General features: G+C 48.1%; 54 protein-coding genes (1 of these 54 running past the window's edge). 27 read left to right on the forward strand and 27 right to left on the reverse strand.

Annotated features, from left to right (window positions below):
• Positions 1 to 35 precede the first annotated feature (35 nt).
• The 3 genes from MTBPR1_RS05215 to MTBPR1_RS05225 form a co-directional block, all read right to left on the reverse strand.
• The gene (locus MTBPR1_RS05215) at positions 36 to 2408 is read right to left on the reverse strand and encodes a DNA translocase FtsK (protein ID WP_069186511.1); all 2373 of its coding nucleotides are present in this window, start codon (positions 2406 to 2408) and stop codon (positions 36 to 38) included.
• Positions 2409 to 2497: 89 nt separating this feature from the next.
• Positions 2498 to 3001, reverse strand: coding sequence for a CYTH domain-containing protein (locus MTBPR1_RS05220; protein ID WP_069186512.1), 504 nt, complete (start codon positions 2999 to 3001; stop codon positions 2498 to 2500).
• Positions 3002 to 3018: 17 nt separating this feature from the next.
• Positions 3019 to 3453: an NUDIX domain-containing protein gene (locus MTBPR1_RS05225; RefSeq protein ID WP_165602616.1), complete on the reverse strand. Its 435-nt coding sequence runs from the start codon at positions 3451 to 3453 to the stop codon at positions 3019 to 3021.
• Between the two features lie 214 nt (positions 3454 to 3667).
• On the opposite strand from MTBPR1_RS05225, the gene MTBPR1_RS05230 reads away from it, so the two are divergent.
• Positions 3668 to 4483 carry a universal stress protein gene (locus tag MTBPR1_RS05230; protein WP_069186514.1) on the forward strand — a complete coding sequence of 272 codons (816 nt, stop codon included), beginning with the start codon at positions 3668 to 3670 and terminating at the stop codon, positions 4481 to 4483.
• Between the two features lie 19 nt (positions 4484 to 4502).
• Here the strand turns inward: MTBPR1_RS05230 and MTBPR1_RS05235 are convergent, their stop codons facing one another.
• From MTBPR1_RS05235 to cobT, 3 genes are read right to left on the reverse strand one after another with little or no spacing between them, the layout of a single operon-like run.
• Complete coding sequence (locus MTBPR1_RS05235; RefSeq protein ID WP_083222903.1) at positions 4503 to 5174, reverse strand: nucleotidyltransferase family protein; 672 nt, start codon at positions 5172 to 5174, stop codon at positions 4503 to 4505.
• 55 nt (positions 5175 to 5229) lie between these two features.
• The gene (locus MTBPR1_RS05240; protein WP_069186515.1) at positions 5230 to 6117 is read right to left on the reverse strand and encodes a DMT family transporter; all 888 of its coding nucleotides are present in this window, start codon (positions 6115 to 6117) and stop codon (positions 5230 to 5232) included.
• A 59-nt stretch (positions 6118 to 6176) separates the two neighbouring features.
• On the reverse strand, positions 6177 to 7202 hold the full coding sequence (cobT, locus tag MTBPR1_RS05245; RefSeq protein ID WP_205631210.1) for a nicotinate-nucleotide--dimethylbenzimidazole phosphoribosyltransferase: 1026 nt from the start codon (positions 7200 to 7202) through the stop codon (positions 6177 to 6179).
• A 78-nt stretch (positions 7203 to 7280) separates the two neighbouring features.
• Between cobT and cobS the strand changes: the two genes are divergently transcribed.
• The 10 genes from cobS (at position 7281) to MTBPR1_RS05295 (ending at position 16871) form a co-directional block, all read left to right on the forward strand.
• Positions 7281 to 8075 carry an adenosylcobinamide-GDP ribazoletransferase gene (cobS, locus tag MTBPR1_RS05250; RefSeq protein ID WP_069186516.1) on the forward strand — a complete coding sequence of 265 codons (795 nt, stop codon included), beginning with the start codon at positions 7281 to 7283 and terminating at the stop codon, positions 8073 to 8075.
• Positions 8072 to 8683: a histidine phosphatase family protein gene (locus tag MTBPR1_RS05255; protein WP_069186517.1), complete on the forward strand. Its 612-nt coding sequence runs from the start codon at positions 8072 to 8074 to the stop codon at positions 8681 to 8683. Before cobS ends, MTBPR1_RS05255 begins: the two co-directional genes overlap by 4 nt.
• 110 nt (positions 8684 to 8793) lie before the next feature.
• Entirely contained in the window at positions 8794 to 10377 is a 1584-nt protein-coding gene (locus MTBPR1_RS05260) for a tetrathionate reductase family octaheme c-type cytochrome (protein WP_069186518.1), read from the forward strand.
• Positions 10378 to 10380: 3 nt separating this feature from the next.
• Positions 10381 to 10992 (forward strand): cytochrome b/b6 domain-containing protein, encoded by a 612-nt coding sequence (locus tag MTBPR1_RS05265; RefSeq protein WP_069186519.1) that lies wholly within the window; start codon positions 10381 to 10383, stop codon positions 10990 to 10992.
• 284 nt (positions 10993 to 11276) lie between these two features.
• Complete coding sequence (locus MTBPR1_RS05270; RefSeq protein ID WP_069186520.1) at positions 11277 to 12476, forward strand: phosphoglycerate kinase; 1200 nt, start codon at positions 11277 to 11279, stop codon at positions 12474 to 12476.
• A 53-nt stretch (positions 12477 to 12529) separates the two neighbouring features.
• On the forward strand, positions 12530 to 12967 hold the full coding sequence (locus MTBPR1_RS05275) for an MmcB family DNA repair protein (protein WP_069186521.1): 438 nt from the start codon (positions 12530 to 12532) through the stop codon (positions 12965 to 12967).
• Positions 12968 to 13004: 37 nt separating this feature from the next.
• Positions 13005 to 14423 (forward strand): tetratricopeptide repeat protein, encoded by a 1419-nt coding sequence (locus MTBPR1_RS05280; protein WP_069186522.1) that lies wholly within the window; start codon positions 13005 to 13007, stop codon positions 14421 to 14423.
• A complete protein-coding gene (locus tag MTBPR1_RS05285) occupies positions 14420 to 15322 on the forward strand; it encodes a glycosyltransferase family 2 protein (RefSeq protein ID WP_069186523.1) in 903 nt (300 codons plus the stop codon). The genes MTBPR1_RS05280 and MTBPR1_RS05285 overlap by 4 nt, the downstream gene beginning before the upstream one ends.
• 45 nt (positions 15323 to 15367) lie before the next feature.
• On the forward strand, positions 15368 to 16129 hold the full coding sequence (locus MTBPR1_RS05290) for a glycosyltransferase (RefSeq protein ID WP_069186524.1): 762 nt from the start codon (positions 15368 to 15370) through the stop codon (positions 16127 to 16129).
• 1 nt (position 16130) lies between these two features.
• A complete protein-coding gene (locus tag MTBPR1_RS05295) occupies positions 16131 to 16871 on the forward strand; it encodes an FkbM family methyltransferase (RefSeq protein WP_069186525.1) in 741 nt (246 codons plus the stop codon).
• Here MTBPR1_RS05295 and MTBPR1_RS05300 read toward each other — a convergent pair.
• The 3 genes from MTBPR1_RS05300 to MTBPR1_RS05310 are packed head-to-tail and all read right to left on the reverse strand — an operon-like array spanning position 16866 to position 18369.
• On the reverse strand, positions 16866 to 17048 hold the full coding sequence (locus MTBPR1_RS05300) for a hypothetical protein (RefSeq protein WP_069186526.1): 183 nt from the start codon (positions 17046 to 17048) through the stop codon (positions 16866 to 16868). The genes MTBPR1_RS05295 and MTBPR1_RS05300 overlap by 6 nt on opposite strands.
• A complete protein-coding gene (locus tag MTBPR1_RS05305; RefSeq protein WP_069186527.1) occupies positions 17045 to 17992 on the reverse strand; it encodes a glycosyltransferase family 9 protein in 948 nt (315 codons plus the stop codon). The genes MTBPR1_RS05300 and MTBPR1_RS05305 overlap by 4 nt, the downstream gene beginning before the upstream one ends.
• Before the next feature lie 38 nt (positions 17993 to 18030).
• Entirely contained in the window at positions 18031 to 18369 is a 339-nt protein-coding gene (locus tag MTBPR1_RS05310) for a hypothetical protein (RefSeq protein ID WP_069186528.1), read from the reverse strand.
• A gap of 234 nt (positions 18370 to 18603) precedes the next feature.
• Between MTBPR1_RS05310 and MTBPR1_RS05315 the strand changes: the two genes are divergently transcribed.
• Positions 18604 to 23460, forward strand: a complete 4857-nt coding sequence (locus MTBPR1_RS05315; protein WP_069186529.1) for an NAD-glutamate dehydrogenase — start codon at positions 18604 to 18606, stop codon at positions 23458 to 23460.
• Positions 23461 to 23530: 70 nt separating this feature from the next.
• Here MTBPR1_RS05315 and grpE read toward each other — a convergent pair whose 3' ends face one another.
• The 3 genes from grpE to MTBPR1_RS05330 are packed head-to-tail and all read right to left on the reverse strand — an operon-like array spanning position 23531 to position 26117.
• The gene (gene grpE / locus MTBPR1_RS05320) at positions 23531 to 24238 is read right to left on the reverse strand and encodes a nucleotide exchange factor GrpE (protein ID WP_069186530.1); all 708 of its coding nucleotides are present in this window, start codon (positions 24236 to 24238) and stop codon (positions 23531 to 23533) included.
• 21 nt (positions 24239 to 24259) lie between these two features.
• The gene (gene hrcA, locus MTBPR1_RS05325; protein WP_069186531.1) at positions 24260 to 25297 is read right to left on the reverse strand and encodes a heat-inducible transcriptional repressor HrcA; all 1038 of its coding nucleotides are present in this window, start codon (positions 25295 to 25297) and stop codon (positions 24260 to 24262) included.
• Positions 25298 to 25328: 31 nt separating this feature from the next.
• The gene (locus MTBPR1_RS05330) at positions 25329 to 26117 is read right to left on the reverse strand and encodes a substrate-binding periplasmic protein (RefSeq protein WP_069186532.1); all 789 of its coding nucleotides are present in this window, start codon (positions 26115 to 26117) and stop codon (positions 25329 to 25331) included.
• Between the two features lie 168 nt (positions 26118 to 26285).
• On the opposite strand from MTBPR1_RS05330, the gene MTBPR1_RS05335 reads away from it, so the two are divergent.
• The 4 genes from MTBPR1_RS05335 to MTBPR1_RS05350 are packed head-to-tail and all read left to right on the forward strand — an operon-like array spanning position 26286 to position 28422.
• Entirely contained in the window at positions 26286 to 26504 is a 219-nt protein-coding gene (locus tag MTBPR1_RS05335) for a DUF3126 family protein (protein WP_083222908.1), read from the forward strand.
• Positions 26501 to 27223 carry a ribonuclease PH gene (gene rph / locus MTBPR1_RS05340; protein ID WP_069186533.1) on the forward strand — a complete coding sequence of 241 codons (723 nt, stop codon included), beginning with the start codon at positions 26501 to 26503 and terminating at the stop codon, positions 27221 to 27223. The genes MTBPR1_RS05335 and rph overlap by 4 nt, the downstream gene beginning before the upstream one ends.
• A 4-nt stretch (positions 27224 to 27227) precedes the next feature.
• The gene (rdgB, locus tag MTBPR1_RS05345) at positions 27228 to 27839 is read left to right on the forward strand and encodes an RdgB/HAM1 family non-canonical purine NTP pyrophosphatase (protein ID WP_069186534.1); all 612 of its coding nucleotides are present in this window, start codon (positions 27228 to 27230) and stop codon (positions 27837 to 27839) included.
• Between the two features lie 16 nt (positions 27840 to 27855).
• Positions 27856 to 28422 (forward strand): DUF924 family protein, encoded by a 567-nt coding sequence (locus MTBPR1_RS05350; RefSeq protein WP_083222909.1) that lies wholly within the window; start codon positions 27856 to 27858, stop codon positions 28420 to 28422.
• Between the two features lie 8 nt (positions 28423 to 28430).
• Here the strand turns inward: MTBPR1_RS05350 and MTBPR1_RS05355 are convergent, their stop codons facing one another.
• The 8 genes from MTBPR1_RS05355 to MTBPR1_RS05390 all read right to left on the reverse strand — a co-directional run bounded on the left by MTBPR1_RS05355 (position 28431) and on the right by MTBPR1_RS05390 (position 39347).
• Positions 28431 to 28928, reverse strand: coding sequence for an invasion associated locus B family protein (locus MTBPR1_RS05355; protein WP_126465029.1), 498 nt, complete (start codon positions 28926 to 28928; stop codon positions 28431 to 28433).
• A 223-nt stretch (positions 28929 to 29151) separates the two neighbouring features.
• Positions 29152 to 31008 carry a DNA mismatch repair endonuclease MutL gene (gene mutL / locus MTBPR1_RS05360; RefSeq protein WP_069186536.1) on the reverse strand — a complete coding sequence of 619 codons (1857 nt, stop codon included), beginning with the start codon at positions 31006 to 31008 and terminating at the stop codon, positions 29152 to 29154.
• 2 nt (positions 31009 to 31010) lie between these two features.
• Positions 31011 to 32660, reverse strand: a complete 1650-nt coding sequence (gene pgi / locus MTBPR1_RS05365; protein WP_069186537.1) for a glucose-6-phosphate isomerase — start codon at positions 32658 to 32660, stop codon at positions 31011 to 31013.
• A 73-nt stretch (positions 32661 to 32733) separates the two neighbouring features.
• On the reverse strand, positions 32734 to 35874 hold the full coding sequence (locus tag MTBPR1_RS05370; protein WP_083222911.1) for an efflux RND transporter permease subunit: 3141 nt from the start codon (positions 35872 to 35874) through the stop codon (positions 32734 to 32736).
• Positions 35871 to 37118 carry an efflux RND transporter periplasmic adaptor subunit gene (locus MTBPR1_RS05375; RefSeq protein ID WP_069186538.1) on the reverse strand — a complete coding sequence of 416 codons (1248 nt, stop codon included), beginning with the start codon at positions 37116 to 37118 and terminating at the stop codon, positions 35871 to 35873. Before MTBPR1_RS05375 ends, MTBPR1_RS05370 begins: the two co-directional genes overlap by 4 nt.
• A gap of 86 nt (positions 37119 to 37204) precedes the next feature.
• The gene (locus MTBPR1_RS05380) at positions 37205 to 37600 is read right to left on the reverse strand and encodes a hypothetical protein (protein WP_069186539.1); all 396 of its coding nucleotides are present in this window, start codon (positions 37598 to 37600) and stop codon (positions 37205 to 37207) included.
• A gap of 33 nt (positions 37601 to 37633) precedes the next feature.
• Entirely contained in the window at positions 37634 to 38791 is a 1158-nt protein-coding gene (locus MTBPR1_RS05385) for an MFS transporter (RefSeq protein ID WP_069186540.1), read from the reverse strand.
• Positions 38784 to 39347 (reverse strand): UbiX family flavin prenyltransferase, encoded by a 564-nt coding sequence (locus tag MTBPR1_RS05390; RefSeq protein WP_069186541.1) that lies wholly within the window; start codon positions 39345 to 39347, stop codon positions 38784 to 38786. Before MTBPR1_RS05390 ends, MTBPR1_RS05385 begins: the two co-directional genes overlap by 8 nt.
• A gap of 476 nt (positions 39348 to 39823) precedes the next feature.
• On the opposite strand from MTBPR1_RS05390, the gene rpoH reads away from it, so the two are divergent.
• The 5 genes from rpoH (at position 39824) to MTBPR1_RS05415 (ending at position 45087) form a co-directional block, all read left to right on the forward strand.
• A complete protein-coding gene (gene rpoH, locus MTBPR1_RS05395) occupies positions 39824 to 40714 on the forward strand; it encodes an RNA polymerase sigma factor RpoH (RefSeq protein ID WP_069186542.1) in 891 nt (296 codons plus the stop codon).
• Between the two features lie 176 nt (positions 40715 to 40890).
• Positions 40891 to 42399: a sensor histidine kinase gene (locus MTBPR1_RS05400; RefSeq protein WP_069186543.1), complete on the forward strand. Its 1509-nt coding sequence runs from the start codon at positions 40891 to 40893 to the stop codon at positions 42397 to 42399.
• Positions 42400 to 42509: 110 nt separating this feature from the next.
• Positions 42510 to 42875 (forward strand): response regulator, encoded by a 366-nt coding sequence (locus tag MTBPR1_RS05405; protein ID WP_069186544.1) that lies wholly within the window; start codon positions 42510 to 42512, stop codon positions 42873 to 42875.
• 71 nt (positions 42876 to 42946) lie between these two features.
• Positions 42947 to 43735, forward strand: coding sequence for an alpha/beta fold hydrolase (locus tag MTBPR1_RS05410; protein ID WP_240492864.1), 789 nt, complete (start codon positions 42947 to 42949; stop codon positions 43733 to 43735).
• Positions 43736 to 43800: 65 nt separating this feature from the next.
• Complete coding sequence (locus tag MTBPR1_RS05415; RefSeq protein ID WP_069186545.1) at positions 43801 to 45087, forward strand: hypothetical protein; 1287 nt, start codon at positions 43801 to 43803, stop codon at positions 45085 to 45087.
• Here the strand turns inward: MTBPR1_RS05415 and MTBPR1_RS05420 are convergent.
• Positions 45062 to 45580 (reverse strand): nucleoside 2-deoxyribosyltransferase, encoded by a 519-nt coding sequence (locus MTBPR1_RS05420; RefSeq protein ID WP_069186546.1) that lies wholly within the window; start codon positions 45578 to 45580, stop codon positions 45062 to 45064. The genes MTBPR1_RS05415 and MTBPR1_RS05420 overlap by 26 nt on opposite strands.
• 130 nt (positions 45581 to 45710) lie before the next feature.
• Here MTBPR1_RS05420 and MTBPR1_RS05425 point away from each other — a divergent pair, with 130 nt between their 5' ends.
• The 3 genes from MTBPR1_RS05425 to arsJ are packed head-to-tail and all read left to right on the forward strand — an operon-like array spanning position 45711 to position 48255.
• Positions 45711 to 46013 carry an ArsR/SmtB family transcription factor gene (locus tag MTBPR1_RS05425; RefSeq protein WP_069186547.1) on the forward strand — a complete coding sequence of 101 codons (303 nt, stop codon included), beginning with the start codon at positions 45711 to 45713 and terminating at the stop codon, positions 46011 to 46013.
• Positions 46014 to 46024: 11 nt separating this feature from the next.
• Positions 46025 to 47035 carry an ArsJ-associated glyceraldehyde-3-phosphate dehydrogenase gene (locus tag MTBPR1_RS05430; protein WP_069186548.1) on the forward strand — a complete coding sequence of 337 codons (1011 nt, stop codon included), beginning with the start codon at positions 46025 to 46027 and terminating at the stop codon, positions 47033 to 47035.
• Positions 47032 to 48255, forward strand: a complete 1224-nt coding sequence (arsJ, locus tag MTBPR1_RS05435; protein ID WP_069186549.1) for an organoarsenical effux MFS transporter ArsJ — start codon at positions 47032 to 47034, stop codon at positions 48253 to 48255. The genes MTBPR1_RS05430 and arsJ overlap by 4 nt, the downstream gene beginning before the upstream one ends.
• 49 nt (positions 48256 to 48304) lie before the next feature.
• Here arsJ and purD read toward each other — a convergent pair whose 3' ends face one another.
• Positions 48305 to 49585, reverse strand: a complete 1281-nt coding sequence (gene purD, locus MTBPR1_RS05440; RefSeq protein WP_069186550.1) for a phosphoribosylamine--glycine ligase — start codon at positions 49583 to 49585, stop codon at positions 48305 to 48307.
• 68 nt (positions 49586 to 49653) lie between these two features.
• On the opposite strand from purD, the gene xseA reads away from it, so the two are divergent.
• The 3 genes from xseA (at position 49654) to MTBPR1_RS05455 (ending at position 52488) form a co-directional block, all read left to right on the forward strand.
• Positions 49654 to 51216: an exodeoxyribonuclease VII large subunit gene (gene xseA / locus MTBPR1_RS05445; protein WP_069186551.1), complete on the forward strand. Its 1563-nt coding sequence runs from the start codon at positions 49654 to 49656 to the stop codon at positions 51214 to 51216.
• On the forward strand, positions 51213 to 52037 hold the full coding sequence (locus tag MTBPR1_RS05450) for a M23 family metallopeptidase (protein WP_069186552.1): 825 nt from the start codon (positions 51213 to 51215) through the stop codon (positions 52035 to 52037). The genes xseA and MTBPR1_RS05450 overlap by 4 nt, the downstream gene beginning before the upstream one ends.
• A 91-nt stretch (positions 52038 to 52128) precedes the next feature.
• On the forward strand, positions 52129 to 52488 hold the full coding sequence (locus tag MTBPR1_RS05455) for a response regulator (RefSeq protein ID WP_069186553.1): 360 nt from the start codon (positions 52129 to 52131) through the stop codon (positions 52486 to 52488).
• On the opposite strand, the gene MTBPR1_RS05460 is transcribed toward MTBPR1_RS05455, so the two are convergent.
• The 5 genes in view from MTBPR1_RS05460 to MTBPR1_RS05480 are tightly spaced (at most 18 nt apart) and all read right to left on the reverse strand, a layout consistent with a single transcriptional unit that may run on beyond the window.
• Positions 52485 to 53384: a lysophospholipid acyltransferase family protein gene (locus MTBPR1_RS05460; RefSeq protein WP_069186554.1), complete on the reverse strand. Its 900-nt coding sequence runs from the start codon at positions 53382 to 53384 to the stop codon at positions 52485 to 52487. The genes MTBPR1_RS05455 and MTBPR1_RS05460 overlap by 4 nt on opposite strands.
• An 18-nt stretch (positions 53385 to 53402) precedes the next feature.
• Entirely contained in the window at positions 53403 to 54383 is a 981-nt protein-coding gene (gene lpxK, locus MTBPR1_RS05465; protein WP_069186555.1) for a tetraacyldisaccharide 4'-kinase, read from the reverse strand.
• Positions 54383 to 55654 (reverse strand): 3-deoxy-D-manno-octulosonic acid transferase, encoded by a 1272-nt coding sequence (locus MTBPR1_RS05470; protein WP_069186556.1) that lies wholly within the window; start codon positions 55652 to 55654, stop codon positions 54383 to 54385. The genes lpxK and MTBPR1_RS05470 overlap by 1 nt, the downstream gene beginning before the upstream one ends.
• Positions 55655 to 56347, reverse strand: coding sequence for a lysophospholipid acyltransferase family protein (locus tag MTBPR1_RS05475; RefSeq protein ID WP_069186557.1), 693 nt, complete (start codon positions 56345 to 56347; stop codon positions 55655 to 55657).
• Positions 56344 to 57671 carry the 3' portion of an ABC transporter ATP-binding protein gene (locus MTBPR1_RS05480; RefSeq protein WP_240492865.1) on the reverse strand. It continues 451 nt past the right edge of the window, so the window shows 1328 of its 1779 coding nt (coding positions 452-1779); its start codon lies beyond the right edge, outside the window; it ends in the stop codon at positions 56344 to 56346. Before MTBPR1_RS05480 ends, MTBPR1_RS05475 begins: the two co-directional genes overlap by 4 nt.

The following is a 57671-nucleotide window of genomic DNA, read 5'->3' on the forward strand; positions in this document are numbered from 1 at the left end:
CTTCTGGCCTGCGCCAGAATGACCAGAACGGAAATTTATTCAACCCCGTCCTTACCTGCCATGATTTTACGGCGACCCACACGATCAGGGGCTGTGACAATGCCTTCTTCTTCCATCTGGTCCACAATGCGCGCTGCCCGATTATAACCAATTGAAAGGCGACGCTGAATATGGCTGGTTGAGGCTTTACCATCTTGAATACAAATCTGAACCGCCTGATCATAAAGCGCATCCCCACTGGATGTATTGCCGCCCACAGCACCTGTTGGCATGACTAAACCGTCAATAGGCTCATCACTTTCTTCAGTGACCGCTTCAACATAGCTCGGCTCACCCTGTTTTTTCAGATGGGTGACCACTTCTTCAACTTCTTCATCTGAGGCAAACGGGCCATGCACACGTGAAACCTGACCACCGCCCGGCTTAAACAGCATATCCCCCATACCCAAAAGCTGTTCAGCACCTTGAGTTTCCAAAATAACGCGCGAATCGATTTTGGTTGTCACCGTAAAGGCAATGCGTGAAGGGAAGTTGGCTTTAATCGTTCCGGTCATCACATCGGTTGACGGACGCTGGGTCGCCATAATCAAATGGATGCCGGCTGCACGTGCTTTTTGTGCCAAAGACTGAATACAGGCATCAATCTCTTTACCCACCATCAACATAAGATCGGCAAACTCATCCACGATAATCACAAGGAACGGCATAGCCTCCATATCAAGGGGCTGTTCTTCGAAAATCGGTTTACCTGTTTCAGGATCAAATCCGGTTTGAACGCGACGCGTGAGCACCTCGCCTTTCTTGCGGCTTTCTTCCAGCTTGGCATTATAGCCGGAAATATTTCGCACCCCAAGGTTTGACATCAAACGGTAGCGCTCATTCATTTCCTGAACACACCATTTCAGTGCCATCACCGCCTTGCCCGGCTCCGTCACCACAGGGGAGAGCAAATGTGGAATGCCGTCATAGACAGACAATTCCAACATTTTCGGGTCAATCATAATGAACTTACATTGTTCTGGTGTCATGCGATAAAGCAGGCTCAAAATCATGGTATTTACACCAACCGACTTACCAGAACCTGTTGTACCAGCCACCAACAAGTGTGGCATACGGGCCAAGTCCGCCATGACGGGTTGCCCACCAATATCCACACCCAACGCCATGTTAAGCGATGCTTTTTGGTTCTCAAAACTTTGGCTTTCCAACAGCTCGCGCAAATAAACCGTTTCGCGCCGTGCATTTGGCAGCTCAATCCCAATCACGCTACGCCCCGGCACAACCGCAATACGAACCGACACCGCAGACATGGAACGTGCAATATCATCAGCTAAAGAAATAACCCGCGATGTTTTTGTGCCTGCCGCAGGTTCCAGCTCATAAAGGGTGACAACTGGGCCCGGGCGTACTTCAACAATTTCACCTTTAACGCCAAAATCACCCAAAACCTGTTCTAACAGTTCTGCGTTATGTTCAAGAGCCGCGCGGTCAATTTTTGAGGCTTGCTTTTGCAAAGTGCTGGCTTCACACAACAGATCAAGCGGCGGGAAGTTATAGCTATCAGGGGACAGAACCAGATTTTGCTGTTTGGCTTTTTGTGATTTTTTCGGCAAGACCACTTCGGCTTCAGGGGCCTTAATCTTCTTGGCTGATTTCTTGCGTTTTAAAACCGTAATTTCTTCTTCAATCCCGCCTTCTTCTTCCTCGATCATTTCTTCAAGCTTGGTGCGCTGAAGGACATTTACACCTTTGCTCACCGCTTGGGCTGAACCATGGACTGTCCCTTTGGCAGCCACAGCAACACCATGGCCCATATGGGACCATTCACGTTTGGAAAGGGCCAGACCATAAATCAAACCGACAAAACCAAACACACCGCAGATCACAGCAAAAAAGAGATCCAAAAACGGCACTTGGCCCAGACCAAACAGGGCAACCAGCCCGAAAAGCCGCTCACTCAACATCAATCCGGCCAAACCGCCCAAACCACTACGCAGCGGCCAATCAGACGGCATGGCAAATGCATGGACTGCGACAGAAAGAAACAGGGTTGCAAAACATAAAACAATCAGGCGCATCCATAAATTGGAAACCATCTGTTTTGTAGAAATACGCCATGCCCATGAAAAGAGAACGAGAACAGGGATTGCACTCATCAATCCAAAGGACTGCATCATCACATCAGCCACATAAGCCCCAATTGGCCCTAAGAGATTTTGCACATCATGGGGTGAGGCACTGTTAAAAGAAGGATCACCCGGTGTGTAGCTCAGCAAAATCATCGATAAGATAATTGCGCCTGCACCCAACATCAGACCTGAAATTTCAATTGCGCGATGGGTCAAAAAGTCCCGTGCACCCGGGGGTAAAAGCGGGCTGCGTTGCGGTTTTGTTGTCGTGCGGGCCATCAAAATTCTCTTTCAACATGCAGATAGAGTCACTGTTATGCTCTAGTCTATATAAAGAGAGTTAAGGGATGGTTTACGGTGATTTTGTTCTATTCGAACTCTTTGACAAGCGCCTCAAAACTCACGCCCCATGAAGAAAATGGATGTTCTGAGATGTAAGAATTAAAGAAACGATTATCATGGCTGACTTCCGGTCCAGCCCAATCGGGTTTTTCAAAAGATTGATCAGGGCTTTCCAGTTCAATTTCTGCCATAACAAGCCCGTCATTAACCCCATGAAATTCATCAATTTCCCATGTATTACCCGCAGCTTCAAGGGTATAGCGGGTTTTCTCAATAGCATCGCCGCACAGTTCAGCGAGCATTTTTTCACAATCTTCATTGGGAATTTCATATTCAAACTCAAGGCGTGAAATCCCGCCGCGATCTGCCTTGATGGTGAGGAAGGATTTTGGCCCCTTGGTGCGCACCCGCACGACCACGGACTCATCCTTGCTGATATAGCCTTGAGAGATTTTCTTACAATCAGCCCCGTCTTTCCAACCAGACCCGATTACCAGAAATTTACGTTCAATTTCCAACTGGTTTGACATGATTGCTCTCTTTCTTTTTAGTCTTTGGCAAAAGCCACGTTTAAGGCCGCGCGCACCACTGGATTAATCTCATATTTTTTCTGATCTTTTATGTCATGCGCACTCATCATGCGCCATGCGGAATGTTCATCCGAGAGTTTGATTTTTTCAAACTTATGATCAATCTCACAGGCATAAAAAATCATCACCCGTTCGGCTTTGTCTTTTTCTTCAAAACTACGTCGCCCGGCATAAATGATATCGCCAACATTGACCTTATCAAAACCGATTTCTTCCAAGATTTCACGTGCGATACTTTTTGCCATATCTTCGCCCGCATCCAACTTGCCCCCGGGAATATCCCAATGGCTTTTACCTGCCTTTTCCATCATCAAGATGCGGCCTTTTTTATCTTTGATAATGGCTTTCTGGCTTACTGAAAAGAGAGCGCAGTCATTTATGAGAGAGGGCACGGGTTTCATCCTGTCCTGATATTTGAAAAACAGCTCTTCAGTTTTGCCATAAGTGGAAAGCCATTGTCGACATGCAATTGCAAAGAAATGTTAAGCTATTGTGAAAATCCGGTAAAAGGTTGGAAAAAAAGGAAAAAATACCCCCCTACAAGCTCCTTTAATGCTAGGCAAAATAAACAAAAATTGTCAGGCAATTCAGGGAAGGTCCTATCTCATGCCATTCAAGCATATTTTGCTGCACCTCGACGCAACGCAACAATGTGAAAAACGCATCACCATTGCCATTGATTTGGCAAAAAAAGGCGATGCACACATTACAGCACTTTTCTGCCAAACCGACCCGGAAATGTCGGCAATTGTTGGTAATCACCCTGTCAGTGACGACCTGCGCAAATTGGCAAAAACGGCTGAAGAAGGCTTCTTGGCAAAAACCGAAGAAGCCGGTGTTCGTGCCAGCGTCAACAGCGCACTTTGCACCAGCCACGCACAAGTCATTCAGGCTGTCACATGGGCAGCGCGCACCAGCGACATTGCCATCCTTGGTCAATATGACTGGTCCAAGAACTACAGCGCGATCCCGTCTGATCTGGCTGAAAATGTGATTGTTCATTCCGGTCGTCCGGCTCTTGTCATTCCATTTGCAGGTGATTTTGCCAATATTGGCACACGTTGCCTTGTGGCTTGGAATGGTGGTCGTGAATCTTCACGCGCACTTAACGATGCCATCCCGATGATGAAAGACGCCAAAATAGTTGAGATCTTCGCCATTCAAAAAGAAGGCGTAAAACGTCCTAGCGAAAATGAGCTAGTTGAACATCTTGATAAATACGGCATTCCAGCAAAAGCAGCCCATGCCAAACGTGAAAACGTCGGCGTCACAGACTTGCTGCTATCTCATGCCGCAGATGAAAGCTCTGATCTGATCGTCATGGGTGCCCATGGTCATTATGGTGTGTCGCATATGCTGCGCGGTGGCAACACCCGCGAAATCCTCAAGCATATGACCGTGCCTGTGTTGATGTCGCATTAATCGACATTTTCACCATGGATCACTTCCATGGATAAATCTTTAAGTTAGGCCAGACGCTTTTCCAGCGTTTGGCCTTTGCTTTATAGGCATCGGGAAATTCCAGCATATGATTGGGCCGCACGATCATGCGCAAGAGATTTTCAAACCCAAAGGGTGCATCAAAAGAAATGCGCGAGCCGCCGCGTCCTTGCAAGGCAATGGCCTGCACTTTTGAGGGATAATAGCGCAAGGATTCAGTCGCCGATTTAAGCTCAGGATAGGGCAGGCCGAATTTGGGCTCATACCACATATGAACACGTGACTGGTTTTTTACCTGAATTTTCACATCCAAATCCTGAAAAAGCGCATCTGCGCGCAAAGCCATGACTTCTTCGGCTTCACGGCTTTGGTCCGGGTCATAATAGATCAAGTCATAATCTAAAATTCCATCACAAGGGTTATGCCCTTCCACCACATTCCACACGGTTTGAAACAAACAGCCCGACACCAGCCAGCAATCTGGTGCATCCAGCATATGCATGCGATCTAAAATAATCTTGTTATAGGGGTTCATCAGCACAAGCTTGATCAAGGTATCGGCATTGCGCGATACGTCATAGCGCGGCAGATTATCGGCAAAAAGGAGGCTTTCCTCCCCATCACTGGGAAGCTCACGGCGGTATCGATTGACAATATGCCCTTTACGTCGCATGACGCCCTTTTCCTCAACACTTGTGAAGATAAGATAACAAATTTATCAGGTAAAATCAGCCGCTTTTACGTTTTAGATTGCTCACGAAAATGCCAACGAAAATGATCCCAAGCGCACTGAGCATCTCTGTCGGGACTTTTTCCCCCAGCGCAAGGGCGGCAATCCCCACGCCAAAGACAGGCACGAGATAGTTATTTAAGGCCAGAAAACTCACACCGGAGGTATTGATCACCTGTAACAATAAGATATTGGCAAGCGCGGTTGGAAAGAGCCCAAGATAAATCAACGCACCGAGATGTTTTACATCCGCACTATAGGTCCATGGCTGATCAATAATGATGGAGGCTGGCACCATCATTATTGCTGCAATAATCATAGAACCAGACGCCACCACCATAAACGGCACATGGGAAAGCCTGCGCGCAATGATTGAGGCCCCGCCATAACAAAGTGCGGCACTGACAATCGCGCCTTGGGCCACAAGGTCTTGGCCCAATCCATAAAGCACACTGGGGCCAACCAAGACAAGCAAGCCAGCAAAACCAATACAGACCCCCGCCACCATATAGGGGCTGAGCTTTTCATCATCGGTAAAGAAATGCGCCATGATCGGCACGCTAAGCGGAATGGTTGACATTAAAACAGCCGTCATGCCGCCATCGACAAAATGCTCCCCCCATCCAATGAGAAAGAAAGGGGCGGCATTACCTAAAACCGCAAGCCAAAACAGACCAATCCAGACAGAACGTTCCCGCGGGATGCTCTCTTTGCGAATGATGGCAATAAAGCTCAGCACCACAGCTGCCAAAGCAATGCGTGCAGCCGCTATAGACACAGGTCCGACTTCCTCCAAGGCGATTTTAATCATGGTGAAGCTTGAGCCCCAGATCATCGCCAAAATGACGAGCATGATAAATCCGCTAATGGAGAGGGATTTGGACATTGTTTCTTACATCCCTTTTTTCGTCATGCAGGTACAGACCTGTATCAGTATGACAATTATCAGTCTTTGGTTGCCACGCCCGCATCGCCAAAGGTTGCCATATTATTATGGCACGCCACAGCTGAGCGCACGAGGCCCACAGCCAAGACCGCACCACTGGCTTCACCCAAACGCATATCCAAATCAAACAAGGCTTTCTTGCCGATTTTTTCACAAAGCAACTGATGGCCCGGCTCTACGGAATTATGCGCCACCATGCAATGATCCAACGCCCCCTTACAGGTGGCTTCCAAGGCAGCAACTGCACTGGTACAGACATAACCATCCAGCAAAACCGGAATGCGTTTCATGCGCGCAGCCACAACTGCACCTGCCATGGCAACCAGCTCACGCCCGCCAAGACAACGCAATACATCCAGCCCGTCTTTCATGGCGTCTTTATTGACCAGTACCGATTCGGCCACAACGGCGATTTTATGACCCATGGCTTCATCATCAACACCTGTGCCGCGACCAACCCATGTTTCTGCCGCCCCGCCATAAAGCCCATGGGCCACGGCAGCGGCTGATGTTGTATTGCCAATGCCCATCTCACCAATACATAACAGGTCAGTATGGTCTTTAACCGTTGTCATACCATAAAAGAACGCTTCTGCCATATCTTCATCAGACATGGCTGGCCCTTTAGAAAAATCGGCTGTTGGTTGATCCAGCGCCATTTCATGAACTTGCAGGTCCACATCAAACGTCGCACAAATCTGGTTGACTGCCGCCCCGCCATTAATGAAGTTCTGCACCATCTGCCCCGTCACTTCTGGGGGATAGGCTGACACGCCGCGCGCCACAACACCGTGGTTTCCGGCATAGACATTACAATGAACCGATTTTGCCCGTGGCGGGTATGAGCCCTGCCATCTTGCCACCCAATGGCTGACTTCTTCCAAACGGCCCAGCGAGCCTTCCGGCTTGGTCAATTGTGGTTCACGCGCATCGGCCTGTTGTTTGGCACTTTGGGAAAATTCAGGTAAAACTTTTAAAACTTCGCGGATGTCATCCAGTGATTTTACATGGGGTAACGTATTCATAATATCCCTACTCTCTTTCCCAATGGCGGATCGTTCGTTATAAGAACATAACTTTACAAAAGAGATAGCACGCAAACCATGACAGATACCAGTTCAACCTTTGAAAAAAATGCGCAAAACCCTAAAGCTTGGTGGGAAGATATCCAACTGGCAGTCGTCTTCCTCACCCGACTGCCGTGGAAGTTGAAAGAAGAGCTCGCCCCACAGGCCTTAAACCGTGCGCTTCGCGCCTTTCCCTTAATCGGGCTTTTGGTTGGCGGTCTGTCTGCCACGGTTTATGGACTTGCCCATATCTTTGAAATTCCACCCCTTGCCTGTGGCTTGCTTGCTGTGCTCACCAGTGTGTTGTTAACAGGCGCGCTTCATGAAGATGGCTTGGCCGATGTTGCAGATGGTTTTGGCGGGGGCGCAAGCCGGGAGCGCAAGCTTGAAATTATGCGCGACAGCAGCCTTGGCAGCTATGGCACCATTGCGCTTATCCTATCCATTGGTCTGCGCAGTGCCGCCCTTGGCGGGTTTGAAGACTGGATGGTGGGCGCGAGTGTTATTGTGGCGGTTTCCTGCCTATCGCGCATTGCACCTGCCTTGTTGATTTACCTGATGGAAAGCGCGCGCACGGATGGCCTTGCTGCTAGCATGGAAAAACCGGACTGGATGATTGTGGTGCAAGCATGCGGGCTTGGCATTGCGCTTTTCTTGTTATGTACGCCGCTTGATGCCGGATTTGTCACCATAGTCATGGGCTTCACCGCCCTTTATGTTTTCCAAGGTCTTGCACAAAAACAAATCGGCGGGCAAACAGGCGATGTGTGTGGCGCTGCCCAACAGGTGATGGAAATAACAATGATTGTGGTGCTGGCAGGATTGGCATGAGCCTAAGCATCACCAAATTTCATTGGATACGCCATGCCCCTGTCAAAGCCATGATGCCCGGTCGCATCTATGGGCAGCGCGATGTGGGCTGTAAACTAAATGATACGGAACGTTTGCTCTCTTTGGCAGACCAGCTTCCCAAAGAGGGGATTTGGGTCAGCTCAAGCCTGTCGCGCACAAAAAAAACCGCCAAGGCCATTGGTGAGCAAAAGGGCTGGAAAGTGCGCCCACTGGCCTATAAAGAACTGATGGAACAGAACTTTGGCCTTTGGCAAAGCAAAACATGGGACGAGCTGGAAGATGACCCCGCAGGTGATGCATTTTGGAAAGACCCCGCCGCCACCTGCCCACCAGATGGCGAGAGTTTTGAGCAACTCTGCACACGGGTGCAAAAATGCATCAACCACCTGATTAAAAAATATAACGGACAAGAAATCATCTGTGTGGCCCATGCAGGCACCATTCGCGCAGCCCTTGCCCAAGCCTTGGATATGACGCCAGCGTCTGCCTTGCGCCTAAAAATTGATACGCTGTCGCTTTCACAAATCAGTCATTTTAGCGACCCTGATAAAGACAACACATGGTCTGTTGAGCGGGTTAATTTTTGATCAAATTGACAATTCGCAATGAACATTAGATTAGCCTAAAATAAAATCTCCTAAAAAAATGGACAAATCCCACTGAAATGGGCGGAACAATTTTTTAGGAGGAGGCATAAATGTCGATCAAACATCTACTTGGGCGTGGATTGATCGCATGTATGTTGATGGTGTCACCCGCCCTTGCGGCGATGGATAAAACCTCAACTGCAGACCACACCCAATTCAAACAGCTCCAGCAGGAGTTTAAAACCGGACCGGACGTGACAGCGGCTTGCTTAGAATGTCACACCGAAGCATCCAAACAACTTGAAAAGACCACGCATTGGACATGGCAGTTTGACCATATGAACGGTCAAAAGCTCGGCAAACGTGAAGTGGTCAATAACTTCTGCGGCACTGTGGCTTCAAACGAGGCACGTTGCACCAGCTGCCATATTGGCTATGGCTGGAAAGATTTACGAAAAGAACATCCTGCGGGCAATAATGTGGACTGCCTTGTCTGTCATGACACCACAGGGAAATACAAAAAATACCCAACCGCTGCGGGCCATCCAAATTACGAGCCTAAAGCATGGCCGCCAAAATCTAAAAAAATCCGCCCTGTTGTGGATTTAAAAATGGTCGCTCAAAAAGTCGGCCCAACCTCGCGTGCAAACTGCGGGGCCTGTCATTTTTATGGCGGTGGCGGCGATGGGGTAAAACATGGTGATCTAGATAGCTCCCTTGCCAACCCCAACAAAGAACTTGATGTCCATATGGCAAAAGAGGGCGCGAATTTCAGCTGTGCCACCTGCCATAACCCTAAAGGCCATGATGTACCGGGCTCACGCTTTGACATGCAGGCCAAAGATACCAAAGGCATTGATGTTGCCAGTGCTGAATATAAAGATCATGCCTCTTGTGAATCATGTCACAGCATGAAACCGCACAAGAAAACAGCCAAGCTGAATGATCATACCGATAAAGTCGCCTGTCAGACCTGTCATATCCCTGAATTTGCCCGCGGCGGTGTTGCCACCAAAATGTGGTGGGACTGGTCCCAAGCTGGCAAAATGAAAAATGGTAAACCTTTTGCCATCAAAGATGATAAAGGCCACATGATTTACCATAGTAAAAAAGGTGACTTCAAACTGGCTGAAAATGTCGTGCCTGAATATGAATGGTTTGACGGCAAAATGCGCTACACCCTGCGCAGTGACAAGCTTGATGACAGTAAAAAAGTCGTACCGATTAACACGTTTGGGGGGTCTTACAATGATCCGAACGCACGGATCTGGCCTTTTAAAGTCATGCGTGGCAAACAGCCTTATGACACTGTGAATAAAACATTCCTTGTCAGCCATGTATTTGGCAAAGACAAAACGGCCTATTGGAAAAACTTCGACTGGCAAAAAGCTTTAACAGCCGGGTCTAAATATGTCGGTGAGCCTTACTCTGGCAAATTTGATTTTATCGAAACAACTTACCACTGGCCCCAAACCCATATGGTGGCCCCAAGTGATAAGGCACTGGGCTGTGATTCCTGCCACACCAAAGGCGGACGTTTGGAAAAACTCACAGGTTTCTATATGCCGGGTCGCGATAAATCCGACACGTTGGATACCTTGGGCTTTGCTTTAATCGGGCTGACCGGAGCAGGCGTGGGCGTACATGCGCTTTTGCGTCTTTTGGGTCGTCGTAAAAATAACGGGGAGGGCTAAGTCATGAAACGCGTCCTTATGTATAAACGTTTTGAACGTTTCTGGCACTGGGCACAGGCCGTACTGGTCTTGATGCTCGCCTTCACGGGTTTTAACATTCACGGCACCTTTGATGTGGTGAGCTATGAGCAAGCTTCAGAAATGCATGGCATTTTATTATGGTTGCTCTTGGGCTTATGGGCCTTTGCCATTTTCTGGCATTTCACCACAGGGGAATGGAAAAACTATATTCCCACAACGGAAAAACTGGGCGATGTGATCCGTTATTACAGCTCCGGCATCTTTAAAGGGGAAGAACATCCTTATGAGAAAACACCGGAAAAGAAACTCAATCCCTTGCAACGCATCGCTTATTTGAAATTAAAACTGATCATCAATCCGGGCTTGATAATCTCCGGCTTGCTCTATCTGTTTTATAACGAATGGCCTGAAGCTGTGGCGGCGATCTTGAGCTTGGAAATCGTTGCCTTGATCCACACAGCCTTTGCTTTCTTCATGGTTACCTTTGTGATTGTCCATGTGTATCTGATCACCACCGGTCATACGGTTGGCGCGCACTTAAAATCCATGGTCACAGGCTATGAAGATATTCCAGACCACAAAGGCGCTGAATAACACCTCTTCCATTCAGTGCTACCTTGATACGCTCTCTTTTTTCAAACAAAAGAGAGCGTTTTTTTTAATTAATTTGCACCAATTGATAATTCGCAATGTGCAAAGACCAAGTTTCGCACATTATCCCCTCACCCGCTGAAAAGGTACCCTCCCTTCAGCATTTGATCTTAAAACCCTCTTTCACCTCCCCAGACGTGAAAGAGGGTCTTTTTTTGTTCAAACAAAAGCAAAAATATGTATAGTGCGCCCAACCATATTGATGTTGCGAACACAAAGGAAATCCCATGTCTCAATTCAAAACACTGAGTGATTATGATGTTGCCGGAAAACGCGTTCTGTTGCGCGCAGATTTAAACGTCCCCATGAAAGACGGCGTCATCACAGACACCACACGAATTGATCGCACTTTGCCCACCATTCAGGAATTGGTGGAAAAAGGTGCCCGCGTTGTTCTCATCACCCATTATGGTCGCCCAAAAGGCCAGCGTGTGGCTGAAATGTCGGTTCAACCCATTGCAGGCGCGGTGGCTGAAAAACTGGGTAAAGACGTTAAATTTGCCTCAAACTGTATTGGGGACGAAGCTGAAAGCACAGTTGCCAGCCTTGGTGATGGTGATGTGTGTATTTTGGAAAACTTGCGTTACTACAAAGAAGAAACCGATAACGATCAAGGCTTTGCTGAAAAACTGGCAAAACTTGGTGACATTTATGTCAATGACGCCTTTTCTTGTGCGCACCGTGCCCATGCCTCTACCGAAGCCCTTGCACGTTTGTTGCCTTCTGCGGCAGGTCGTTTAATGCAGGCTGAACTTGAAGCCCTTTCTGGCGCACTTGAAGCCCCAGAGCGCCCTGTGGCTGCTCTTGTTGGTGGGGCAAAAGTCTCAACTAAACTTGATGTTCTCAATAACCTCACAGCCAAAGTCGACATGTTGATCATTGGCGGAGGCATGGCAAATACTTTCCTTAATGCCCAAGGCATCAATATTGGCAACTCTTTATGTGAACATGACTTAGCTGATACGGCAAAAGAAATCATTGCCTCTGCTGCAAAAAATGGCTGCGATATCATGCTGCCTGTTGATGGTGTAGTCGCCAAGGAATTTGCCGCAAATGCAGAAAACCGCACTGTCAATCTTGCTGATGGTGTTGAGGGCGATGAAATGATCTTGGATGTGGGTCCGGCTTCTGTAGCAGATGTGAAAGAGCGTCTTGCCAAATGTAAGACAATCGTTTGGAACGGCCCCATGGGTGCCTTTGAAATCGCGCCTTTTGATAATGGTACAAACGGTGCGGCCCAAGCAGCAGGTGAGCTGACCAAAGCGGGCAAGCTTGTTTCTGTTGCAGGTGGGGGTGATACGGTTGCCGCCCTTGAACATGCAGGCGCAAAAGCTGATTTCACCTATATTTCAACAGCAGGCGGGGCCTTCCTTGAATGGTTGGAAGGTAAAGAGCTGCCCGGCGTTGAAGTGCTACGCGTCAAATAAAAAATCTAAATCTCACCCCGGCTTAACTTGAAGCTGGGGTGATTTTTTTCAAGATGATGACCCAAACAGCGAACATCACCAAAGGTGCAGAAATTCTGTTAACAGATATGGGCTATGCCTGTCTCACAGAAATGAAACTGCCAAATGAGCGCCGTGTTGATGTGATTGGCCTCAACAAAAAAGGCCAAATTTTCATCGTAGAAGTTAAATCCGGCCTTGAAGATTTCCGCACCGATCAAAAATGGCAAGACTATCTTGGCTATTGTGATTTCTTTGCCTTTGCGGTCGATGAAACTTTTCCAAAAGACATCCTCCCCCCTGAGCATGGTTTGATCATTGCCGATCAATTTGAAGGCTTTCAACAGCGCCAAAGTCCTGAAAATAAGCTCAATGGGGCACGCCGTAAAAGCCTAACCTTAAAATTTGCCCGAACCGCTGCAAAAAGGCTTACAAAAAGATCAGGTTTAATTTCTGCTCAGAAAACCGTATAGTCTGCAAAATTATTTTTACAGATATAAGGCCATGGTCATGCAACAAAATCTTTCACTGCCTCAAGCCCTGCAATATGCGATGCAGCAGATCAATGGCAAGCAGTTCCCCCAAGCGCAAGACCTGCTCACTCAAATCTTGAAACAAGTTCCCAATCATCCTGATGCCCGCCATCTTTTAGGCGTCACTTACATGATGCAGGACAAATTCAAGCAGGCCCAAAACGAAATTAAGAAATCCCTACAGGGCAATCCTAAGTTTGCCATGGCCCATTATAATATGGGTAATGTGCTCATAGGTTTGGGAGAACCGATCAAAGCCATCACGTCTTTTAAAAAGGCGCTTAAAATTCAGCCTGATTATCTCCAAGCACACCGCCGCCTCTGTGATGCGCTTTATGCTTCTGAACAATTTGATGAGGCGGAGAAAAGCTATCGCGACCTGATGGGAAAAATGCCCAAGGACGTCTCCTTAGTCGTCAATCTTGCTGATATGCTTGATACCCAAGGTAAATGGGATGCGGCTGAAGAACTTTATCAAAAAGCCATCGATATGGCCCCAAGCGAGGCTGTGCTTCATACCAAGCTTGCCAACACGCTTAATCAGGCAGGTAAATCCAAAGAAGCTGAAAAAGTTATCAAAAAAGCCTTGAAGCTCAAGCCCGATTTCCACCCCGCCCATATGGCTCATTCCTATATTATGCTCAGCCAAAGCAAGGCCAAAGAAGGCCTAAAAGCCGCCGACAAAGCCTTGGAACTTTTCCCCGGTGAAACAACGGCTGTGGCGTGGAAACTGACCGCGCTTGACCAATTAGGCGGTGGTGAAGAATATGACCGCTATATGGATTTTGACACATTTGTAAAACCTGAATGGGTGGATGTGCCAGAAGGCTTTAAAGATATCGACGCCTTTAACGAAGCCTTGGTCAAACATGTGGAAAACCACCCCAAACTGTTTGAATTTGAACATTACGAAGTGACGCGCTACGGCAAGGAAGTCAAAGATATCTATTCTGAGCCCATGGGCCCGGTCAAACAACTCAAAGCTGCCATGGAGAAACATGTGGCTGAGTATATCGCCAACTTGCCTGATGACCCTGATAATCAGTTTGTTGCCACAGCCCCAAAAAAATGGCGCATCAAGTCTTGGGCCAATATCCTGTCTGGCCCCGGTCGCCAGATCGCCCATATCCATGGTGAGGCTTGGATGAGTGGCTGTTATTACGTGCGCCTGCCCGATATTATGAAATCAGACGATAATCCAAACAATGCAGGCTTTATCGAATTTGGTCAGATCAATGATGAGTTCCCTAATCTCACCACAGATCGTTTACGCTTTATTCAGCCCAAAGAAGGTTTGGTCGCTTTGTTCCCGTCTTACCTCTATCACTCTACAGTTCCGACGGAGAGTACCCAGCCACGCATCGCCATTGCCTTTGATGTGGTGCCTGTAAAGTGACAAAGGTCTCTTACGTCATAACGGTCTATAACAAGGCCGCTTTCCTGCCCGGTGTCATTGAGGCCATCAAAAAACAGGAAGGTGAGTTTGAGCGTGAGTTGGTTTTTGTCAATGATGGCTCAAGTGATAACTCCCTTGAGATCGTAAAAGAGGAAACCAAGGGGCTAGACAATGTCGTTATCATTGATCAAAAAAATCAAGGCGTTGCCATTGCCACCAACAACGGGGTGAAAGCTGCCCGTGGCAATATCATTAAGCTGGTCGATTCTGATGATATTCTCGCGCCATTTTGTACAGAACTTTTGCTCAAGACCATGGTTGAAACCCAAAGTGATTTTGTGTTTGGGATTTCCGGTGAATATGACAGCGAAATCAATTTTGAACCCCCGCATGAGCCTGAGGTCGTGACCTTTGATGATCCGCTTTATAGCGTGATTGATCGCGGCTTTGCCCGTGTGAGCCACTGCCTGTTTAAAAAAGAGCTGTTTAAAAAAGCAGGCGGCTGTGATGAGAGGGTCTTTTCCCAAGACCATTCCTTATTCATTCGGCTTTCCACCCATGGCAAACTGGCACAAGTGCGCCATATTGTGTGTTTATCGCCTATGGATGAGCCCGGGCGCATTATGAACAACAATGCTCAAGTCATTCATGATGCTACCATTGCACTGGCCTATCACCTTCAAGACCATACGGAACTGAGCGCAAAACAAAAAGCCACCGCACAGAAAAAGATCATCTCGCGCGTTTGGAAATGGGCAAAAAAGGAACATAAGGTCGGACTTTTCAGTTCTGAATTCCTGCTTTATGTGGTGTCACGCTGCGGGGTAAAGCTGCAAGGCGAACAACTGGTCTATCTTTGTGGCATTTTTCGAAAAAACGCTACTGTCAGACGGCCTTAATTCTGCTACAAGCAGGACAAATCATCTCAATCGGGGTAGGAAACCATGAGCCAGCCAGAAGTTACGTTTGTTCTGACCAGTTGTGGTCGTGTCGATCTTCTGCAAAAAACGATCGAAAGTTTTGAAAAACAAAACACCTACCCGATCAAACGCGCCATCATCACTGAAGACTCCTGTGACCCTGAGGTCTATCAACAGGTCCAAGACCTATTTGGTGATCGCTTTGAGATTTGGGCCAATAAAGAAAAGAAAGGCCAGATCAAATCGATTGTGGATGCCTATGCCAGCATTGATACGCCTTATATTTTCCACTGTGAAGATGACTGGGAATTCACCCGTCCAAACTTCATTGAAGAATCCATGGCGATCCTTGAAAGCAATCCAAAAATTCTCCAACCCTTTTTGGAAAGCATTGAAGATGCCAATATTGCCACCGAAAGTGTTGAGCTTTTCAAAGCTGAAGACAAGGTTGAACTTGAAAGCACAAGTTACCTGACTTTTAGTGTGGCTGAAGGTTGGGAATGGGGCTTTTTCTCGTTCAAACCGGGCCTGCGCCGCAAAAGCGATTACGACCTAATCAACGGCTATGCGCGCTTTACAAACGAGCTGGATATCGGCTGTGTCTATAAAGAGCAAGAGTTTTACTGTGTCGTTCTAGACCCACCAGCCATGATCAACACAGGTCATGAACGCCATGTGGCCGACCCGACGCGCATCTGGCCCAAACGCCGCAAAGCCGGTAAAGAAAAAGGCCTCAGACGCCTCGCCAAACATGTCAAACGCCTCTTTCGCGAAGGAAAGTGGTGACATGAAACAGACAATTCGCGACCTTAAAGAAAAACACGTTAAACACCGTTTTCTCTATAAGCTGTACCGCCTGATAAAACACACCCCCTTCCAAGCCTATGCCAGCTGGGGCGAAGACTTAATCGTCTCTCGCATCTATCGCATCGGGCGTTTTAAAAAGAAAAACTATAAAGGGGTTTTTGTTGATGTAGGCTGTAACCATCCGGTTATTGGCAACACAACCTACCCACTTTATAAAATGGGTTGGCATGGCCTCAACATTGACCTGACAGCCGATAACATCATGTTATGCTCGCGCCTAAGAAAACGCGATATCAGCATTCAATGTGCCATCAGTGATGAAGAAGGCGAGATCGAATCGTATATTTTTGATCCGGGCAGCGGTTTAAACACTCTTGATAAAGAAGCCGCTGACGAAGGCGCTAAACTTATTGGCAAGCCTTACACTATTGAAAAAATCAAATCTCAGCCTTTAAATAAAACCATTGCTGAAAACCTTGGTGACAAAAAAATCGATGTGCTTAATGTCGATGTTGAAGGCCATGAAATGTCCGTTCTGGGTACCTTTGATTTTCACAAATATGCCCCTGATGTGATCATCTGTGAAATCCATGCTGAAACGGTTGAAGACGTGATCAATAAAGAAGTCTATCAGCTCATCAAAAATAATGGCTATCACTGTTTTTCTTATTGTGGATCAACAGCCCTCTTTGCCCGTAATGGCTGGGACTATACCCTATAAGGTGTCGCGACGTTTTTGATCTGCTTTTCCCATACTCAAAAAAGTCACCCGCAATAAAACCAGCATCGCCAATACGATGGTTGAACCAAAAACAAGGACAAGGGTGAACGGGTCATCAATCGCTTGAACCATATCTTCAAGAAACGGATATTCTTTGATCAGTTCATCAAGGCTCATGACTGTTTCTTCCACAGGTTAAGGGCAGCTTCATACGCCATATCTACCGATAAACTGTCCATCAGGCTATCGGTTTTTTTGTGATCGAAATTTTCACCAAACAGCTCGAGAAAAGGCACTTTGGTGCGCACGGTTGCGCAATGCTCCCCCCAAGGGCTATAGAGTTTTTCCTGTGTTGGGCCAAAAAGGCCAAGGGTGGGGATGTTTGCCGCCACCGACATATGCATCAGGCCACTGTCATTGCCCACATAAAATGAACAGCGTTTCAAACAGGCATAGACAACGGGCAGGCTATGTTCGCCAATTAAATCAATCTTCTGGCTTTCCTCCAGCCCGTTAATCAATCCTTGTGCCTGTTCACGCTCAGAGACATGACCAAACAGGGCGATTTTCACCCCGGCTAAGGGGCCATCAGGGGCGGTGAGGCGTTGGCAAAGTTCTAAGAAGTTTTCTGCGCGCCATGTTTTCCCGCGCCAATTTGCCGTTGGCCCCACAGCGAGAATTTTTTCCCCCTTAGGCAATAAGGTATCGGCCTGTTCTTCATGGGCCTCATTGGTCCATAACACGGGGCCTTGGGCGATATCGAGATCAAGAAGGTCTGAGAAAAGTTCCACACGGTGTTTTGATTTATCATCGCGCAATAAATGCGTGCCACGCAGTGTGGGAAACAGGTAAGTGATCGGCCCATTGCGCAGGTCAATCACGCGGTACCACCATGTAAAGCCGCACTCTTTCCACAAATCAACCCAATGCATGGAGCGTTTCTTTTTCGTCATCACAAGGATGCGTTCCACCTGCGGGGTGGCTTCAAACAAGGGCGCTGCCACCGGGCCACAGGCAATGGTAAATTTTGCCTCTGGATGGCGCTCAATTAAATTATTGAGCAAGCCTGTTGATAAAACCGCATCACCGATACGTGTGGATGTAATGAAAAGAATGCGCAAAATATTAGACCTTCGGGTCTGATGAAACCGTCACTCTTTTAAAACTCAATGATGGAACTGTAAAGGGCTAGAAAAACCAGCATCAAAACAGTCGCCCCACTGACCACACCAAGAGCAAACAACATATTCATAAATGTGCGCAACGGATGGCTGGAACGTTCTTCAAAACGACGTTCCTGACTGCGCTTCTCACGCCCACCCACGATGGTGAGATAATATTGTTTTTTGATAAAGGGAATGCTCAAGCGAATATTAATCGGATGTTTGCTCGTCCAGCTCGGCTCTTCAACCGCCTCATTTAAAGAATGACGGCGCCACTCATCCAGCGAGGCCAAGACATCACCTTCAACGGGTAAATTTTCCCCCTCTTGTGACATGTCCGAATCTTTAATTTGCTTGCTCACACCGCACCTACTTTTTACTCATTTACGTAAATATACGTGCTCTTGGCCTTATATAAAAGGATATATCTGGGGAAAATTCATAATAAATCAACAAATTGCGCGTATTTACTTGTAAATTCGTGATTTTTTCCTAGCCTTTAATATAGAGGAAAAAACCTCACATGTTTAACGACCCGCAAAAAGTGGGCGAAAACAGGGATGAATGGGATGAATAAGACGCTCTCGAAGTCGGAACAGCAAAAGGCTGACCTCATCAATAAGGTTGCCAAACTCATCAATGACCGCCTGCCCAAAGCTGAAAAGCTTGATGCTGAAAAATTTGTTCGACAATTCTTTGAAAAAGTCCCCCCTCGTGACCTGATCGGTCGAAACGAGGAAGAGGTTTATGGTTCCGCCCTTGCTTTTTGGCGCTTTGCCTATCAGCGACAAAGTGAGGAAAGCCTCATTCGGGTTTATAACCCAAACTTGGAAGAACACGGCTGGCAAAGCGATCATACGGTTGTTGAAATTTGCACAACAGACCGCCCCTTCTTGGTTGATTCCATTGCATCTGCCTTGGCTGAACATGATATGACCATCTATCTGACCATCCATCCGGTCATTCAGCTTTGTCGCGAAGAAGATGGACGCCTAAGAGCCACTTGTAATGCCAAAGAGGTCGAAATTTGTGGCAAGACCTGTGCAAAAGAGTCTTTCATGCTCTTTTTGGTCAATCGCCATTCCAATATGGACCATCTTCAAGAAATCCATGACAGCCTTACCCATTGCTTGGAAGAAGGCAACGCCGCGGTTCGTGACTGGCTTAAAATGCGTGATTTCGCTCAAGAAACCACTGATCATCTCACAAAAAAACTGCCCAATGCCAAATCCGAAGAATACCGTGAGTTTTGCGATTTCATGCAGTGGGTCCATGATGATCATTTCACCTTCTTAGGGGCCTGTGATTTTGAGATTAAGGGAAAAACCGTTGTCCCGGTAATGGATGGGGCTTTAGGCATCTTGTCTAATCCAAAATCCAATATTTTAGATGAGATCAGCCAGCTTGCCACCAGCCCGGCCTCAGAAAAAGGCCGTTTCACCGAAGACAGCACGCCCATCATGCTGGCAAAAACATCCCATAAGTCCATGGTCCATCGCCCGGTTTATATGGATGTAGTTTGCATCAAACGTTATGGTGCAAAAGGCAAAGTTATTGGTCAACGGGTCTTTGTCGGGCTCTTTACATCTGCGGCCTACAGCCGTGCCCCCCATGACATTCCGCTCATGCGCATGAAATCAAGCCATGTCATGCAAAAGGCAAATTTTGAGCCCTCCAGCCATAACCGAAAAGCTTTGGCTCATATCATCGATACATTCCCACGCGATGAGCTGTTTCAAATTTCTGAAGATGACCTTTATGAAATTTGTATGGGTGTTCTCCATCTACAAGAGCGCCAGCGCGTGGCCCTATTTGTGCGCCAAGATGATTTCAAACGTTTTGCCTCCTGCCAGATTTATATCCCGCGCGACAGTATGACGACTGAGCTGCGCCATCTCATGCAGGATATCTTGGAGCGCGCCTTTAACGGTGAAGTCATGGCCTTTTACACCCAGATTGGGGATGCGCCACTGGCCCGCTTACATGTGATTGTCTCCACACCGGGTAAACGCAAAAAGTCCGTTGATATTTTTGAAGTTGAATCTCAACTGATTGATGCGGCGCGCAACTGGCCTGATCAATTGCGCGACCAGCTTGTCACCAGCAATGGGGAAGAAAAAGGCCTTGAGCAGTTCCGCCGTTATGGCAGTGCTTTTCCCGCAGGCTATATTGAAAGCCACAATGCAGCCGTCGCCGTTTCAGATATCACCAAGCTTGATGATGTGATTGAAACTGGTGAGCTTCAACTCAGCCTTTATCGCCCGATTGAAGCAGCGCAAAATGTGGTGCGCTTTAAGCTTTATCATCCCAATAAAGCCGTGCCGCTTTCTCATGTTTTACCCATGCTGGAAAATATGGGGCTGTTGGTTTTAGATGAGCATCCTTATCCCATTAAGCCAAGCCAGGCCGATATGGATGTCATCATGATGCATGATTTCGGGCTGGAAACCTCAACGGGTGAAGGGGTCGATCTTTCTGCCATTCGCAAAAGTTTCCAAGAAGCTTTTCGCCATGTCTGGAACGGCAGTGTTGAAAATGACGGTTTTAACCGTCTGGTTATTCAGGCAGGCATTCAGCCTTGGCCTGTTATGTTGCTGCGCGCTTTATGTAAATACCTGCGCCAAGCCAATATTCCGTTTTCACAAACCTATATGCAGCGTGCCCTTGCCTATAACCCGCAAGTCACCCGCTTATTGATTGATCTTTTCTATGAGAAGTTTGATCCAGAGCGTCAGCAAGATGACAAGAAAATCAACAGCATTCGCAGTGAAATTCTAGATATCCTTGATAGCGTACAAAATGCCGATGAAGACCGGATTTTGCGCCGCTTCCTCAACCTGATTGATTGCACATTGCGCACAAACTATTTCCAAAAAGAGCGCGGCACGGGAGAAGTTAAAAATTACGTCTCCTTCAAGTTCAACTCTATGGAAATTGAAGACCTGCCCTTACCGCGGCCTTGGCGTGAAATTTTCGTCTATAGCCCGCGCATCGAAGGAGTGCACCTGCGTGGTGGTCCGGTTGCGCGCGGTGGCCTAAGATGGTCTGATCGCCGGGAAGATTTCCGCACTGAAATCCTTGGTCTGGTAAAAGCCCAGCAAGTGAAAAACGCCGTTATTGTACCTGTGGGTTCAAAAGGCGGCTTTGTGGTCAAACAACCGCCAAATGAAGGCGGGCGCGATGCCTTTATCAGTGAGGGCATTGAATGTTACATCACCTTTATTCGCGGTCTGCTTGATCTCACCGATAATTATATCAGCGGCAAAGTCATCCCGCCCCAACAGGTTATTCGCCATGATGACGATGATCCTTATCTGGTAGTTGCTGCCGATAAGGGCACCGCGACTTTTTCTGATATCGCCAACCGTGTCTCTGAAGAATACGGCCATTGGCTGGGCGATGCCTTTGCTTCTGGCGGGTCTGTTGGCTATGACCATAAGAAAATGGGCATCACCGCCAAAGGGGCGTGGGAATCGGTCAAACGCCATTTCCGTGAAATCGGTAAAGACATCCAGACGCAAGATTTCACTGCTGTTGGTGTCGGTGATATGGGCGGTGATGTTTTTGGTAACGGCATGTTGCTGTCCAAACACATCCGTTTGGTCGCTGCCTTTAACCATATGCATATTTTCATTGATCCCAATCCAGACTCAGCCAAATCATGGGAAGAGCGCAAACGCCTGTTTGATGCGGTTAAAGGCTGGGATCATTATGATACATCGCTCATTTCAAAAGGCGGCGGTATCTTTGAGCGTTCCGCCAAGCAAATTGATATCACCCCTGAAATTCGAAAAGCCTTAAGCCTGCCTAAAAACACCAAGTCGCTTTCCCCCAGCGAGCTTATTCGCGCCATCTTAAAATCAGAGATCGAACTGCTCTGGTTTGGGGGCATTGGGACCTACATTAAGGAAAGCCACGAATCAGATGCAGATACGGGCGATCGCGGCAATGATGCGATTCGCATTGATGCACCAGAGCTGCGCTGTCAGGTTATTGGCGAGGGCGCCAACCTTGGCTGTACGCAAAAAGGTCGGATTGAATATGCCTTACATGGCGGGCGCAACAACACCGATGCCATTGATAACTCAGCTGGGGTGGATTGTTCTGACCATGAAGTAAACATCAAAATTCTGGTCAACCAAGTGGTTGCTGATGGTGATATGACCACCAAACAACGCAACAAACTGTTAGAACAGATGACCGATGAGGTCTCAGAACTTGTCTTGCGTGACAACTACCTGCAAAGCCAAGCCATCACCATGATCCATGAACGCGCAACTGACTTGCTTGATCAACAAGCCCGCTTGATGAAATATCTTGAGCGCAATGGGCGTTTGGACCGTGATGTGGAAGTTCTGCCCAATGATGAAGTGCTGGCTGAACGTCAAGCTGCGCAAAAAGGCCTGACCCGACCGGAAATTTCTGTCTTAATGCCTTATGCTAAAATCTGGCTTTATGATCAGTTACTGGAATCAAAACTACCGGATGACCCCCGTCTTGAAGAAGACCTCATCCGTTATTTCCCCTCTGACCTTCAACAGACATTTGAATCTCAGATTACCAAACATATGCTGCGTCGTGAAATTATCGCAACCCATATCACCAATTCCCTGATCAACCGTGTGGGCGGCACATTTGTTACCCAGACTATGGAAAATACCAATGCCACACCGGATGATATTGCGCGTGCCTATCTCATCACCCGAGATTCATTTGGCCTGCGCGAAACATGGGAAGAAATTGAAGCCTTGGATAACAAGGTTTCAGCCCAAGAACAGGTGCGTATGCTCATTCAGGTAAACCGCCTGATTGATCGCGGCACCAAATGGTTCTTGCGCAATTGTGAACACCCCATTGATATCGGCAAAACCGTTGAAGCCTTTTCAGATGGGCTACAAAAACTTGGCGAGCGCCTTGAAGACGTCTTGCCTGAAAATGTACTTGCAGCCCATCTAAATCAGGCCCAGACCTTTATTGATAATGGCGTGCCTGAAAAGCTTGCCAAAAGTGTTGCCGGTAAAGTGGTTCTGGTTTCTGGCTGTGATATTGTCGGCATTGCCCATTCACGCGATATGGATGTGGTTAATGTCTCAAAAATCTACTTTGCTGTTGGCGCGCGCTTTGATCTGGGATGGATGCGCGCAACAGGCGAGCAACTCGGCCTGAAAAACCACTGGCAAAAACTGGCGGTCGGGGCCTTGATCGAAGACCTCTATACTTATCAGTCCACCCTGACCTATGGCGCGATTGAACATCATAATAAAGGGGCCGATGCGTTAGATGGTCTTGAGAAATGGATTGAGCAAAACCAAACCGTTGTAGACCAAACCGACCAGATGCTGGCAGAAATGAAAACCACACCAGGTGTTGATTTCGCCATGTTAACGGTTGCTGCCAAACAACTGCGCGATATGATCTCTCAATAAAGAAAAAAGCCCTCGCATCATCTGTTTGCGAGGGCTTTTGATCTTCTATCTAAGATATTTTTACTTTAGATCAGGTTTCCTGATTAAGCTTTTCACCTGACTCAGCGCCTGCATTTTCATAAGCATCCGTGGCAGCAGCGGCTTCATCAGCTGGGGCTTCCTCAGAAGGGGCTTCATATTTTGGACCGCCTTTTGTCACACCAACCATGGCTGGACGCAACAAACGGTCATGGATCACATAACCATCCTGCATCACCTGACCAACAAGGCCTGAAGGCTGGCTTGGGTCTTGAATTTCAAACATGGCTTGGTGCAAGTTATGGTCAAAGGGCTGGCCTGCCGCCTCAATGCGCTTGATACCGGCTTTGTTAAAAGCGTTTTGCAGCTCACGCTCGGTCATTTCAACACCTTTGATCACATCGGTGTCTTTCATGTCTTCTGGTGTGCTGTCCATTGCGCGGCTCAGGTTATCAGCCACAGAAACCATTTCACGCGCAAAGTTGGTCACGCCGTATTTAAGCGCGTCTTGTTTTTCACGCTCCCCACGGCGGCGCACATTTTGCTCATCAGCAACCGCACGCATCCATTTGCTTTTCATTTCTGCCAGTTCGGCTTCCAGCTGGGCAACACGATCACCGGCTTTTCCCTCTTCAGCAAACCCTTGAACATCTGCTTCCAGTGTCTCTTCAACCGGGGCTTCTGCCTGCTGTGGAGCTGCTGTTTCTTCAATGACTTCTTCGTTATTTTCAGGTGTTGCTTGTGTATTTTCGCCTGACATTTTGTCTTCTCTTTAACCTAGTTAACCAATTAAACGGCCGATAACCTTAGAGGTATAATCAACCATCGGAATGATGCGCGCATAGTTGATACGGGTTGGACCGATCACACCAATGGCGCCGACAATTTTTTGATGACCGTCATGAAACGGGGCCACCACCATAGAGCAGCCGGACACGTTAAACAACGGATTGTCCGACCCAATAAATATTTGTACGCCTTCTGCATGATCCGCAAGGCGCAGAAGCTTTAGCAGGGTTTCTTTCGTTTCCAAAGCCTCAAATAACGAGCGGATGCGTTCTAGGTCGCCAACGGCGGATATATCATCCAATAAATGGGCCTGTCCACGCACAATAAGCGAGCCTGAATCAGCTGAACCACCTGCCCATTGGGCCAATCCGGTTTCCACAACGCGGGTTGTCAGCTCATCAAGTTGCGCCTTATGGCTTTGCAATTCCTTGTTTATTTCATCAACCCCGCCTGAAACGGTTTGCCCAACCAGCTTGGCCCCCAGATAATTACTGGCCTGCACCAAGGCACTGGGTGGGATATCAGGTGGGGTTTCAATCACGCGGTTTTCCACCACGCCATTTTCCATCACCATAATCACCAAGGTGCGCCCCGGTGATAAATTGACAAATTCAATATGTTTCAGCGGCGAATCCGCTTTTGGCGCAAACACGAGTGAGGCACAACCGGACAGGCCCGAAATCATGCCTGAGGCCTCATTCATCACATCATCAAACTGGCGACCTTTTGCTGCACATTCTGCATCAATGGTGCGCCGTTCCATTTCCGGTAAATCACCAATTTCCATCACCCCGTCGATAAACAGGCGCAACCCCGCTTCCGTTGGCATCCGCCCGGCAGAGGCATGGGGGGAATGGAGCAACCCCATATCTTCAAGATCAGCCATCACATTGCGAATGGAGGCTGGCGATAAGGAATTTTCCAGCAATTTGGAAACCGTGCGTGAGCCCACAGGCTCACCCGTTGCCATATAAGCATCCACAATGCGCCTAAAAATATCACGCGATCTATCGTTTAAATTACTTAACATGAAAGAAATTTAGTGCGGATACCCTGATGCGTCAATTCTTCTGCTCAGACTTTGCAAATTCTGCCCAACGATCAACATATTCCAACAAGGTCCGTTGAGCTTCACCACTTTGCAACATTTCCCCATAACGACGCGACACATAGGGCAGAAAAACCTTACAGGGAGAGCCTTTGGTAAACCCACTATGGATCACGCCGTCATTGATATTGACCTCAAGGGGCTTTACCTGATCACCATTTTTAAGTGTTGAAAAATGCGCCAACCCCACATAACGCCCATGAATGAAATATTCCGTGCGACCGCTTAAAAGTTTTTTCAAATTACTTTCTGTGGAAAAACCATCTTCAAGTGTCAAAAATTTCTGCGCAAATGAATCAAAAGAGCCCCCATAACGGTCCCCGGCATTTTTACCGCCTTTTTTATTGATGAGATCGGCCCATTCATCATATTCAAAGGCTGAATTCGCCTTCATAAAAACCGCAAATGGGTTAGGCGCAATCGGTTTTGTGGTAAATTCTAAAAACAGCGCACGCTCTTGGGTTTTCTTTAAGGCAAGCACCATATCAAATCGGCCCGCTTTGGCAGAACTCAACACCCGTTTCCACGGCCCCTCATAACGGGCCTCAAACTCTATACCAAGTTCATCAAATATCTTTTTAGTCAGCGCAACACTGGCCCCAATGATTTTGCCATTAGCCTTCCAGTGATAGGGCGGATATTCAGGATGGGCCGTTGCAATGACTTTGTTGCATTCATGGGCCTGAGCGGGCCTTGCCAACCCCATAAGCCCCATAAAAACAGCCAAAAACAAAAGTCTCATAAAGCAGACACCCATTTAATTACCAGACCACAATAGCACATTTTCAGCCTTGCTTCTTTATCTTTACCATGGCTTCCTCAATCTTCTTGCGTGTTAACTATTGTCCTTGACCAAAACCCTATGGTACACCCGAGTTAACAAATTCACGCTGTATGGGAATACGAAAAAATGATCACGATGGACGAAATCCAAAAAGTCACCGCGCACCTGCGCAAAACATTTGGTAACGACAAAATCCGCATCCAACCGCCAAAGAAGCCGGAACACCCGATTGAAGTCTATGTTCTGGACGAATTCATTGGCGTGCTGCACCGTGACGAAGACGAAGGCGAAGTGTCTTATGATCTCAATATCTCCATCATCGAAGACGATCTGATCGACCTATGACACGTCCAAGCGGCCGCGCTGCCGACCAACTGCGCGACATCAGCTTTGAAATGGGTTTCTCCAAATATGCAGAAGGTTCCTGCCTGATTAAATTTGGTGACACCCATGTTTTATGCACCGCCACCGTGGAAGAAAAAGTCCCCGGTTGGATGCGTGGCTCCGGTGAGGGCTGGGTGACAGCAGAATATGGCATGTTGCCACGCTCCACCCACGGTCGCATGCGTCGTGAAGCCTCAAGCGGAAAACAATCGGGTCGCACACAAGAAATTCAACGCCTGATCGGTCGCTCCTTGCGCGCGGTCTGTGACCTTAAAGCCATGGGCGAAATTCAAGTCCGTGTGGATTGTGATGTGATCCAGGCTGATGGCGGGACACGCACAGCCTCCATTACGGGGGCCTATGTCGCCATGTATGCGGCTTTTCAAAAAATGAGGGAAGAAGGCAAGTTGGAAACCATTCCGCTCACTTGTGAAGTGGCTGCGGTTTCTTGTGGTATTTTTGAAGGCACGCCTGTTCTTGATCTGGATTATGATGAAGACAGTAACGCTCAGGCTGATGCCAACTTTGTGCTCACAGGCAGCAATGGCATTGTGGAAATTCAAGGTACAGCCGAAGAAGATCCCTTTTCCCAAGATGAATTCATGCAACTTCTTAGCCTTGCCCAAAAAGGCATTGGGGAGTTAGCTATTAAACAGCGTGAAGCCTTAGGTCTGGAGTAAAATCATGCGCAAACTCGAAGCCGGAAAACTCGTTATTGCCAGCCATAATGCGGGCAAGGTACGTGAAATTCAGGACCTTCTTGCCCCTTTTGGTATGGAAGTTATTTCAGCGGGCGATTTAAACCTGCCTGAACCTGATGAAACCGGTGAAACGTTTGAAGAAAACTCCCTGCTTAAATCTTTAGCAGCCGCCAAAGCCTCAAACCTGCCTGCACTTGCTGATGATTCCGGTCTTAGCGTTGCTATTTTAAGCGGCGCACCGGGCATCTATTCAGCACGATGGGCAGGCCCGCGCAAAGATTTTGATCGTGCCCAGAAAAAAGTTGCTGATGCGGTGGCTGAATATGACACCATTGAGCAAAAGGCTGATCGCTCAGCCGCCTTTATCTGTGCACTTTCCCTTGCATGGCCTGATGGTCATACAGAAGTGTTTGAAGGTCGTGTTGAAGGCCAAATGACATGGCCTGCACGTGGTGAGAAAGGTTTTGGTTATGATCCAACCTTTATCCCCAACGGGTATGACATTACCTTTGCCGAAATGGACCCGGCTGAAAAACATAAAATCAGCCACCGCGCCGACGCCTTCCAGCAATTGGTTGCCGCCTGTTTTTCTTGATAAAAAAGAGTGAGCCATGAGTAAAGATATCAACCGCATCCTGACTTTCTGGTTTAACAGCATCAATCCGGCTGAAATGGCCACTCACCGTGAAGAATGGTGGGTTAAAAATGCTGATTTTGACAAACAGATCACTGATGAATTTTCAGAAGTCTATGAAAAGGCCGCTAAAGGTGAGCTGCAAAACTGGCAAAACACGCCACTGGGTGCAGTTGCCTTGGTCATCGCGCTTGACCAATTCCCGCGCAATATGTTTCGCGATTCCAAAAAAGCTTTTGCAACCGATGCTCAAGCGCGCAAAATCACCCGCCATGCGGTTGAGATGGGGTTTGATCAGCATCTTCCCCTGGGGCCAAGACTGTTTCTCTATCTGCCGATGGAACATAGCGAAAGTGCTGTAGATCAAAACGCCAGTGTTACCTTGATCAACACATTAGGTGATGAAGGCTACAGCGAATATGCCGTTAAGCACCAGATGGTGATTGAAAAATTCAGCCGTTTCCCCCATCGCAATGACGTCTTGGGCCGCGCCAGTACGGAAGAGGAAATTGCTTTCCTCAACCAACCCGGATCGCGCTTTTAATCGTTAAATTACTTCGAGCAAGCCTTGCGCATGGTCTTATAAGCCGCAGAAATCCCTTTAAGGGAATAAACATCTGTGGTTTTTGTCCCGCGTGTGGAGGTCCCCTTCACGCTCATGTTTGAGCCTGCGCGCATCATTTTGACTAAGGATGCATCGTCTTTGGCTTCATAAGTCCAGGCAGTTTCACCAGAGCCAAACAGCTTATAGCCTTTTTTACCGATCTGAACGCGAACATCATTGTTCTTTTTCAGTGGGTAGCCCTGATGGAAACTCACCACATCCTTAAAACCTTCGTTTTTGCGCAACGTCACTAAAACGTAAATGTCACTGCGTTTTTTAGAATGGCTGGCCTTGGTGGGAACGGAGGCAATATAGCACACAGAAGCTTTTGCCTTTTTATCAGCAAAAACGTCCCAATCACCATGGGGGCCTAAAAACTCAAAACCGGCGGCAAAAGCCCCTGAAGACAGGACCAGAGCCGTCACAAAAGAAAAAATATATGTCATGCGTTTCATCATGACTTTGTCATAGCACAAGAGCCTTAACAAATTCTAACCACAGCCCTGATCGCCATAAATATATTTCAGCAAAATAGGTGCCACAAGCGTTGTCACCATCAACATGGTCAAAGGACAAAGAATAAGTCCATGACCGCCTCCCATCATTTTTATGCGATCATGGCTATATTATCTTATAAAATGGCGCCAAAACGATAAGAGTCGGCAAGGCTTAACCACTACGTCCAAACAGCCGTTCGATATCTTTAAGCTTAAGCTCCACATAGGTCGGACGGCCGTGTTTGCATTGACCGGAATGGGGCGTTGCTTCCATTTCACGCAACAGTGCATTCATTTCATCCAGTGTTAAGCGGCGACCTGCACGAATAGAACCGTGACACGCCATGGAGCCACAGACATCCATCAGCTTATCTTTTAAAGCCATGGCCTCATCGACCTCTGCTAAGCTATCAGCAATATCCTGAATCAGGCCCTGAACATCCACCTTGGCCCCAAGCATGGCAGGTACTTCACGCACCACGACTGTGCCAGAACCAAAATTTTCCAAGACAAGCCCCATTTCTTCAAGCTCACTTGCACGGGTAACCAAACGGTCCGCATCTGCCATATCCAGCTCAACCACTTCGGGGATCAACAGGCCTTGGCGCTTGACCCCGTTATCGTCCAAATCTTTCTTGATACGTTCATAAACCAAACGTTCATGGGCGGCATGTTGATCCACCATGATGATGGCATCGCCACTTTGGGCGACAATATAAGTTTCATGAAGCTGTGCGCGTGCCACACCTAAAGGATATTCAGCAGGGGGATCGCTCATCTCCACATCTGAAGACTGGCGCACATCGGCTTGCGGTGGGGCATCAAGCCCACTTAAAGGAGCCTGAAAAACAGCTGCGGCCTCGCGCATGCCTTGGGAAGGATTTGGCATGGGATTATAATGCCCAAAGCCCCCGCCCCCTGCAGGTCTTGAGGTAATAGCGCGCGCCATCTCAACGGCTTGTGCATCCATTTGATGAGGCGCTTGCATGGAGGCTAAGGCTTCTTCACTCACCGTGGTGGAAGCTAAATGACCAGCGCCGCCCAATGCTTTTTTAAGCCCGCTTACAATCAGGCCACGCACCCCTTGGGCATCGCGAAAACGCACCTCTGCCTTTGCCGGATGCACATTTACATCAACGGCGCGCGGGGGCAGTTCAATAAACAGGGCTAAAAGCGCATGGCGATCATGGGCAAGAAAATCACGATAGGCTGCACGCACCGCGCCATAAAGCTGCTTATCTTTAACTGGGCGACCATTGACAAAAAAGAATTGAAGCGCGTTATTGCCCCTATTTAACGTCGGCAAGCTGATATGGCCCCTTAGGCGCACATTTTCACGCTCCACATCAATCGCAATGGCATTTTCAGCAAAATCACGCCCCATAATGCCGCGCAAACGCTCCAGCATGGCTTCAAACAAATCCCCATGGCTGGCGGGCAGTTTTAACAAGCTGCGCACCCCATCAGAAAGGGTAAAGCTGATCTCTGGGTGGCACATGGCAAGACGTTTCATCATGTCCAAACCATGGTTTAACTCTGTACGCGGGGCTTTTAAAAATTTTAAGCGCGCGGGCGTGGCAAAAAACAAATCGCGCACTTCAACGCGGGTCCCTTGGGGGTGGGCAGCGGGTTCTGGCCCTTCTATCTCACCGCCTTCAACGCGGATACACCAAGCGTTTTCCGCTTCTTTGGTGCGCGAGGTAATGGACATGCGCGCAACCGAACCAATAGAGGGCAAGGCCTCACCCCGAAAGCCTAAGGTATCGATATTAAACAGGTCTTCATCCGGGATTTTTGAGGTGGCATGGCGCTGCACGGCAAGTTCGAGTTCTTCCGGTCCCATGCCGCAACCATCATCGGTGACGGATAACAACACACGCCCGCCTTCTTTCATCACCACATCAATTTTAGAAGCCCCAGAATCAATGGCATTTTCCACCAATTCCTTCATGGCTGAAGCGGGGCGTTCCACCACCTCACCGGCGGCGATTTGGTTAATCAATGTTTGGGGGAGAAGACGGATACCCATAATTAGATAAATTCTTTCTTCAGTCGTTTCATATAGTGAATTAAGCCAGCCGTTGATGAATCCTCATCCATAATCGGCACTTCGCCCATCAGTTTTGGTTTAATCTCGCTTGCCAGTTCCTTGCCCAATTCCACACCCCATTGGTCAAAGGAATTGATGTTCCACAAAATCCCCTGAACAAAGATTTTATGCTCATAAAGGGCAAGCAACTGACCAATGGTAAAAGGCGTCACCAAGGGCAAGATGATCGAGTTGGTCGGCTTGTTTCCCGGAAATGTCTTATGCGGGGCGACCAGATCGATCTTTTCATCGCTCAGGCCTTCGGCTTTGAGTTCTGCGCGCACCTCATCTTCGGTTTTACCACGCATTAAGGCTTTGGTCTGAGCCAAGAAGTTTGAGAGTAAAATAGTCTGATGTTCGCGCAAAGGATGGTGGTTATTTGCCACCCCGATAAAATCCATGGAACACTTCCAACTGCCTTGATGAAGAAGCTGAAAAAACGAATGCTGCGCGTTGGTGCCTGCATGACCAAAAACAATCGGCCCTGTGGAATAATCAACTGGACGGCCTTCCAGATCAACCCGCTTGCCATTGCTTTCCATATCCACTTGCTGAAGATATTGTGGAAAACGCGTTAAATACTGATCATAAGGCAGCACCGCATGGGTGGACCAGCCAAAAAAGTTGGAATACCACACCCCCAAAAGCGCCATGATAACCGGCATATTATGTTCAATGGGTGAGGTTCTGAAATGCTCATCCATGGCGTGCGCGCCTTCAAGCATTTCTTCAAACTTATCCATGCCGATGACCAGCGCAATCGCGAGACCAATCGCCGACCATGTGGAATAACGCCCGCCGACCCAATCCCAAAAGGGAAACATATAATCCGTATCAATGCCGAAATCCGCGACTTTTTCCTCATTGGTGGAAACCGCCACAAAATGTTTTGACACCGCACCTGAGCCCAGACGTTTTACCAACCATGAACGCGCAGATGTGGCATTGAGCATGGTTTCTTGGGTGGTAAATGTTTTTGAGGCCACAATGAAAAGCGTTGTTTCCGGGTCTAGGTTGCGCAAAGTCTCCACAAGGTGGGAGCTATCCACATTTGAGATAAAGCGCGGGGAAAGATCATCGCGCTGATAGCTACGCAAAGACTGCAAGGCCATAATCACGCCAAGGTCAGACCCGCCAATGCCGATATTGACCACCGTTTTAATATGACGCCCGGTCACACCGCGCCATGTGCCTGAGCGTACATCTTGGGTAAAACGGCGCATTTTATTTAGCACATCGCGCACATCGGGCATGACATCGCGCCCATCCACCATCATGGGGCGCTCAGACCTGTTGCGAAGCGCCACATGGAAAACCGCGCGGTCTTCTGTCATGTTGATATGTTCACCCGCAAACATGCGATCGCGCGCTTTTAACACACCGCATTCATCTGCCAGATTTGACAAAAGCTTCATGGTTTCTTCGGTGATGCGGTTTTTGGAATAATCCAGCAACAAACCAGTTGAGCGCTCAGAGAATTTTTCAAAACGCTCCGGGTCTTGTTCAAACAAATCGCGCATATGCAGCGGTTTGATCTCCCGATGATGAGCCTCTAAGGCCTGCCATGCTGTGCTTTGAGTCAGTGCGCTCATGAATTTACCTGTGTTTTCCCTTTGCCAAACAGAAAAGCTTTAAAAAGAGCCCCCTGCTTTCACAAGGAACACACTAGACACTTTTCTTTAAAAAGGGAATCCCTGTGCGCAAATTCTTCATATCTTCCATCACGGCTAAAAGGGCAGGCACAACCACCAGCACAAGCAAAGTCGCCACCATCAAGCCAAAGACAATGGTAATAGCCATGGGGATGAGAAATTGTGCCTGAAGGCTCGTTTCAAACATCAAGGGTGTCAGCCCGCCAATGGTGGTGGCAGAAGTCAGGATCACGGCGCGCAAACGCTCAATCGTGCCTTGTGCAATGGCGGTTAAGGAATCTTCACCCATATCAAGATGCTCTTTCACCGTTGAGACCAAAATGATGGAATCGTTAATCACAATGCCGCTTAAGCCCACCAGCGCCACAAGGCTTAAAATCGTTAAGTCATAGCCCATGATGAAATGCCCAAAGGCCGCCCCCACAAACCCAAAGGGAATGACCGACATCACCACAACGGGTTTTGAATAACTGGAAAAGACCCATGCCAAAATGATGTAAATGGCACTAAAGCCAACCACGACCCCTGTGAGCATATCACCAAAGGTGCGTTTTTGCTCTTCTGCTTTACCGGCAAATGAAACACTCACCTTATGTTTTGCTGCAATATCATCCACCCCATCGCGCTCTAAAGCCTCAATGATCTGGCCTGTACTGGTGGCAGATTTATTAAGCTCTCCCGTGATGGAGACCTGACGGGTGCCATCTTCACGCTTTACCGTGGCAAAACCCGTTTCGGTGCGCACATTGACCACTTGGCTTAAGGGCACTTCTGCCCCGCTTGGGCTGCGCAGATAAAGCCCATCAAGGCTGGTTTGTGAGATATGGGCGCGGTCAAACTGCACGCGGATCAAGACTTCTTCATCACCACGTGGAAAGCGTTTGGCAATCGCACCATCAAAACTGTCACGCACCTGACGCGCCACATCCTGTGTGGTAAAGCCCAAGGCTTGACCATGGGGTGTGACTTCTAAAATCGCCTCTTCCTTACCATAGGGTAAGTCATCTTCAATGGCAGAAATACCGGGATAACGTTTTAACAATCCCACTACATCATTGGCTGCGGCCTTGAGGTTTTGAATATCATCGCCATTAATGCGGATATCCACATCCCGCCCAGGCGGGCCTGCTTGAACCGGAATGAGGGTGAGCTTTTGCAAACCCGCCTTTTGATCCAGATTTTTGCGCCACATATTTAAAAATTCTTCTGTGCGGATATCGCGTTTATCGGACTCAATCAGCTCCACATAAATCCCGCCCAGATGGTCACTGCCTGCTGAGGAAGACGAGCCCCCATGACCGCCCCCTGCTGACACCCGTGTGCCGATTTTTGCCACATGGGTTTTAATCAACTCTCCGCCAAGTTCTTCATTGGCGATATAAAGCGCGCGCTCAAGCTCATCCACCATAATCTGGGTTTCACTGCGCGGGGTCCCTGCGACCATTTCCACATTGGCATAGACCCGCTCGGCCTCTGGTCCTTTAAAGAACTGAAAGCCCACACGCCCGCCTGCTACAAGGCCAAAACTGATGATTAAAAAAGCCACAGCCGTTGCCAAGGTGACATAGCGATATTCCAACACGCGATAGGTCAAATTGGCAAAATGCACATCACGGATATGGTTGAACTTGTCGTTAAACTTCTTTCTAAAACCATTGGCTTCTTCAGGCTTGCCTTTAAGGGCGTGGCGCATATGGCCCGGCATAATGAGGAAACATTCAATCAAACTGGCAATAATCACCGAGATCGCCACAAAAGGGATCGCTGCTATGATCTGGCCCATAATATCTGAAATGGCAAGCAAGGGCATAAAGGCTGCAATGGTGGTGAGGCTGGAGGCAAAAACAGGGGTCAGCATACGCAATGCCCCCCCTTCTGCGGCTTCCACAGGGGAAAGCCCACGCCGGCGCAAGGTTTCAGAATGTTCCCCCACCACAATGGCATCATCCACCACGATCCCGATTGCCATGATCAGGCCAAACAGGCTGACCATATTAATGGACTGGCCTGAAAGCTTCATGACAAACATGGTGGCAAGGATGGAAACCGGAATGCCTGCTGCCACCCAAAAAGCCACCCGTGTATTTAAAAATAAAAACAAAATGGCAAGCACAAGAGCCAGACCGGACAGGCCATTATCAAGCAAGAGATTAATGCGGTCTTTAATCAAATTGGCCTGAATTTCATATTGATCCAAACGCATGTTTGGCGGCAGGCTTGGGCGCACTTCAGTAAGAAACTCGCTCACAATTTTATCCACCACCAGCGCATCAGCAGTGGTGGAACGACGCACCTGTAATTCAACAGCGCGATTTTTTTGAAAACGCACTTCCACGCCATCTTCTTCAAAGCGCTCAGACACTTGTGCTATATCAGATAATTTAAGTTTCTCACCCGTTTGGCGTGCCAAAATCTCGATATCTGCCACACCTTCAGCGGTTTTCACCTCACCCAGACCACGGATTTGCTTGGCTTGAGCGCCCCCTGTCACTCCTGCGGGGATATCTTGAGAAATGCGTGCAATACGATTGGCAATATCATCAATGGTCATATCGAGACGACGCAGGGTTTCAGGCAGCACATCCACCCAAATCTCTTCATCGCGCGCCCCATTTAGATCGACCTTATCCACCCCGCGCGCCAAGAGCTCATCGCGCATTTCTTTTGCCATGGCTTTTAGGGCGGCTTCAGGATATGGCCCGCTGAGTAACAAGCGGGTAATGGGCTCATAGCGCACCACCCGGTTAATCACAGGCTTTTCGCTATCTTCAGGTAAGGTCGTCACCCCGCCAATGGCTGTTTCCACATTTGATAGCGCGGTCTGCATTTCAGTACCCGCTTCAAACTCAATGGAGATTGAGGCCGAACCCTCATTAGAGGTGGATTTGACATGTTTAACGTTATCTAAAAAACGCAGCTCAGGCTCAAGGGCCTGCACGATATTGGCATCCACATCTTCAGCCCCCGCACCGGACCATTTCACCGAGACGGAAACCACATCAATGCCAAAGCTTGGGAAAAACTGCACATTTAAGCGCATCAACCCCACCACACCAAGCAGGATCATCAAAAACATCAATAGGTTTGGGGCCGTGCGATGGCGTGTGAAAATGCTGACCAGATTAAACCGGCTTTCATTATGACCCATCGTCATTTGATCATCACCTTCACGCCGATGCCCATTTCAGCAAAGCGGGTGACACAGATGATATCTCCGCCTTGCAAGCCTTCGCTGATCAACATATTCGCCCCATCGCGCGCAGCCACTTTGATCTGGCGCTGATAAAGCCGCCCGTCTTTCACCACATAGACAAAGCTGTTGTCATGAACCGCACGCGCAGGAAGCGAAACCACATTTTGATAAGTCTCATCCGGAATGCCCACTTCAACAAACACACCGGGGCGCAGGTCCGTATTTAACGTCAGACCAGACAGAGTACCAAAAACTTTACGCCCGCCCGTTGTGGCGTCCACACGGGCATCAATACGGATGATTTCAGCCTCATATGAGGCGATTTTATCACCGCGCCTTACATTGACGCTGACTTTACGCCCTTTTAAGTCATTAAGGCGGGTTAAACGGGCATAATCAGCTTCACTAACATGGAAACTCACCTCTAAACGCTCTAAAGAGATTAAGCGACCCAAACGGTCTGAGGTGGAAACCTGCTTACCTGCTGTCACATCCGTATCTGTTAAAAAACCCTCAAAAGGTGCTTTAAGCTGGGTGTCAGCCACATCACGCTGGGCTTTGCTCAGGGCGGTTTTGGCTTTTTCAAGGCTCGATTCAGCCTGAATAACTTGGGATTTATAACGCGCAATAGTTTGTTCGCGCACCAGCAGTTTTTGCTTGCGATCATTTAAGTTGGTCAGCGCATCATCATAGGCCTTTTTACTCACGGCTGAGCGTTTGAGCAATTTTCGTTGGCGCTCTACCTCGCGCGAGGCCAGATTGACTTGCCTTTTATCAACAGGCTGGAGCTTTTCTTCACCCACCAACATGGTCTTAAATTCTTCAAGCTTGGCTTCGGCTTCTTTTAAATCCGCATGGCGTTCTTTTTCAGTGGCGAGATAATCAAACCCGTCAATGGTCACCAGCACATCACCAGCGCGCACCGAGGCCCCATCGCCTAAATCATTATGAACGGAAATCACCGTGCCAGAGACTTGGGCGCGCAATTCCGCCTCGCGGCCTGCGCGAATTTCACCATAGCTTTGCAAAATCGGCTTCACATCGCCAAACGCAACCTCTTGGGTTTGCACAGGCCAGAAACGTTCTTCGACTTCTTTTAAAGGTGTCTGTGGTTTGGTTGCCTTTAAAACCGCAAATATCGCAATTGCCGCCACAACAATACCAACTGCAATCAATGGCTTTTTAAAACGCTGCCAAATTTCCATAAACCCAAACCCTTAAAAATTTTGTCGAGTATATTGTATTTAATAGTATATTACCAAACAGTGAAATAACTCACACTTATTTGGTTTTATATTTCGGGTTGGGGACGTTTTGAGACCAGACGTGGCAAATGACTGAGCTTTTTCTTCTCAGCTTTTTCCGCAAGTTTGAGTTTGCGTTTTTTCGGCTCTAACAGGTCTTTGCCTGTAAAGGATTTATGCGGGCCTGCTGCGCGTCTGGCTTCTATTGCTTCAAGGGTGCGTTTGACCAAATCTTCTTGATCAGGAGAATGCACACAGGCGCGGATATGGACACGCGCAATCACATCCATGCGTTTGTGAAGGGTGCGATAACGACGATGGGCTTCCAGCCAAACAATATAAGCAGACAGAGTCCAAGGATGGGCGGGAAAAGCCTTAAGCTTTCTCTGCCCACACCAGTCTTTAAACTCCAGCCACTCTTTGCGGCGGTGCGGCGCGTTCATTGAATTTAATCCAAATGATCATTAGCGGGTCAATTACACAGAGCGTTTTTCATGCTGTCTCAGTGCAAGGCCCAAAAGGATGCCTAAAACACCCATTAGAGTCATTATAAAAAAGGCCTCGACCCCAAAGCTCTCATAGAAATAGCCAACAAATAGCAGCGTGATGCCCGCACCCACCCCATAAGCAGAGGCGCCATAAAGGCTTTGGGCTGTGGCTGAAAACTCAAGGGAAACTGCGCGACTCATGAAAGCCATCGCGCCTAAATGCATGGCCCCAAAACTAAAGGCATGAAGGGTTTGCACCGCTAAAAGTACCCCTTGGCCCGGATCATAAGCCAGTATGCCCCAACGCAGCACACAGGCGATGGCGGCGAGAAGCAACAAGCTTGAAGGGGCAAAACGCGCCCCGATTCGCCCACCAAAAATGAAAAAGATCACTTCCGCCACCACAGCTTCCCCCCATAAAAAGCCGATAAACCCGTCACTATAACCAAGGCTGCGCCAATGAAGCGTTGCAAAGGCATAATAAAGCGCGTGGGAGCCATGAATACAGGCCACCGTTGCCATAAAAAACTGAAATTTTCGATCCATCAAAAGGGTGCGCACAGGTTTGCCAGCCCGACCCAAAGGCGCAATGCGCACATCGGGCAAACCTAAAATTGCCATCAAGGTGAGGAGGATGGAGATTAAAATCGTCCAGTAAATCACCTGCTCATTCGTCAGTTCCAAAATAAAGCCAAACCCTGCGGACATGGCAATAAAACTTAAGGACCCCCACAAACGCATGCGCCCATACTGGATTTTGGTTTTACGCGTAGATAACAAGGTAATGTTATCGCCAAACGACATGATTGGTGCCCAGCTTATACCGTAAAAGAGCGAGACCATAAATAAGGCGAAAAAGCTTTCCACGAAATAAAAGGCAGCAAAGCAAAAAAAGGAGGTGGCGGTGAAAAACAGCATCAGCCTTTTTCGCTCCCCCAACTTATCGCCCAAACTGGCAAACAGCGGGGAGAACACCACTTTACCCAAAACCGGAATGGCAGTGAGAATGCCGATTTCCACCCCGCTCATGCCACGGGCTTGCAACCACACAGGCCAGAAGGGCAGCATACAGCCAATGACGAAAAAAATGCTGATGTAAAAGCTGGAGAGACGAAAGGCAAGCAGGGGCACAGAGGCTTTACACACCTTTCCAGCGCTCAAACAAATTATGCTCGATATCAAACTGGTCCAAGGCCTTGCCAATGGATTGATGGATAATGTCTTCAACCGTTTGGGGCTTATGATAAAAGGCGGGAACCGGAGGCAATATGGTTGCGCCAAGGTCTGCGCATTTTGCCATTAATTCAAGATGGCCTTTATGAAGCGGTGTTTCGCGCACCATCATGACAAGGCGGCGACGCTCTTTTAAACAAACATCAGCTGCGCGGATCAACAGGTTTGAATTATCCGATGTGGCCACACCCGATAAGGTCTTAATCGCACAAGGCGCTATAATCATCCCCTTGGTTTTAAACGACCCGCTGGAAATGGAAGCGCCCATATTTTTTGTATCATGGACCACATCAGCCAAGGCTTTGACCTCGTCCAAAGAAACATCGGTTTCCAGTTCTAGATTAACCTGTGCACTATCACTGACCACCAGATGGGTGGGATGACCGATCTCTTTTAGGGCGCGCAAAAGCTCCACGCCGTAAATCACACCAGAAGCACCGGAAATGCCGATAATAATAGGTAGGGTCATCACTCACCTCGTCATTCCCGCAAAAAAAAGCAGGGATCAAGAATGCCATAAATTCAATATACCAAATTTCCCACTTTTGCAGGAATACCGTCTTATAAAAGAAATACTCGACTAAATAAATGAGTTATTCTTGACTCACCCGATAAAATCCCCATAATGGAGAACATAACGGGAAGGTTGCCCATATTTGGGGACTTTTTACCAGTTGATCTCGCACATTTTTAGTGGGGATCACAAAAACGTGACCATAAATTCGTATTGCTTTTAAAGGATATGACCATGACTGTGATCTACTTCACTCTCTCTTCTCAAATGTAACGCTATGGTTCCTGTGCATGGATTTTAATGCACCGGCAATAACACAAACATATTTCTTTTGAACACGTGCATCGTTTTTAGCGTGTTTGGTTGTGACCCAGATTTATTTTCGATCGCATGGTCACGACCGCCTATAAATGAGAATAGGGAGTTACACCATGTCCGTTCTTTCTGCCAACCTACCCGCATTGCCGCGTGATTCCGGTGACAGTTTGAATACATTTTTGCGCGAAGCCTGGAAGTTTCCCATGCTCAGCGCAGATGAAGAATATATGCTGGCAAAACGTTTCCACGACAGTGGCGATGTAGATGCCGCCCATAAGCTGGTAACAAGCCACCTGCGTCTGGTTGCCAAAATCGCTATGGGTTACAAAGGCTATGGCCTGCCTGTTGCTGATCTGATTTCAGAAGGTAACGTCGGGCTGATGAAAGCTGTGAAGAAGTTTGAGCCTGAAAAAGGTTTTCGCTTATCTACCTATGCCATGTGGTGGATCAGGGCTTCGGTCACTGAATATATCCTGCAAAGCTGGTCTATGGTACGCCTTGGCACGATGGCAGCACAAAAGAAGCTGTTCTTCTCGCTTCGTCGCACCAAAAACAAGCTTGAGATCATGGATAATGGCGAGCTGACACCTGATCAGGCCCAAGCCATTGCCAATGAGACCAACGCGACCCCTGATGAGGTACGCCAGTTAAACCGTCGCTTGGCATCGCGCGATATGTCGCTTAATGCACCGCTTTCTATTGATGAAGGTGGGGAACATCAAGACCTTTTGGAAGATGATCGCCCCAATCCTGAACATATGGCAAGCAACAGCCAAATCAGCGCCCTTCGCAGTGAAGTGGTCGGTGAAGCCTTAGAAAACCTCAATGAGCGTGATCGCGATATTTTTGAGCGTCGCCATCTTTCAGAGGAGCCACCAACCCTTGAAGAATTGGGGATGGAATATGGTATTTCACGCGAACGCGTGCGCCAGCTTGAAGCCCGTGCTTTTGGCAAGGTGAAGGAATTTATCCTTGGTCATAGTGTTGCGCCCCAACTGACTTAAAAAGCGGCTTTCCATACTCCCTCTTGTCATCATTCCTTCTACTTTTAAAAGGAATGATGCGAGGGCGGAGCATGACCCGTTTTTTCAACAATTTACATATAAATTTGCGCGTTTAATTTTAATCTATTACACTTCCTGCCAAGACAAAAAGATCAAAGTCATACTCAGGGAAATTCATGTCGATCAAACTTAGCAACAGGCTTTTCTTTCGCCAGACAAGGAATGCTATTTTTGTTGCCTTGACCTTGGGTATCGTGATTTCCGTTGGGCAAATCATTTTCGATTTTTATTCTGAGCAAAAACGCATCGATGAAACCGTTCATCAGGTTCTCAACACCACCAAAGAATCTGCCTCTCAAGCTGCTTATAGTTTGAATAATGAACTGGCCTTGCGCGTGGTTAAGGGCTTGTTTGAATATCAACCGATCTATTCAGCCCAGATCAATGATGATTTTGGTCGTCAACTGGCCTCCCTTGAGCGCCCGCCGATTAAGCATGATATGGAATGGCTCGGCCCCATGATCAGGACAGATCAAAACCTTTACACCGTGCCTCTTTATGCCGTTGGTGGGCAAACGGTTATTGGGGAAATGCGGGTGCTGGTCGATCGCTTTCTTATTGCACAAAACTTTCTGGATCGTGCAGGTCTCGTTATTCTGACAGGTATTTTTCGAAATCTCATTCTCGCCATCTTCTTTGGCTTTTTGTTTTATTTCACCCTAGGGCGCCCGGTGATGCAGACCATCCAAAATCTCGCCACCATCGACCCAAACCAGCCCGGTAAAACCCACCTACATACCCCAGCAGGCCATCATGAAGATGAACTTGGTTTATTGGTGCGCAAACTCAATAGCATCATGGCGGATTTTGATGACACGCTGCAACAGCGCTATATGGCAGAAGATGAGCTTAAAAGAAACCAAAACACCATTCGCCAACTGAACCTGCGCCTAGAAGAGCGCGTGCGCCAACGCACAAGTGAGCTTGAAACCGCCAATAAGGAAATGGAAGCCTTTACCTATTCAGTTTCACATGATCTGCGCGCACCTTTGCGCACCATTGGTGGGTTTAGCAATATTTTGCAGGAAGAATATAGTGAACAGCTTGATGAACAAGCCCAACATTATATTGAACGTGTGCATTTAGGCACACAAAAGATGGAACGCCTGATCAACGATCTTCTCAAACTCTCACGCACCACACGCGGTGAAATGCATCGCAAAGATTTTAATCTTTCTGCCCTGGCTGATGAGATCATTACTGAGCTGCGCCAAAATGAGCCTGAGCGCGATATTTCTGTGCATATCTCCCCTAACCTCAAAGCTTATGGTGACCAGCGCTTAGTCCGTATCATGCTTGAAAACCTGCTTGGTAATGCATGGAAATATACCCAGCTTAATGACGAGCCTTCTCTGTTTTTAGGGCTCACAGATAAAAACGGTCAAGAAACCTTTTATATTCAAGATAACGGGGCAGGCTTTGACATGAACTATGCCGATAAGCTTTTCACCCCGTTCCAACGGCTGCACTCTTCCAAAGAGTTTGATGGCACCGGGGTCGGTCTTGCCACGGTGCAACGTATCATCCACCGCCATGGCGGTGAGATTTGGGCCGATGCTTTGGTTGGAAAAGGCGCAACTTTCTATTTCACCTTGCCACGCCCTTTTACAGAATTTAGCGCTTAAAAAATTTCCTCACCCATTTAAAGGATGCATCTCATCACAAATGTGTCATTATCGCTTTGACGTAAGAAATAACTACATTTAGATAGGCATTTTCTTTATCGGGGGGATAAATGAAAACAATATTGATCGTAGATGACGATCCCATGGTTTTAGAAAGTACTAAAACCTATCTTGAGCTCAAAGGTTTTAATACAATCTGTGCACAAGATGGTGACGAGGCACTTAAAAAAGTTGAAACGGCAAATGTTGATCTCGCACTCATAGATATTTTTATGCCTAAACGCGGTGGGTTTGAAACCATTATGGCCTTACATGGGTCTATTCCCGTGATTGCCATGAGCGGTGTATCTTCCCATCGCTTCGAGCCTTTAGAATTTGCCCAAAGCATTGGGGCAGAACGCACACTTTCAAAACCGTTTCTGCCTGACACCCTGCTTGAGATAATCAATGAGTTGCTAAAACCTGAGAAAACATAATTTAAATATTGTTCGCAATACGAACTGTTGTATAGTTATACAAAAATAACCAGCAACTCATCGGTGCGATCGTGAAGACCATTTTCCAAGACATTACCCTGCACTCTCAAACCATGCGGGCCAAACATCTTATTCTTTGTGAAGAAAAGAGCGACCGCCCCACACTGGTTTTCCTTCATGAGGGCTTGGGCTGTCTTGAACTTTGGAAAGATTTTCCAGAAAAACTCTGCCAAGAAACCGGCCTTAACGGCTTTGTTTATGAGCGTATCGGCTTTGGTAAATCCTCCCCCTTGGGCTTGGTGCCGCGCCCCATTGATTATCTTGAGCGCGAAGGCCGTGATGTGCTGCCTGCGGTTTTAAAACAGGCGAATATTGAGCGCCCTTTACTGGTTGGTCACAGTGATGGGGGCTCCATCGCCTTAATTTATGCCGCCTTTCACCCAAACAAACTGGTCTCAGCCATCACCGAAGCCGCCCATGTCTTTGTTGAGGACGTAACTTTGCTGGGCATTCGCAAAGCAGGTGAGCTTTATTTTGACGGTGCCCTCAAACCAAAACTTGAACGTTACCATGGTGGAAATACGGACAAAGCTTTTCGCGGCTGGCACGATACATGGCTCACCCCTGAATTTGCAAAATGGAATATGGAAAAACTCCTGCCCCACATTACCTGTCCGCTTTTGGTTATTCAGGGCATTAATGATGAATATGGCACCCAGCATCAAGTACAATCCATTGTAGAAAACTCATCAGGCCCGGCGACCCCGTTCATGGTGCCTGATTGCGCCCATATCCCTCATTTTCAATCTCAAGATCTGGTTTTACAATCCATGGTGAACTTTATTGCAAAACTTGCCTAAAAGCTTGCTTTTTAATGGTTTTTTATGCATTGTAGGGCGTCTTAAAGATCGGGAATAAAGTTTTTATGTTAAAAGCGCGGCTATCAAAAATTGCATTGTTTGCCCATATGCTGGTGCCGCTTGCCTTTATTGCCATTTCTGTTTTATTGCTAAACCCACAGAACCTTTTGGTTGAGGACTCTCAAACCTTTCTTGATTTCTCTGCCAATCACTCATTGGGTTATCCGGTTTTTTTAAAGCTTATCCAGCTTTTTTCTGCGGATAATCATGTCATTTCTTATGTGCAAATTGCTTTATTCAGCCTTGCCCTTGTGCATATTTCCATTGGTATCTTCAAAATAACGACAAACCATCTCTTTGGTATTCTCTCAGTCGTTCTGCTCTGTACCAATCCGTTTACTCTTGATATCCATTATAAGCTTTCCCCAGACTCGCTATTTCTAAGTCTAAGCTTACTGATGATCGGCTTTATCATTTCAGCCTATCGTTATGCCAATTTCCTCAATTTATTGGGCTTTGGGCTCAGTCTTGGGCTTTGTATGGTCATCCAGCCATATGGTCTGGCTTATCTGCCGCTTATTCTTTTTGTGGCCCCCATGGTCACGCTTAAAAACCATTGTTCTTTAGCCAAAGCTTTTCTCTTGCCCGCACTGGCCTGCCTTGCCCTCACCATCAGTGAGGCAACCATGTATAAAGCCCTGCATGAAGGTCAAGATTTCAGGCCCGCGACCCAGCATATCTACGGCAATGCACTTTTGATGGAGACAACCCAAAGCTCCCCTTATGCCACACAAGACCCACGCACGGGGATTTGGGAAAAAATTGAAACTGATCTTCGCCCTGTTCGAACAGAAATCTGGGGTCTTGAGACCCATGAAGAACGAAGCGCTCTTTTATTAAAGCAACTGGATCAATTAAAAGACAGTTTCGCCATCAATGCCATGACGCAAGCAAGCTTCCTGCTTGATAAATCGGTTGATGATATTCGAATGGATATCGCTTCTTCGCGCATCATTCAGGCGCCACTGGCCTATTTTCGTATTATGATTGAACATTATCGCAGCATCTGGAAAGAGCCCTACGGGTTAAGCTATGTGATTTTAATCATCAGCGCTTTAACCGTCCTTATGGGTCTATGGATGTGGATAACACGCACGGCCTTTAACGGACCATTTGCCCTATCATTTTGCAGTGCTTTTGGCCTGCAATCCCATATCTTCTTGCTCGCCCATACGGGTGTGGGCCATGCGGGGCCTTTAGTGTTTTTAAGCCCGCTGATCATTTTAATGGTGATCGGCCTGTTCTTCAGCTTTTATATCAGCTTCATTAATCCGTTACGCACAAACGGCTAAGATATTTCACGGCCTCTTCAGCCGTTTCAACAATGGCCTGTGCCCCACACGCCATCATCAGATTATCCAAGAGATCAAAATCCTCAACCATCAACCCTTTGGGGTCAAATTGCAGGCCGTGTGAGGGCTCAAGCTCCCCATAATAGGCCTGACAACGCTTGAGATAATTTTCAGTGATGCCATAGCCCACCACCGGGATCGCTTTGGCAACACCGTAGCCCATTTCAAAGGCCGTGCCGCCATCCATACCGGGGCCGCGAAACATTTCCATATTGGCGATAATGCCATCACAGCTATCAATCATCTCAATATTGGCCTGATAAATCGCCCGTGCTGCCTCATGTTTAGACATAGAAGCAATATCCAAACCCGCATCCATGGGAAACACCCCCTCACACCCGTTCGCCGCACATAAAGCCTTTAATTCAGCACATTGCGCCATGGGGTCTTTATAAAAAACATCCGGTCCGGCAAGGTAAATACGCGGGGCCATGGGGTTTCCTCCTTAAATTACGTTCTGCCAAGATGGCTGATCTTAGCCTGCAATACAATAATAACCTCCCTCCTTAGAATTTCATAAAAATGTCACTTGAAAAATCTATTATTTCGATTATTTTCGAAATATGGAAACTAAAGATGCAGCAGACATGTTAGCCGCCCTTTCTTATGAAGCACGGCTGATGATTTTTCGCTATCTGGTTCGTATGGGGCCTGAAGGGGCATGTGCAGGTGATATTGCAAAAGACTGTGAGATTACCGCCTCCACCTTATCGCACCATCTCAACCAGATGCGAAACGCAGGCTTGATTGAGCGCACCCGCCAATCACGCTCGCTCATCTATGTTGCCAATTTTAACTCTATGAATGCCCTGATCGACTTTCTCTCAGATGAATGTTGCAACGGGCAACCGGAACTCTGTCGTTAAAGGAAAAAACTATGACCTTAAGAGTCGCCATTAATGGATTTGGCCGCATGGGCAAGCTGGTATTGCGTGCGGGCTGGGATAATCCCGAGCTGGAATTTGTCCATATTAACGAGCCTAAAGGCGGGGCAGACTGCGCGGCCCACTTGTTGGAATTTGATACGGTGCATGGCACATGGGGTCATGAGATTTCTTCCACCCCTGAAAGCATCACCATTGATGGCAAACGCTTAAGCTATAGTGAGGAAACATCACCAGAGGCCGTTGACTGGGCGGCACTGGGCATTGATCTCTTGTTAGAATGTTCCGGTAAATATCGCACAGATGAGCTGCTTCAACCATTTTTAGATGCAGGCATTAAAAAAGTGCTGGTGGCTTGCCCGGTTAAAACCGAAGGCGCGCTCAATATCGTCTATGGGGTGAACGAGCATCTTTATGACGCAGATACGCACAATATCATTACGGCAGCATCTTGCACCACCAACTGCATTGCGCCTGCCATTAAAGTGCTGCATGAAAAAATCGGTATTGAACGTGGTTCCTTCACCACCATTCATGACCTGACCAATACCCAAGTTATTGTAGATAGCCCGCATAAAGATTTACGCCGGGCGCGCTCAGGTGTGAATTCACTGGTCCCGACAACAACGGGTTCTGCCACCGCTGTCGCGGTTATTTATCCCGAACTTAAAGGTAAGCTCGATGGTCATGCGGTGCGCGTTCCACTGCTCACCGGATCACTCACTGATTTTTGCTTTGAGATGAAACGCGAAATTACTGCTGAAGAGGTCAACGCCCTGTTTGAAGAAGCAGCCAATGGGGAATTGAAGGATATTCTTGGTTTTGAAAAACGCCCCTTGGTTTCCACCGATTTCACCACCGATGCGCGCTCGGTCATTATTGATGGGCCAAGTACCATTGTGGTCGATGGCACCCACCTGAAAGTTTATCTGTGGTATGATAACGAATGGGGTTATGTGAGCCGTATGATCGATATTGCCCAGATGATTTCTGAAAAAACATGACCAACGAGCTTAAAAACTACGCCTGTGTAACAGCCAGCTATTGGGGCTTCACCTTATCAGATGGGGCCTTGCGCATGCTGGTCCTGTTACATTTCCACCATCTTGGCTACACTCCGCTGGACCTTGCCTTTCTGTTTCTTCTTTATGAAGCCATGGGCATTGTGACCAACTTTGTCGGGGGGTGGATTGGCGCGCGTTTTGGTCTCAGGCTCACTTTATTTGCAGGGCTTTCAACCCAGATTGTCGCCCTCACCATGCTTTCCTTATTACAAGAAGGCTGGACGATTGCCTTTTCTGTCGCCTATGTCATGGCGGCTCAAGCCCTAAGCGGGGTTGCCAAGGACCTAACCAAAATGTCCTCTAAAAGTGCAGTCAAACTGGTGGTGGCCGATGAAGGGCTTTTGTTTAAATGGGTCTCGCTCCTCACCGGATCAAAAAATGCGCTCAAAGGCATTGGCTTTTTCTTGGGCGGACTTTTGCTGGAAATGCTGGGCTTTCAAATGGCGCTTTGGTCAATGGCAGGGGCATTGGCCTTAATCTTGATCTTTGCCGTTGCTGCTGTTCAGCGGGAGCTTGGGAAAGCCAAATCCAAGATCACGGGCAAAGATCTGTTTTCCAAATCACGCGAGATCAACATCCTGTCTTTTGCACGCATCTTTTTGTTTGCCTCGCGCGATGTCTGGTTTGTGGTTGGCCTACCTATCTTCATGGCAGAAAAACTCGGCTGGAGCTTTGATGAGATCGGCCTGTTTATGGCGGCGTGGATTGTGGGTTATGGTATTATCCAAGCCTTTGTGCCCAAAATCACCCGCAAAACGACTGATGCAAAAAGCGGGGCAAACGCTGCCAAACTCTGGGGCTTTATCCTGTTTATCCTACCCGCAAGCCTTACGGCGGCTTGTTATTATCTGCCTGATGACATCACATGGATTCTCATTTCAGGCCTCTTGGTGTTTGCCCTTGTTTTTGCGGTTAATTCCTCTGTGCATTCCTTCCTGATTGTGGCCTATAGCGATGCCGATAAAGTCTCTTTAAGTGTCGGGTTTTATTATATGGCAAACGCGGTTGGGCGCTTGCTCGGCACCTTGCTTTCTGGTCTGGTCTATCAAATGGCGGGGCTTGAGGCATGTCTTGGTGTTTCCGCCCTCATGGTGCTTATTGCCGCCACCAGCGTGATGTTTTTAAATAAAAAAGGCCAAAATGAAATATCCCCGACCTAGGACCTAGATCGGGGATATCATCAAATTTTAAAAGAGGGCTAAACAGCTCTTAGCTATTTTCACGCTCAACTGCGCGCCAACCAATATCGCGACGACAGAAACCTTTTGGCCAATCAATGGCATCAACGGCCTGATATGTGGTGGCTTGAGCCTGCTTCACAGACTGACCACGACCCGTCACGCCCAAAACACGCCCGCCTGTTGCCAGCACTTTATCGCCTTCAGCTTTTGTGCCTGCATGAAAGACAAAGGCATTTTCAACCCCGTTGGCATCAGCCAAGTTTTTAATCTCGGTGCCCTTCTCATAAGACCCCGGATAACCTTCTGCCGCCATGACCACAACCATGGCGGTTTCATCGTGCCACTCAAGGCTAATGTCATCAAGGCGACCTTCTGCTGCAGCTTCAAGCGCTTCAAGAACATCAGACTTCCAGCGCATCATCAGCACTTGGCATTCAGGATCACCAAAACGGATGTTATATTCCAAAACCGTTGGCACACCATTTTCAACCATCAAGCCGCAAAACAGCACGCCTTTATAAGGGCAGCCTTCTGCCGCCATGGTTTTAATCAACGGTGTAATGGCCGTTTCCATGATCTTGTCACAAATTTCAGGAGACGCAATCGGCGTTGGGGAATAAGCCCCCATACCGCCCGTATTTGGCCCCTTATCGCCATCATATGCCGCCTTATGGTCTTGGGCCGCAGCTAAGGGCAGCGCGCGCTCACCATCGACCAAGGCAAAGAAAGAACATTCTTCACCGCGCAGGAAGTCTTCAATGACGATTTCGTTACCCGCATCGCCAAAGATTTTCTCACCCATCATGTCATCAACGGCCTTAAAAGCTTCTTCAACACTCTCACAGATGATCACGCCTTTACCCGCTGCCAGACCGTCTGTTTTCACAACGATCGGCGCGCCATTTTCACGAATGAAATCTTTGGCTTTATCTGCATCAGTAAAACGACCATAGCCTGCTGTAGGGACGCCTGCCTTAGCACACATATCTTTCATAAAGCCTTTAGAGCCTTCAAGCACAGAAGCCGCTGCACTTGGGCCAAAGGCTTTAATGCCTGCTTCTTCCAGCTTATCAACCATACCCAGCACAAGCGGGGCTTCAGGGCCAACCACCACAAGGTCAATGGCGTTGTCTTTGGCAAAAGCAACCACGCCGTCCACATCTTCAGCGCCAACGTTCACACATTCAGCCACATCTTTAATGCCCGCATTACCCGGTGCACAATAGAGTTTTGACAGTTTAGCCGACTTGGCAATGGACCAACACAGCGCATGTTCACGACCACCGGAACCAACAACGAGTACTTTCATGGTATCTTCTTTCCCAAAAACTGATTTTGATGTTCACAAGTTGACAATTGTTTAGCATATTACCCCCCATGACTGACAACCCTTTTGCAGATGCATTTGAAACACCCGCGCAGCATAATCAGCCTGTCTTTAGTGTTTCCGAACTTTCAGGCGCCCTCAAACGTACGGTGGAGGACGCTTTTTCTCTTGTGCGTGTACGCGGTGAAATCTCTGGTTTTAAGCGCGCCGCCTCCGGTCATCTTTATCTCGCACTAAAAGATGAAAATGCCGTGATGGATGCGGTGTGTTGGAAAGGGGTTGCCGCCAAGATCGATCTTAAGCCCCAAGACGGGATGGAAGTTGTCTGTAAAGGCCGGCTCACCACATACCCCGGGCGCTCTAAATACCAGCTTGTGATCGAATCCATGGAGCTTGCTGGTGAAGGCGCGCTACTTAAGCTGCTGGAAGATTTAAAGCGCAAACTGGCGGCAGAAGGGCTTTTTGATGAAAGTCGCAAAAAACCATTACCGTTTTTGCCCAAAACCATCGGCATTGTCACCTCACCCACAGGCGCGGTTATTCGCGATATCATGCATCGTCTAAATGATCGTTTCCCCCGCCATGTCTTGCTTTGGCCCTGTCTTGTGCAAGGTAAAGGCGCTGCTGAACAAGTGGCAAAGGCCATTAAGGGCTTTAATGAAATTGATGGCACAGGTGATGTACCACGCCCTGATCTTATTATTGTGGCGCGCGGCGGTGGCTCGCTGGAAGATTTATGGTCTTTTAATGAAGAAGCCGTTGTGCGCGCCGCCGCCTATAGTGATATCCCGCTGATTTCTGCTGTGGGTCATGAGACCGATACCACCTTAATTGATTATGCCTCAGATCGGCGCGCCCCCACCCCAACGGCGGCGGCGGAAATTGCCGTGCCTGTGCGCCGTGATCTTTATGCCCAAGTTCTTGATGATGGTGCGCGCCTTGAAGCCGCTATCAACCGCAGCCTTGAAGAGCGCAAAATCCGTGTGACCTCGGCTGCACGTGCCATCCCTAACCCTCAGCGCATGGTTGAAGATATGACCCTGCGCCTTGATGACCGTGTGGAGCGCCTTGGCAATTCAGCCCAGAACCTGCTTCAACGCCATGGCATGCGGGTTGAACAACTGGCGTCAAAAATTCCACAGCCCCAGCAGCAAATCCAAAATGCGCAGGAACGTCTTTTAGGGCGCACCCAAGCTTTAATGTCGAGCTATCAATCCTTCCTTCAAAAACGTCAAAGCCGTTATGATCGCACCAGTGCCTTAGTTCGGCGCAAGGCTATTGATGATCAGGTGGAACGTTCCAGCCAGAAACTGGGCAGCCTGTCAGCCTTATTAGAAAGTTATTCTTATAAAAGCGTTCTTGATCGCGGTTTTGCGCTGGTGAGTGATAAAGACGGCAAAGCGGTAACGGCCTCTGCGGGTCTGTGCAGTGGGGATGAGCTTTCCATCCAGTTTGGTGGAGATGATCAAGTTGATGTGCTGGTCAATGGTGAGGGTGTTGCGCCAACTGCGCCCCCCACCCCCAAACCAGCCCCTGCGCCTGCACCAAAAGTAAAAGAAAAACCAAAGACCAAAGCCAAAACACCATCGCCAGAACAAGGGAGTTTGTTTTGATTAAACACCTTAAAGCCCTGTGGCTTCCTGCTTTTGCAGGCACTTTCATTTTCCTTCTATCTTCTTTTGCCCATGCCGGAAGTTATTCCTTAAAAGGTGAATTTAAACAGGGTGGTTTGATTTTTGGCACGACCACACCGGGCAGTATTGTGAGCCTTGATGCCAAGGAAATACTGGTCTCCAAAGACGGGCTTTTCTTGTTGGGTTTTGGACGTGATCATAAAAAACAAAGCCATCTGATGATCACCTATCCCGATGGCACACAGGCTGATGAAACCTTAAAAATCGCCAAGTCTACCTATAAAATACAGCGCATTAATGGCTTGCCCAAAAAGAAGGTGACGCCTGATCCGGTTGCGACCAAACGTATCATTGCTGATAATGGCGCTGTCATAAAAACCCGCAAAATCACAACCCCACAAGCTTGGTTTGCCTCGGGCTTTGACTGGCCTGTACAAGGGCGCATTTCAGGGGTATTTGGCTCACAACGTATTTTAAATGGCAAGCCACGCAGCCCCCATAAAGGGACGGATATTGCCGCGCCCACAGGCACTTTGATCAAGGCTGATGGCGCAGGTAGAATATCGCTGGTTCATCAAGATATGTATCTGATGGGTAAATGCGTGATGATTGATCACGGTCACGGGCTGCAATCCATCTATATTCATATGAATGAAATTTTGGTGCAAGAAGGCCAGATGGTGAAAAAAGGCGACCCTGTGGGTAAGGTCGGCAAGACCGGACGTGCAACAGGTCCACACCTCCATTGGGGGGTGAGTCTTAATAATGTCGCTTTAAATCCAGAATTATTAGTGAAATAAGTATCCCTATCCCCCATATGGGTGTTATGGGGGATTTTACTTTGCTGTATCACCCCATGTGATGATCAACCCGAAGTGAAAGCACCACATAATGGCGACAGTTCTTCTTGTCGATGATGATATTGATATCCGTCTTTCCATGTCTGTTGTCCTAGAAGGACAAGGCTATGAGACCTTGGTGGCTGAAAATGGTGTTGAAGCGATCAAACAGCTTGAAGGTCATACGGTTGATTGCGTTTTACTGGATATTTTCATGCCGGAAAAAGATGGCTATGAAACCATTGGGGAAATCCGCAGGCATTATCCCCAAACAAAAATCATCGCCATGAGTGGTTATAATGAGCGTAGCTTCAGCCCACTTGATTATGCCCAATCACTTGGCGCTGACCTTGCCCTGACAAAGCCTTTTAGTGCAGATGAACTTAAGGTCTCTCTTAAAAAATTGCTTTAATCTTTAGGCCAGCGGCGATGTAGCCAAAGCCATTGTTCTGGGCGCTCGCTAATCCAGTCTTCCAGCATTTTGTTGATCTCTGTCATAATCAACAGCATATCATCTTTGCGATTGCCCGTTTTATTGATTTCCATGGGCTCAAAAAACGTAATTCTGAACTTCACCCCGCCAAGACGCTCAATACGCACAGGCACAATGGGGCAATCATATTTTAAGGCAAATTGGGCAATGGCAGGTGCAGTCATGGCCTCGCGCCCAAAAAACGGGACCGAAATACCATCATTCATTTTTTGATCCACCAACATGGCAAGATGACCGCCTTTTTTCAGCACATTTAAGGCTTCACGCGCGCCTTTACTGCCCTTGGGGATCAAGCCACATTCAGGCGTGGGTTTGCGTTTGGCAAACAGTTTGCGCATATGGGCGTTATCGGGTTCGCGATAAATCAGATGCACGGGTACGGGCGGGCTATGTTGTGCGCAACCCAAAGCGCAAAATTCCCAGTTGGCGAGATGACCGGAAAAGAAAATCCCACATTGATCATCGCCTTCCAAAAGGGCGATATTTTCAGCCCCGACCACTTCAAAACGATCCGGGTCTGAATAGACATTCATTTTAGAGACTTGGGGAAACTCAAAGGCCACACGCCCGAGATTTTCCCACATTTTAAAGATGATCTGCTCAATCTCTTGTGCAGTTTTATCAGGAAAGGCTTTTTGCAAATTATCGCGTGCAATGCGCGTGACCTTCAGCTTTGGCCCAATGGTGCGCGCAATGGCCCCACCAATGGCAGAAGCCAGATCAATCGGCAATAATCCCATCACAAAAAACAGCGTATGGGCAATCATGCCCTGCACTGGATGCGTGATATATTTTTGCACATTAAATGACGACATGTTGAAAAGCCTTGCACCCTACTCTTTGCCCAAAAGGGGAGAAAGTACAGGCTTTAACACGTCCAACCCCTGCCAGACTAGGGAGATTTTGATCCAGTCGATATCTTTTTTCATATTTTCAGGCAGGCGCATGCGATCTTTTTGCGTCGTGATCAGGCTGGCGCCCTGATTTTTCGCCCGTTCTTTAAGGGCGTTAATTTCTTCATTTGAATAGGGGTGATGATCTGCAAAGCCCACTTCCTCACAAAGCTCAGCCCCCAAGCTGCGCAATGTCTCAAAGAACTTCTCGGGTCGCCCAATCCCGGCAAAAGCCAAAAGCTTTTTACCTTTTAGATCGTCCCGGGGATCCACTTGAATCTCTGCTTTAATAAGTGGAAGGTCAGGCCGGATATTACCAATACGCGCAAGGCTTCCGGTTTTATCCTCCCCAATCAGGATAAGTCCTTGGGCGCGCGCCAAGCCAGTGGTGAGTTTTTCGCGCAACGGGCCTGCGGGAAAGACCTTTTCATTGCCATGACCAAAGCCACCATCCACCACCAAAATCGACACATCTTTATAAAGATGCGGATTTTGATAACCATCATCCATGATGATCACATCTGCACCTTGTTCCACACACATCTTGGCCCCTGCCACACGATCAGCCGATACACAGACAGGTGCGAGCTGTTTTAACAATAACGGCTCATCCCCAACCCCAACAGCGGTATGATCCTCAACCATCACAGGGCCAGCTAAACGCCCGCCATACCCACGCGATAAAAAGATCGGACTTTTACCCGCCTCCATTAAATAGTGCGCAATGGCAAGGGCTGTTGGGGTTTTTCCCGCCCCGCCCATGGTGATATTGCCAATACATAAAACAGGTACAGGCGCTTTCCAGCGCGCTTGCTGATTTGCCCGGCGTGTGGTGGCCTGATGATAGAGCGCCCCGATGGGCGAGAGCAGGCGTGCGCGCAAAGTCTTCTTGCCAAAATTCCAAAAAGAAGGCGCTTTCATCAGCCCTCTCCTTTACCCAAAAGCCCTTGCAGTGCCGTCATGGTTTTCCCTAAAACAGCAGCTTGCATATAAGCGACGATCTTGGCATTAGCAGCCTGAACGTCACGTGCCTTTTCATCACGAAAAAGCTCTGTTAATTTGGCTGCTATCTCAGGTTCATCTGCGACAATGGAAATGGCTTTACCATCAATGAAACGTTCCATCATCTCTTCAAAATTGGTCATATAGGGACCACAGATTAAAGCACAATCAAGCCGTGCCGCCTCAAGCGGGTTTTGCCCGCCCAAAGGTTCCATGGATTTCCCCATAAACACTAGGGGAGAGAGACGATAAAACAGGCCAAGCTCACCTAACGTATCAGCCACATAGACATCTGTTTGCGGGTTTAATTCATCCTTTTGGCTACGCTGCGCAACACTCAGGCCCAACTCTTTAAGCTCGCTAACAATTGTGCTTCCGCGCTCAGGATGGCGCGGTGCAATGAGGGTCAGGAGATTAGGGAATTGTGTTTTTAAGGCCTGATGGACACGGCCCATCATGACTTCTTCACCGTTATGAGTACTCGCTGCTAACCAAAGAGGTCGAGCCTCAAGGGTTTTTCTAAGTAAAACCAGCTCCTCTTCATCGCATGGTAAATCCGGGGAAGCATATTTTAAATTACCAAAAGATTCCACATGTTGTGCACCAAGCTGTTGATAGCGCAGGGCGTCTTTTTCCGTTTGGGCAAGGCACAGGTCAAAACAGCCCAACAATGTCTGGATAAAACCTTTTAGTTTTTGCCATGTGGCTAAGGATTTATCTGACATACGTGCATTAACCAATGCCATTTTGACACCGCGTTTTTTCGTTTCCACCACCAGATTGGGCCAGAGTTCACTTTCGGCCCAAATGGCATAGTCAGGTTGCCAATGGTCCAAAAAAGCCCGCACATAAGGCAAACGGTCCACAGGGACAAACTGATGAATAACACCCTCAGGCAAACGTTTTTCCATTAAGGCAGCTGAGGTGATCGTGCCTGTGGTGATCATCACGTTAAAGGTGGGATATCTCTTTTGAATTTCATCAATCAGCGGCAAAAGAGAAATGGCTTCCCCCACACTGGCGCCATGCAGCCAGACCATTTTACCCAAAGGTCTCGCAATGGAAGCTTGCCCCCTGCGCTCAGGAAAACGCGTGGGATGTTCTTTGCCACGGGCTAAACGTTTTTTGAGATAATGATTAATCATCGGGCCAGTGATGGTGGTGAGCCCGCGATAAAGTGAATAGATCATCTAAGCAGGCTCCACCGCAGGATGACCTGTGAGGCGATCAGCCTCATTGGTCACATGGGTCAGCTCATCTTCAATTTTTTGCTGCCATTGATCAAGCTCCTCACCCTTTGCTTTTTTAGGGACCTCAATTGCATCCCCCCAGACAAACACCCCTTTTGAAAAAGGCAAGGCCACACAGAAACGGTCCCAACTGCTGACATGTTTGCGCCGTGTTGAGCCAAAAGCACAGGGGATCACAGGCACGCCAGACATTTTTGCCACATTAACCACACCCGCACTAGCGCGCATGCGCGGACCGCGCGGACCATCTGGGGTAATGCCGATACATTGCCCGTTTTTTACCGCCTTAAGCATGGCGCGCAGGGCCGTTGCCCCGCCTTTGGATGTGGAGCCCTCAATGGTGTGGATACCAAAATGCCCCACCGTTTGGGCGATCAACTGCCCATCGCGATGCGCAGAGATCAACATATGGATATCTTTTTTGCGATCCCAGCAATAAGGCATCAATAAAATGCGCCCATGCCAGAACGCGAGGATGAAAGGCTTACCTTCATCCCAAAAACGTTTCGGCACCTCGCCATTTATCACATCCCAGCGCCCGGTGAGATAGACAAAGCGGATATATTGCGCCCCGACCCAGCATAAAAACTTTCGAAACCCGTCTGATTTGGTGATGGATTTGATCAAGCTCATGCGTTTTCCACACTTTCATCATCAGAAAATTGCATGGCATATAGCTTGGCATAGATACCGTCATGATCGATCAATTGGGCGTGCGTGCCTTGTTCAGCCACACGGCCCTGATCAATCACATAAATCAGGTCCGCATCCACAACGGTTGAAAGACGGTGCGCAATCACCAAAGTGGTGCGCTCTTTCATCAGCTCAGTTAAGGCCGCCTGCACTTTGCGCTCACTTTGAGTATCAAGCGCAGATGTAGCTTCATCCAACAACAGGATCGGTGCATTTTTTAACATGGCGCGCGCAATGGAAACCCGCTGGCGCTGCCCACCCGATAGCTTGACCCCATCTTCGCCGACAATGGTGTCATACCCTTCTGGCAATTCCATAATGAATTCATGAGCCGCTGCATGTTTGGCAGCTTCAATGATCTCTTCTTCACTCGCCTCAAAACGCCCATAAGCGATATTGGCACGGATGGTATCATCAAACAGGACAATTTCTTGGCTCACCAACGCGCACGCTTTGCGCAATGACGTCAAGTTCACATCGCGTATATTCTGCCCATCAATGAGAACTGAGCCATCATTCACATCATAAAAACGCGGCACAAGGTTCAACACGGTGGATTTCCCCGCCCCGCTTGGCCCCACAAGGGCGACGGTTTTACCCGCTGGAATATCCAAAGTAAATTGATGCAGGGCAGGCTTGTCTTCCTCATACGAAAACTCGATATCCTTAAATAAAATCCCGCCCTGTTTCACCTGCAAGTCCGGTGCATCTAGAGCAGCTTGAATGGAAGGCTCGATATCGCGAATGGTATACATGCGCTCTGCACCCGCTAAGCCGCCTTGCATTTCAGAGTTCAGGTTTGCCAGACGTTTTGCAGGCTCATAACACATCAGGGCAGAGCCTAGAAAGGCCATGAAATCGCCTGTGGTTTTCACCCCTTCAATCACCTGATAGCCGCCATACACAATCACCACAGCAACTGCAAAACCCGCAACTGTTTCCATAATCGGCGAGTTTAAGGCCTTGGTGCGCTCTGCCTTAAAGACAAGCGCACGGATATTTTCCGTAATGCCGCGCACACGGCCCTGTTCGTATTTTTCCATACGATAGGCTTTGACATGGCGAATGCCTGACAGGGTCTGGCCCAACAAAGTAATCAACAAGCCAATTTCTGTCTGTGTATTGACCGTGACTTTACGAATGCGACGTCCCAATTTTAAAACAGGGCCAATGGTAATGGGAAAAACCACCAAGGCCAATAAGGCCAGCTGCCAGTTGGTGGTCAACATCACGATAACCATACCGATCAGTAAGGTTAAATCTT

Source organism: Candidatus Terasakiella magnetica, from assembly GCF_900093605.1.
In the GTDB taxonomy this organism is placed as follows: domain Bacteria; phylum Pseudomonadota; class Alphaproteobacteria; order Rhodospirillales; family Terasakiellaceae; genus Terasakiella; species Terasakiella magnetica.

Excerpts from the sequence above, each read along its gene's own strand:
- MTBPR1_RS05215 (WP_069186511.1), bottom strand. The coding sequence starts at position 2,408 with ATGGCCCGCACGACAACAAAACCGCAACGCAGCCCGCTTTTACCCCCG.
- MTBPR1_RS05220 (WP_069186512.1), bottom strand. The coding sequence starts at position 3,001 with ATGTCAAACCAGTTGGAAATTGAACGTAAATTTCTGGTAATCGGGTCT.
- MTBPR1_RS05230 (WP_069186514.1), top strand. The coding sequence starts at position 3,668 with ATGCCATTCAAGCATATTTTGCTGCACCTCGACGCAACGCAACAATGT.
- MTBPR1_RS05235 (WP_083222903.1), bottom strand. The coding sequence starts at position 5,174 with ATGCGACGTAAAGGGCATATTGTCAATCGATACCGCCGTGAGCTTCCC.
- MTBPR1_RS05240 (WP_069186515.1), bottom strand. The coding sequence starts at position 6,117 with ATGTCCAAATCCCTCTCCATTAGCGGATTTATCATGCTCGTCATTTTG.
- cobT (WP_205631210.1), bottom strand. The coding sequence starts at position 7,202 with ATGAATACGTTACCCCATGTAAAATCACTGGATGACATCCGCGAAGTT.
- cobS (WP_069186516.1), top strand. The coding sequence starts at position 7,281 with ATGACAGATACCAGTTCAACCTTTGAAAAAAATGCGCAAAACCCTAAA.
- MTBPR1_RS05255 (WP_069186517.1), top strand. The coding sequence starts at position 8,072 with ATGAGCCTAAGCATCACCAAATTTCATTGGATACGCCATGCCCCTGTC.
- MTBPR1_RS05260 (WP_069186518.1), top strand. The coding sequence starts at position 8,794 with ATGTCGATCAAACATCTACTTGGGCGTGGATTGATCGCATGTATGTTG.
- MTBPR1_RS05265 (WP_069186519.1), top strand. The coding sequence starts at position 10,381 with ATGAAACGCGTCCTTATGTATAAACGTTTTGAACGTTTCTGGCACTGG.
- MTBPR1_RS05270 (WP_069186520.1), top strand. The coding sequence starts at position 11,277 with ATGTCTCAATTCAAAACACTGAGTGATTATGATGTTGCCGGAAAACGC.
- MTBPR1_RS05275 (WP_069186521.1), top strand. The coding sequence starts at position 12,530 with ATGATGACCCAAACAGCGAACATCACCAAAGGTGCAGAAATTCTGTTA.
- MTBPR1_RS05280 (WP_069186522.1), top strand. The coding sequence starts at position 13,005 with ATGCAACAAAATCTTTCACTGCCTCAAGCCCTGCAATATGCGATGCAG.
- MTBPR1_RS05290 (WP_069186524.1), top strand. The coding sequence starts at position 15,368 with ATGAGCCAGCCAGAAGTTACGTTTGTTCTGACCAGTTGTGGTCGTGTC.
- MTBPR1_RS05295 (WP_069186525.1), top strand. The coding sequence starts at position 16,131 with ATGAAACAGACAATTCGCGACCTTAAAGAAAAACACGTTAAACACCGT.
- MTBPR1_RS05300 (WP_069186526.1), bottom strand. The coding sequence starts at position 17,048 with ATGAGCCTTGATGAACTGATCAAAGAATATCCGTTTCTTGAAGATATG.
- MTBPR1_RS05310 (WP_069186528.1), bottom strand. The coding sequence starts at position 18,369 with ATGTCACAAGAGGGGGAAAATTTACCCGTTGAAGGTGATGTCTTGGCC.
- MTBPR1_RS05315 (WP_069186529.1), top strand. The coding sequence starts at position 18,604 with ATGAATAAGACGCTCTCGAAGTCGGAACAGCAAAAGGCTGACCTCATC.
- grpE (WP_069186530.1), bottom strand. The coding sequence starts at position 24,238 with ATGTCAGGCGAAAATACACAAGCAACACCTGAAAATAACGAAGAAGTC.
- hrcA (WP_069186531.1), bottom strand. The coding sequence starts at position 25,297 with ATGTTAAGTAATTTAAACGATAGATCGCGTGATATTTTTAGGCGCATT.
- MTBPR1_RS05330 (WP_069186532.1), bottom strand. The coding sequence starts at position 26,117 with ATGAGACTTTTGTTTTTGGCTGTTTTTATGGGGCTTATGGGGTTGGCA.
- MTBPR1_RS05335 (WP_083222908.1), top strand. The coding sequence starts at position 26,286 with ATGATCACGATGGACGAAATCCAAAAAGTCACCGCGCACCTGCGCAAA.
- rph (WP_069186533.1), top strand. The coding sequence starts at position 26,501 with ATGACACGTCCAAGCGGCCGCGCTGCCGACCAACTGCGCGACATCAGC.
- rdgB (WP_069186534.1), top strand. The coding sequence starts at position 27,228 with ATGCGCAAACTCGAAGCCGGAAAACTCGTTATTGCCAGCCATAATGCG.
- MTBPR1_RS05350 (WP_083222909.1), top strand. The coding sequence starts at position 27,856 with ATGAGTAAAGATATCAACCGCATCCTGACTTTCTGGTTTAACAGCATC.
- MTBPR1_RS05355 (WP_126465029.1), bottom strand. The coding sequence starts at position 28,928 with ATGACATATATTTTTTCTTTTGTGACGGCTCTGGTCCTGTCTTCAGGG.
- mutL (WP_069186536.1), bottom strand. The coding sequence starts at position 31,008 with ATGGGTATCCGTCTTCTCCCCCAAACATTGATTAACCAAATCGCCGCC.
- pgi (WP_069186537.1), bottom strand. The coding sequence starts at position 32,660 with ATGAGCGCACTGACTCAAAGCACAGCATGGCAGGCCTTAGAGGCTCAT.
- MTBPR1_RS05370 (WP_083222911.1), bottom strand. The coding sequence starts at position 35,874 with ATGACGATGGGTCATAATGAAAGCCGGTTTAATCTGGTCAGCATTTTC.
- MTBPR1_RS05375 (WP_069186538.1), bottom strand. The coding sequence starts at position 37,118 with ATGGAAATTTGGCAGCGTTTTAAAAAGCCATTGATTGCAGTTGGTATT.
- MTBPR1_RS05380 (WP_069186539.1), bottom strand. The coding sequence starts at position 37,600 with ATGAACGCGCCGCACCGCCGCAAAGAGTGGCTGGAGTTTAAAGACTGG.
- MTBPR1_RS05390 (WP_069186541.1), bottom strand. The coding sequence starts at position 39,347 with ATGACCCTACCTATTATTATCGGCATTTCCGGTGCTTCTGGTGTGATT.
- rpoH (WP_069186542.1), top strand. The coding sequence starts at position 39,824 with ATGTCCGTTCTTTCTGCCAACCTACCCGCATTGCCGCGTGATTCCGGT.
- MTBPR1_RS05400 (WP_069186543.1), top strand. The coding sequence starts at position 40,891 with ATGTCGATCAAACTTAGCAACAGGCTTTTCTTTCGCCAGACAAGGAAT.
- MTBPR1_RS05405 (WP_069186544.1), top strand. The coding sequence starts at position 42,510 with ATGAAAACAATATTGATCGTAGATGACGATCCCATGGTTTTAGAAAGT.
- MTBPR1_RS05415 (WP_069186545.1), top strand. The coding sequence starts at position 43,801 with ATGTTAAAAGCGCGGCTATCAAAAATTGCATTGTTTGCCCATATGCTG.
- MTBPR1_RS05420 (WP_069186546.1), bottom strand. The coding sequence starts at position 45,580 with ATGGCCCCGCGTATTTACCTTGCCGGACCGGATGTTTTTTATAAAGAC.
- MTBPR1_RS05425 (WP_069186547.1), top strand. The coding sequence starts at position 45,711 with ATGGAAACTAAAGATGCAGCAGACATGTTAGCCGCCCTTTCTTATGAA.
- MTBPR1_RS05430 (WP_069186548.1), top strand. The coding sequence starts at position 46,025 with ATGACCTTAAGAGTCGCCATTAATGGATTTGGCCGCATGGGCAAGCTG.
- arsJ (WP_069186549.1), top strand. The coding sequence starts at position 47,032 with ATGACCAACGAGCTTAAAAACTACGCCTGTGTAACAGCCAGCTATTGG.
- purD (WP_069186550.1), bottom strand. The coding sequence starts at position 49,585 with ATGAAAGTACTCGTTGTTGGTTCCGGTGGTCGTGAACATGCGCTGTGT.
- xseA (WP_069186551.1), top strand. The coding sequence starts at position 49,654 with ATGACTGACAACCCTTTTGCAGATGCATTTGAAACACCCGCGCAGCAT.
- MTBPR1_RS05455 (WP_069186553.1), top strand. The coding sequence starts at position 52,129 with ATGGCGACAGTTCTTCTTGTCGATGATGATATTGATATCCGTCTTTCC.
- MTBPR1_RS05460 (WP_069186554.1), bottom strand. The coding sequence starts at position 53,384 with ATGTCGTCATTTAATGTGCAAAAATATATCACGCATCCAGTGCAGGGC.
- lpxK (WP_069186555.1), bottom strand. The coding sequence starts at position 54,383 with ATGAAAGCGCCTTCTTTTTGGAATTTTGGCAAGAAGACTTTGCGCGCA.
- MTBPR1_RS05470 (WP_069186556.1), bottom strand. The coding sequence starts at position 55,654 with ATGATCTATTCACTTTATCGCGGGCTCACCACCATCACTGGCCCGATG.
- MTBPR1_RS05475 (WP_069186557.1), bottom strand. The coding sequence starts at position 56,347 with ATGAGCTTGATCAAATCCATCACCAAATCAGACGGGTTTCGAAAGTTT.